Annotated in this window: 46 protein-coding genes and 2 pseudogenes (2 of these 48 only partly in view); 26 read left to right on the top strand and 22 right to left on the bottom strand. The window is 66.9% G+C overall.

From position 1 onward, the window contains the following. Both TK90_RS12870 and TK90_RS12865 read left to right on the top strand, forming a co-directional pair. Positions 1 to 646: the 3' portion of an ATP-binding cassette domain-containing protein gene (locus TK90_RS12870; RefSeq protein ID WP_012983924.1), read on the top strand. 1,268 nt of this gene lie to the left of the window's left edge; 646 of the gene's 1,914 nt are visible here — the last part of the coding sequence; the start codon falls outside the window, past its left edge; the stop codon is at positions 644 to 646. 166 nt (positions 647 to 812) lie between these two features. Then, complete coding sequence (locus TK90_RS12865; protein ID WP_012983923.1) at positions 813 to 2,828, top strand: methyl-accepting chemotaxis protein; 2,016 nt, start codon at positions 813 to 815, stop codon at positions 2,826 to 2,828. Between the two features lie 21 nt (positions 2,829 to 2,849). On the opposite strand, the gene TK90_RS12860 is transcribed toward TK90_RS12865, so the two are convergent. Continuing rightward, positions 2,850 to 4,805, bottom strand: coding sequence for a GNAT family N-acetyltransferase (locus TK90_RS12860; RefSeq protein ID WP_012983922.1), 1,956 nt, complete (start codon positions 4,803 to 4,805; stop codon positions 2,850 to 2,852). A gap of 289 nt (positions 4,806 to 5,094) precedes the next feature. On the opposite strand from TK90_RS12860, the gene TK90_RS12855 reads away from it, so the two are divergent. From TK90_RS12855 to TK90_RS12810, 10 genes are all read left to right on the top strand, one after another. After that, positions 5,095 to 5,817 carry an SDR family NAD(P)-dependent oxidoreductase gene (locus TK90_RS12855; protein ID WP_012983921.1) on the top strand — a complete coding sequence of 241 codons (723 nt, stop codon included), beginning with the start codon at positions 5,095 to 5,097 and terminating at the stop codon, positions 5,815 to 5,817. Between the two features lie 228 nt (positions 5,818 to 6,045). Further along, the gene (locus tag TK90_RS12850) at positions 6,046 to 6,249 is read left to right on the top strand and encodes a cold-shock protein (protein ID WP_012983920.1); all 204 of its coding nucleotides are present in this window, start codon (positions 6,046 to 6,048) and stop codon (positions 6,247 to 6,249) included. 209 nt (positions 6,250 to 6,458) lie between these two features. Beyond that, the gene (murJ, locus tag TK90_RS12845) at positions 6,459 to 8,027 is read left to right on the top strand and encodes a murein biosynthesis integral membrane protein MurJ (protein ID WP_012983919.1); all 1,569 of its coding nucleotides are present in this window, start codon (positions 6,459 to 6,461) and stop codon (positions 8,025 to 8,027) included. 69 nt (positions 8,028 to 8,096) lie between these two features. Beyond that, positions 8,097 to 9,059 carry a bifunctional riboflavin kinase/FAD synthetase gene (locus TK90_RS12840; RefSeq protein WP_012983918.1) on the top strand — a complete coding sequence of 321 codons (963 nt, stop codon included), beginning with the start codon at positions 8,097 to 8,099 and terminating at the stop codon, positions 9,057 to 9,059. Positions 9,060 to 9,133: 74 nt separating this feature from the next. After that, entirely contained in the window at positions 9,134 to 11,980 is a 2,847-nt protein-coding gene (gene ileS, locus TK90_RS12835; protein WP_012983917.1) for an isoleucine--tRNA ligase, read from the top strand. Further along, positions 11,980 to 12,489, top strand: a complete 510-nt coding sequence (gene lspA / locus TK90_RS12830; protein ID WP_012983916.1) for a signal peptidase II — start codon at positions 11,980 to 11,982, stop codon at positions 12,487 to 12,489. Before ileS ends, lspA begins: the two co-directional genes overlap by 1 nt. A gap of 2 nt (positions 12,490 to 12,491) precedes the next feature. Continuing rightward, entirely contained in the window at positions 12,492 to 12,926 is a 435-nt protein-coding gene (locus tag TK90_RS12825; protein ID WP_012983915.1) for a peptidylprolyl isomerase, read from the top strand. 15 nt (positions 12,927 to 12,941) lie between these two features. Further along, positions 12,942 to 13,892, top strand: a complete 951-nt coding sequence (gene ispH, locus TK90_RS12820) for a 4-hydroxy-3-methylbut-2-enyl diphosphate reductase (protein ID WP_012983914.1) — start codon at positions 12,942 to 12,944, stop codon at positions 13,890 to 13,892. Positions 13,893 to 14,009: 117 nt separating this feature from the next. Continuing rightward, positions 14,010 to 14,864 carry a formyltetrahydrofolate deformylase gene (gene purU, locus TK90_RS12815; RefSeq protein ID WP_012983913.1) on the top strand — a complete coding sequence of 285 codons (855 nt, stop codon included), beginning with the start codon at positions 14,010 to 14,012 and terminating at the stop codon, positions 14,862 to 14,864. A 210-nt stretch (positions 14,865 to 15,074) separates the two neighbouring features. Next, positions 15,075 to 15,845: a S1C family serine protease gene (locus TK90_RS12810; RefSeq protein ID WP_041444291.1), complete on the top strand. Its 771-nt coding sequence runs from the start codon at positions 15,075 to 15,077 to the stop codon at positions 15,843 to 15,845. Between the two features lie 326 nt (positions 15,846 to 16,171). On the opposite strand, the gene TK90_RS12805 is transcribed toward TK90_RS12810, so the two are convergent. From TK90_RS12805 to TK90_RS12780, 6 genes are all read right to left on the bottom strand, one after another. Continuing rightward, entirely contained in the window at positions 16,172 to 17,290 is a 1,119-nt protein-coding gene (locus tag TK90_RS12805) for a nucleotidyltransferase family protein (protein ID WP_012983911.1), read from the bottom strand. Next, on the bottom strand, positions 17,280 to 18,191 hold the full coding sequence (locus tag TK90_RS12800) for an HprK-related kinase A (RefSeq protein WP_012983910.1): 912 nt from the start codon (positions 18,189 to 18,191) through the stop codon (positions 17,280 to 17,282). Before TK90_RS12800 ends, TK90_RS12805 begins: the two co-directional genes overlap by 11 nt. Next, the gene (locus TK90_RS12795) at positions 18,191 to 18,457 is read right to left on the bottom strand and encodes an HPr-rel-A system PqqD family peptide chaperone (RefSeq protein ID WP_012983909.1); all 267 of its coding nucleotides are present in this window, start codon (positions 18,455 to 18,457) and stop codon (positions 18,191 to 18,193) included. The genes TK90_RS12800 and TK90_RS12795 overlap by 1 nt, the downstream gene beginning before the upstream one ends. Before the next feature lie 40 nt (positions 18,458 to 18,497). Beyond that, complete coding sequence (locus TK90_RS12790) at positions 18,498 to 19,205, bottom strand: hypothetical protein (protein WP_012983908.1); 708 nt, start codon at positions 19,203 to 19,205, stop codon at positions 18,498 to 18,500. A 352-nt stretch (positions 19,206 to 19,557) separates the two neighbouring features. After that, complete coding sequence (locus TK90_RS12785; RefSeq protein WP_012983907.1) at positions 19,558 to 20,292, bottom strand: class I SAM-dependent methyltransferase; 735 nt, start codon at positions 20,290 to 20,292, stop codon at positions 19,558 to 19,560. Further along, positions 20,273 to 21,736 carry a VanZ family protein gene (locus tag TK90_RS12780; protein ID WP_012983906.1) on the bottom strand — a complete coding sequence of 488 codons (1,464 nt, stop codon included), beginning with the start codon at positions 21,734 to 21,736 and terminating at the stop codon, positions 20,273 to 20,275. Before TK90_RS12780 ends, TK90_RS12785 begins: the two co-directional genes overlap by 20 nt. Before the next feature lie 133 nt (positions 21,737 to 21,869). Here TK90_RS12780 and TK90_RS12775 point away from each other — a divergent pair, with 133 nt between their 5' ends. Next, complete coding sequence (locus TK90_RS12775; RefSeq protein ID WP_017925521.1) at positions 21,870 to 23,249, top strand: hypothetical protein; 1,380 nt, start codon at positions 21,870 to 21,872, stop codon at positions 23,247 to 23,249. A gap of 14 nt (positions 23,250 to 23,263) precedes the next feature. Here TK90_RS12775 and tviB read toward each other — a convergent pair whose 3' ends face one another. Continuing rightward, on the bottom strand, positions 23,264 to 24,553 hold the full coding sequence (tviB, locus tag TK90_RS12770) for a Vi polysaccharide biosynthesis UDP-N-acetylglucosamine C-6 dehydrogenase TviB (RefSeq protein WP_012983904.1): 1,290 nt from the start codon (positions 24,551 to 24,553) through the stop codon (positions 23,264 to 23,266). A gap of 238 nt (positions 24,554 to 24,791) precedes the next feature. Between tviB and wecB the strand changes: the two genes are divergently transcribed. From wecB to TK90_RS12745, 5 genes and pseudogenes are all read left to right on the top strand, one after another. Next, positions 24,792 to 25,934: a non-hydrolyzing UDP-N-acetylglucosamine 2-epimerase gene (gene wecB / locus TK90_RS12765; protein WP_012983903.1), complete on the top strand. Its 1,143-nt coding sequence runs from the start codon at positions 24,792 to 24,794 to the stop codon at positions 25,932 to 25,934. A 64-nt stretch (positions 25,935 to 25,998) separates the two neighbouring features. Further along, entirely contained in the window at positions 25,999 to 26,946 is a 948-nt protein-coding gene (locus TK90_RS12760; protein ID WP_026148119.1) for a polysaccharide deacetylase family protein, read from the top strand. 13 nt (positions 26,947 to 26,959) lie between these two features. Then, a complete protein-coding gene (locus tag TK90_RS12755; RefSeq protein ID WP_012983901.1) occupies positions 26,960 to 27,955 on the top strand; it encodes a polysaccharide deacetylase family protein in 996 nt (331 codons plus the stop codon). Continuing rightward, positions 27,952 to 28,950, top strand: coding sequence for a GNAT family N-acetyltransferase (locus tag TK90_RS12750; RefSeq protein ID WP_012983900.1), 999 nt, complete (start codon positions 27,952 to 27,954; stop codon positions 28,948 to 28,950). Before TK90_RS12755 ends, TK90_RS12750 begins: the two co-directional genes overlap by 4 nt. Further along, a pseudogene (locus TK90_RS12745) lies at positions 28,947 to 30,055 on the top strand (sugar-transfer associated ATP-grasp domain-containing protein). Before TK90_RS12750 ends, TK90_RS12745 begins: the two are co-directional and overlap by 4 nt. Before the next feature lie 22 nt (positions 30,056 to 30,077). On the opposite strand, the gene TK90_RS12740 reads toward TK90_RS12745, so the two are convergent. After that, a complete protein-coding gene (locus tag TK90_RS12740; RefSeq protein ID WP_041444290.1) occupies positions 30,078 to 31,142 on the bottom strand; it encodes an ATP-grasp domain-containing protein in 1,065 nt (354 codons plus the stop codon). A gap of 11 nt (positions 31,143 to 31,153) precedes the next feature. Next, positions 31,154 to 31,729 carry a GNAT family N-acetyltransferase gene (locus TK90_RS12735; protein WP_012983897.1) on the bottom strand — a complete coding sequence of 192 codons (576 nt, stop codon included), beginning with the start codon at positions 31,727 to 31,729 and terminating at the stop codon, positions 31,154 to 31,156. Positions 31,730 to 32,176: 447 nt separating this feature from the next. Here TK90_RS12735 and TK90_RS12730 point away from each other — a divergent pair, with 447 nt between their 5' ends. From TK90_RS12730 to TK90_RS12720, 3 genes are all read left to right on the top strand, one after another. Then, positions 32,177 to 33,292 (top strand): sugar-transfer associated ATP-grasp domain-containing protein, encoded by a 1,116-nt coding sequence (locus TK90_RS12730; RefSeq protein WP_210399570.1) that lies wholly within the window; start codon positions 32,177 to 32,179, stop codon positions 33,290 to 33,292. Positions 33,293 to 33,374: 82 nt separating this feature from the next. Then, complete coding sequence (locus TK90_RS12725) at positions 33,375 to 34,841, top strand: hypothetical protein (RefSeq protein ID WP_012983895.1); 1,467 nt, start codon at positions 33,375 to 33,377, stop codon at positions 34,839 to 34,841. Beyond that, positions 34,841 to 37,069 (top strand): hypothetical protein, encoded by a 2,229-nt coding sequence (locus tag TK90_RS12720; protein ID WP_012983894.1) that lies wholly within the window; start codon positions 34,841 to 34,843, stop codon positions 37,067 to 37,069. The genes TK90_RS12725 and TK90_RS12720 overlap by 1 nt, the downstream gene beginning before the upstream one ends. A gap of 3 nt (positions 37,070 to 37,072) precedes the next feature. On the opposite strand, the gene TK90_RS12715 is transcribed toward TK90_RS12720, so the two are convergent. Together TK90_RS12715 and TK90_RS12710 are read right to left on the bottom strand one after the other, a co-directional pair. Then, positions 37,073 to 38,920 (bottom strand): hypothetical protein, encoded by a 1,848-nt coding sequence (locus TK90_RS12715; protein WP_012983893.1) that lies wholly within the window; start codon positions 38,918 to 38,920, stop codon positions 37,073 to 37,075. Positions 38,921 to 38,949: 29 nt separating this feature from the next. Beyond that, the gene (locus tag TK90_RS12710) at positions 38,950 to 40,341 is read right to left on the bottom strand and encodes a putative O-glycosylation ligase, exosortase A system-associated (protein ID WP_012983892.1); all 1,392 of its coding nucleotides are present in this window, start codon (positions 40,339 to 40,341) and stop codon (positions 38,950 to 38,952) included. 181 nt (positions 40,342 to 40,522) lie between these two features. Between TK90_RS12710 and TK90_RS12705 the strand changes: the two genes are divergently transcribed. Next, a complete protein-coding gene (locus tag TK90_RS12705) occupies positions 40,523 to 42,121 on the top strand; it encodes an acyl-CoA ligase (AMP-forming), exosortase A system-associated (RefSeq protein WP_012983891.1) in 1,599 nt (532 codons plus the stop codon). A 41-nt stretch (positions 42,122 to 42,162) separates the two neighbouring features. After that, entirely contained in the window at positions 42,163 to 43,368 is a 1,206-nt protein-coding gene (locus tag TK90_RS12700) for a pyridoxal-dependent decarboxylase, exosortase A system-associated (protein WP_041444366.1), read from the top strand. Between the two features lie 16 nt (positions 43,369 to 43,384). Here TK90_RS12700 and TK90_RS12695 read toward each other — a convergent pair whose 3' ends face one another. Then, positions 43,385 to 45,184 (bottom strand): ABC transporter ATP-binding protein, encoded by a 1,800-nt coding sequence (locus TK90_RS12695; protein WP_012983889.1) that lies wholly within the window; start codon positions 45,182 to 45,184, stop codon positions 43,385 to 43,387. Positions 45,185 to 45,480: 296 nt separating this feature from the next. Here TK90_RS12695 and TK90_RS12690 point away from each other — a divergent pair, with 296 nt between their 5' ends. Next, complete coding sequence (locus tag TK90_RS12690) at positions 45,481 to 47,088, top strand: amino acid adenylation domain-containing protein (protein ID WP_012983888.1); 1,608 nt, start codon at positions 45,481 to 45,483, stop codon at positions 47,086 to 47,088. Positions 47,089 to 47,151: 63 nt separating this feature from the next. Further along, a pseudogene (locus TK90_RS12685) lies at positions 47,152 to 47,619 on the top strand (class I SAM-dependent methyltransferase); the annotation flags it as partial. Between the two features lie 14 nt (positions 47,620 to 47,633). Here TK90_RS12685 and TK90_RS12680 read toward each other — a convergent pair. From TK90_RS12680 to TK90_RS12665, 4 genes are read right to left on the bottom strand one after another with little or no spacing between them, the layout of a single operon-like run. Next, entirely contained in the window at positions 47,634 to 48,635 is a 1,002-nt protein-coding gene (locus TK90_RS12680; RefSeq protein ID WP_041444288.1) for a glycosyltransferase, read from the bottom strand. An 8-nt stretch (positions 48,636 to 48,643) separates the two neighbouring features. After that, on the bottom strand, positions 48,644 to 49,531 hold the full coding sequence (locus tag TK90_RS12675) for a hydrolase 1, exosortase A system-associated (protein WP_012983885.1): 888 nt from the start codon (positions 49,529 to 49,531) through the stop codon (positions 48,644 to 48,646). Continuing rightward, complete coding sequence (locus TK90_RS12670) at positions 49,528 to 50,355, bottom strand: hydrolase 2, exosortase A system-associated (RefSeq protein ID WP_012983884.1); 828 nt, start codon at positions 50,353 to 50,355, stop codon at positions 49,528 to 49,530. The genes TK90_RS12675 and TK90_RS12670 overlap by 4 nt, the downstream gene beginning before the upstream one ends. Then, complete coding sequence (locus TK90_RS12665) at positions 50,356 to 50,607, bottom strand: acyl carrier protein (protein ID WP_012983883.1); 252 nt, start codon at positions 50,605 to 50,607, stop codon at positions 50,356 to 50,358. Positions 50,608 to 51,022: 415 nt separating this feature from the next. On the opposite strand from TK90_RS12665, the gene TK90_RS12660 reads away from it, so the two are divergent. After that, positions 51,023 to 52,735 (top strand): asparagine synthetase B, encoded by a 1,713-nt coding sequence (locus TK90_RS12660; protein ID WP_041444364.1) that lies wholly within the window; start codon positions 51,023 to 51,025, stop codon positions 52,733 to 52,735. Here TK90_RS12660 and TK90_RS12655 read toward each other — a convergent pair. The 5 genes in view from TK90_RS12655 to TK90_RS12635 are tightly spaced (at most 2 nt apart) and all read right to left on the bottom strand, a layout consistent with a single transcriptional unit that may run on beyond the window. Beyond that, complete coding sequence (locus TK90_RS12655) at positions 52,729 to 54,075, bottom strand: phenylacetate--CoA ligase family protein (RefSeq protein ID WP_012983881.1); 1,347 nt, start codon at positions 54,073 to 54,075, stop codon at positions 52,729 to 52,731. The genes TK90_RS12660 and TK90_RS12655 overlap by 7 nt on opposite strands. Positions 54,076 to 54,077: 2 nt before the next feature. Next, positions 54,078 to 55,313, bottom strand: a complete 1,236-nt coding sequence (locus TK90_RS12650; RefSeq protein ID WP_012983880.1) for a glycosyltransferase — start codon at positions 55,311 to 55,313, stop codon at positions 54,078 to 54,080. Continuing rightward, positions 55,303 to 56,520: a TIGR04063 family PEP-CTERM/XrtA system glycosyltransferase gene (locus TK90_RS12645; protein ID WP_012983879.1), complete on the bottom strand. Its 1,218-nt coding sequence runs from the start codon at positions 56,518 to 56,520 to the stop codon at positions 55,303 to 55,305. The genes TK90_RS12650 and TK90_RS12645 overlap by 11 nt, the downstream gene beginning before the upstream one ends. Further along, positions 56,517 to 57,464: a class I SAM-dependent methyltransferase gene (locus tag TK90_RS12640; RefSeq protein ID WP_012983878.1), complete on the bottom strand. Its 948-nt coding sequence runs from the start codon at positions 57,462 to 57,464 to the stop codon at positions 56,517 to 56,519. The genes TK90_RS12645 and TK90_RS12640 overlap by 4 nt, the downstream gene beginning before the upstream one ends. Before the next feature lie 2 nt (positions 57,465 to 57,466). Then, a protein-coding gene (locus TK90_RS12635; RefSeq protein WP_012983877.1) for an XrtA/PEP-CTERM system amidotransferase crosses the window boundary here: on the bottom strand, positions 57,467 to 57,671 show its end. 1,727 nt of this gene lie beyond the right edge of the window; 205 of the gene's 1,932 nt are visible here — the last part of the coding sequence; its start codon lies beyond the right edge, outside the window; the stop codon is at positions 57,467 to 57,469.

The raw sequence follows: 57,671 nt of genomic DNA, 5'->3' as shown, positions 1-57,671 counted from the left end.
CGGGGACTTCCTGTTTCCGCCGGAACGCGCGCGCCAGCCCGTATCGGCCCTGTCCGGTGGCGAGCGCAACCGGTTGTTGCTGGCCAAGCTGTTCCTGCGCCCGGCCAATCTGCTGGTCCTCGACGAGCCCACCAACGACCTGGACGTCGAGACCCTCGAGCTGCTGGAGCAGCTGCTGATCGAGTACACCGGCACGGTGATCGTGGTCAGCCACGATCGCGCCTTCCTCGACAATGTCGCCACCAGCACGCTGGTGCTGCCCGGGGATGGCACGGTCGAGGAGTTCGTCGGCGGCTGGTCGGACCTGCCCCCTCGCGTGACACATCGCCTGCTCACGCGTGAAGCGGATACCGGGACCCGGGAGACACCTGCCGCACCCGAGGCCCGGTCCGAGTCGACGCCCGCGACCCCGGAACCACCACCCCGCGCCCGCAAACTCTCTTACAAGGAGGGACGCGAACTGGAGGCCCTGCCGGGCCGGATCGAGGCACTGGAAAACGAACACCAGTCACTGGCCGAGGCCCTGTCGGACCCGGAGGTGCTGCGCGATGGCGAGCGGGTGCGCGAGATGCAGGCCCGGCTGGAACAGGTCGAACGTGACCTGGCGGCGGCTTACGAGCGCTGGGAGGCGCTGGAATCACCCTGATCCTTTCCGCGTCATCCGGTGTGATGGGATTCTCAAAACGGCCGGGCTCAACTTCAGGGGAATGCGGCCGTAACAGGGGATGAATCGTCTCTACAGGCAGCGGAATGACCCGCTTGCACGTGATGGCATGCGCCCGGCAGAAGGCGCGAAGGAAGGAGTCAACACCATGCTGGACAAACTCTCCATTCGGGGGCTGCTGATCGCCGGCTTCGGGCTGGTCGTCGCGATCCTGATCATCAATTCGCTGCTGGCGCTGCGTGCCCTGAATGTGGGCGGACAGGGCGTGGCCGAATTGACCCAGTCCGACTATCCGGCCGTGGCGCGCGTCAATGAGGTGGAGCAGCTGTTGCAGGAGAGTGCCGCCTTTCTGGGCTTCTACCTGATGAGCGAGGAAGAGGAGCACCGCGACGCCTGGCTGAACGCGATGGACGAGCTGGACGTCGCCATGGATGCCCTGGTCAACGATCCGGTCGTGCGGGGCTCGGATGAGCTGAGTGCCTCTGCGGAACAGGTGCGCGCGAACATCGATGGCTTTGCCGCGCACCGTGACCGTCTGATTGAAGTGGCCGAGGACGTGGCCCAGAACATGCCGGCCCAGGGTGTCGCCAACTCGCGTGCCAATCCGGCAACCATGCAGATGACCCAGCTGACCAGCACCATGATCGACGAGGAGATGGCGCGGGCACGCTTCCAGCGCTCGTTCGAGCGTCTCGGCGATTTCTACAGCCTGCGCACCAACCTTTTGCAGATCACCTCGAACCTGCGCGGTTTCATCGCGTTTCGTGATGACTCCTTCGAGCAGAACCTGCGCCTTTATCTCGGGCAGACCCATGACGTCCTGGCGCGGCTCCTGGAGCAGTACGACGAGCTCGACTTCGAGCAACAGATCGCGGTCGAGGACTTCGAAGGGCTTCTGAACGATCTGGATAGCGCGATCCAGGACATCGTTCGTATCCACGGCAGCGAGGAGGCCCTGCAGGACGCATTCCTGATCCGTACCGAGGTCGGCCCCGTGATCTTCGAGGCACGTAATGAACTGCAGCAGTTGTCCGAGCGCATCACCGGCCGTGCCGAAGTGTCCGCCGCCGAGCTGACCGCGACCATGCGCAATACCCAGGTGACGCAGGGCGTGCTGGCGCTGATCGGCGTGATCCTGGGTGTGGCCGGCGCGGTGTTCATCATCCTGGTGGTACGCCGTGCGCTGGCCCACTCGACCGAAGCGCTGGAAGAGATCGCCGACGGCGATGGCGACCTCAGCCGTCGCCTGGACGAGAACGGCCTGCTGGAGACTGCCCAGCTGGGGCGCGCGTTCAACCGCTTCACCGACAAGATTGCGCAGGCGATCGGCAATGCCCGCAGCGGGACCGAGACGCTGAACCGGGCCACCGAGAACCTGAATCAGGAGGCCTATCAGGCCCGCGAGGTGGTCTCGCGTCAGCGCGACGAGACCGAACGCGTCGCCACCGCAATCAACGAGCTTCAAAGCAGCGCCGAGGAGATCGCGCGCAACACCGACGCCACCTCCCAGGCCGGGCAGGAGGCCAGCGGCGCGGTGAACAACGGCGCCGACGTGATGGAGAAGAACATCGAGTCCATGTCCTCCCTGCTGGGCACGGTCGAGCAGGCCGCCGGTACGGTCGCCAAGCTGGGTGAAGACTCCAAGCAGATCGGCACCATCCTCGAGGTGATCCGTGGCGTGGCGGAGCAGACCAACCTGCTCGCACTGAACGCGGCGATCGAGGCCGCCCGTGCCGGCGAGCATGGCCGCGGGTTTGCGGTGGTGGCCGACGAGGTGCGCAAGCTGGCGACCCGCACGCAGGAGTCCACCGACGAGATCGAGAGCATGATCTCGCGCCTGCAGACCGCCACCAGCAGCGCGGTGAAGGCCATGGAGCACGGCCAGGACGAGGCCGAGACCACCATGGAGCACACCGCCGAAGTGAACGGGGCCCTGCAGCAGATTCGGCAGTCGGTGACCACGATCGTCGAGATGACTGACCAGATCGCGGTTGCCGCGCGTCAGCAGAGCACCGTGGTCGAGGACATCAACCGCAATATCGTGCAGATCTCCGACGGGGCGGACCAGTCGGCCAATACGGCGGATCGGGTCAGTGCGGCCTCCGACGAGCTCAAGCAGGTGGAACGCGAGATCCAGCAGGCACTGGCCCAGTTCCGCTTGTAGTGTCGCTCGCGCGCCCTGGGGTCACGCCTCGGGGTGCGCCAGCCAGGTCTGCGCGGCCTGGCGCAGGCGTCGAACGGCCTCCCGCCGTCCGGAAAACCCCAGTTCACGGGCCAGCGCCTCGTCATCCAGGGACTCGATGGCGGATTGCAGCAGCCTTCCTTCCGGTCCTTGCGGCGGGTGTGCAACAAGGGAGCGTCGCAGGGCGGCCCGTATCCATTGGAGCGGTCGTTGCCGCCGTGCAAAGGCTCGAATCTCTTCGATGTCCCGGGCGTGATCCCGGTCGGGTGCCGTGACGGCGGACGGCTGGATGGCTTCAAGGACCCGGCGTCGCCGGCCCGTCTGATCGCGCAGTAGCGCGGCGCCGCCCTCGCGCCAGTCGCGCGCGAAAGACGCTGCGGCCGCATCGACGAGGGCAGCGGTGTCTTGTGTCAACGCCCGGGTCAGCACGATCGACACCTCGCCGCTGGCGGGATCTGGTCGTTCCCCGACCCGCACCGGCTGCCAGCCTGCCTGTCCCCAGAACCGTACCAGTGCCGGTTGCAGTCCGAAGCTCGTGCCAAGCAGTGCGATGTCGTGGTGTGCCGCGCATTCCTCGACTGCGCGCAGCAGGCGGCCCCCAAGCCCTCTCCCTTGCCAGGCGGGGTGTACGGCGAGCCTTTGGATTCGCCACCAGGCCCGGGTGGCCAGAGCGAACTCCCCGCGAGCAGCCAGTGTGCAGGGCAGGAAGTGTCCCTGGGGGCGCCGCTCCCCGGCCCAGACCGCTTCCGCGAGTTCGGGCGCCAGGCCACTCTCTTTCTGGACCAGGGCAACCCCGAACAGCGCCCGGTCCTGCGCACCGAGGAGCAGCATCAGGTACGCGTCAGGATCGTCCAGCCAGCGGGCCAGATCCGACGGGCGTGTGCGATAGTGGGCGTCGGCGAGCAGGCCGGCCACGTCCTCGAGCCGACGCGTGTCACAGACGAGGCCCTTGCCACACAGCCAGTGAAATATCACGGCCTGACGGGCGGGTGCGCGACTCCTGGCCCGCATCAGGAACAGGTCATCCAGCCAGGCCTCCAGCGGGTCGCCACTCTCCCAGCGCACGGGCTGCTCAAGCCCAATCTGCCGAATTCGGAAGCCCATGCGCTGCAGGGCGGGAAGCGCGCGCAGGCGAAAGCCCTGTCCGCTGCCCTCGAAGCCGCCGGTAGTCGTCGACAGCACCAGTCGCCGGGCACGTCCCGCCAGCCGCACCAGGCGGTCGACCGGCAGCGCCGCCGCCTCGTCGATCACCAGGGTGTCGGGTGCGGTGGCGAGGGCTTCGATCTGGTCGGGGGAGCAGAAAGGTACCGACGGCCCCGGGTGGCGTTCCAGCTGACGGAAGAGCGCCCGAACGGCGCCGGCGCCGGGTGCCGTGACGACGACCGGTGTGCCGGCGCTGCGCTGGCAGGCGATCCACTCCCCCAGCAAGGTCGACTTGCCACGTCCACGATCAGCAACCAGTGCGCCACATTCCCCGGGGCCAAGTTCATCCAGGGTCACGAGCCCGCGCCGCTGATCTTCCGTCCAGGCCCAGGGAGGCTGTACGCCCGCGTCGGGGATTGGCCATTGCTCGACATCGTCATTCACCCAGTGAACGGGCGCGTGCCGCAGGGCGTTCGCCCAACGCCGGCCAAACGCCCCGTCGCCAGGTGGATCGACCAGCAGCAGGAGCACGCCGCCCCCGCGCAGCAGTCCCCCGGCGATGGCGAGGGCGTCTGCCGGGAGGGGCCAGGAGGCCTCGAACACGATCGCGTCGGCCTCGCGTCCCAGCCAGTGACCAGCCTGCGCGGGGTTTACCCGCGCCACGTCCGCTGGTGCCTCGCGGCCGACCCAGAGCGAGCTTTTCCCGCTGGGCATCCGCCCGAGCCAGGTGGCGGCACGCTCGCGCGCCGCCTGCGACATCGGGTGGGCCAGAAGCCGCCGCCAGCCAAGGGTGGGTCTGTCCTCTGCCTGTCTCATTGGGATCCTTGTCGCATATCGGCATGGCGCCAGAGATGAATCTGCGCACGGCTGTTGAGGGTAGAGCACCTTTAAGGAAACACGGATTAATGGACACGCTCGCGACTTCGTCGCTTTTGCGTGCCAACCGGGCATGGCGACTGCCGTGCAGTCATTCTGCACAAAGGAGCCGCAACGCTGTGCGGGCGCCCGTTCCGTCTGGGCACGATGCTCGCAGGGGAGTCAGTATGGCGAACGAAAGGGGTTCCGGTTAGCCTGCACGTTGGTCCATCCCGGCAGGAGAGCTTGCATGAGCAATGGCGTCATTGGCGCAGCACTGGTGACGGGCAATTCCAGTGGTTTTGGTCTTGGCCTGACGCGGGTGCTGCAGGGGCAGGGTGCGCGTGTCTACGGGATGAGCCGCCGGGGCTGCCCGGAGCCCGGCGTGGCCGGGGACGAGCGCGTGGACCTGGCCGACTTCGAGGCCACCGGCACCGCGATGGAGCGTCTGCTCGACGGTGTCGATGCGCTGGATCTCGTGATCCTGAACGCCGGCCTGCTCGGTCACATGCAGCGTATGCAGGACGCGTCGATGGACGAGCTGCGCCTGCTGATGGATGTCAACACTTTTGCCAACAAGGTCATCCTGGATGCCTTGCTGCGTCGCCATATCCGTGTGGGACAAGTCGTCGCGATCTCGTCCGGGGCCTCGGTGTCCGGTCATGCTGGCTGGAGCGGCTACTCGCTCTCCAAGGCGGCGCTGAACATGATGATGCAGCTCTATGCCCACGAGTTTCCCGAGGATACCGCGATCAATGCCCTGGCGCCCGGCCTGATCGATACCTCCATGCAGGACTACCTGTGTGAGGAGGCCGACCGCGAGGCCTTCCCGGTGCTGCAGCGGCTGAAGGCCGCGCGTGGCACCGAGACCATGCCGACGCCGGAGAAGGCGGCCGAGGCCGTGCTCGCGGTACTGCCCCGGCTGCGCCAGACCACGCGGGGCAGCTTCGTCGACATCCGCCAGCTGGACTGATCCGGGTGGGGCCGATCCAGGTCTCGAGCGGCCGAAGCCTCTGAATGTCACGAAACTTTCTTGCGGGCCGGTTGGCTTTTGCCGGAATGCAGGCGTATAGTCGGGATCGTGGTCTGCGGATGAACGGCAACACTAGGAAGTTTCTAGTTTCTGAACCAGTGCTCCCGTTGATTTGTTGGCAGCATCCCGCGACCACATTTGTTAGTTACATTGAAGAGGTTACAAGTTGTGAATACTGGTGTTGTTAAGTGGTTCAACGAGAGCAAGGGTTTTGGTTTCATCACCCCCGATGATGGCGGCAAGGACGTGTTTGTGCACTTCTCCGCGATCAGCGGTTCGGGTTTCAAGACCCTGGCCGAAGGCCAGAAGGTCTCCTTCGAAATCCAGGAAACCGCCAAGGGCCTGGCCGCCGGTGAAGTGACCGCCCTCTAAGGCGCACTTCCCAAGGCTGGCGACCCTTGAGGGTCGTCCGAGAAAGGCCGCCTTCGGGCGGCCTTTTTTGTGTCTGCGGTTCCGTTATTGCGGCTTGCCGAATAACGGACAAACAGGGCCGGCGCGCCCCTTTTGAACGCTGCGCACGGCCGGGCGTATTCGATTGCAGTACACTGCGGGCCTTTGTGCATGGACCCGCGCCGCCCGCGATGAACCGCCTGTTCCGCTCCACCGCCGTTGTCAGTGGCATGACCATGATCTCGCGGATCATGGGCTATCTGCGCGACATGGTGCTGGCGGTTACCTTCGGCGCCGGGGCCGCCACCGACGCCTTCTTCGTCGCCTTCCGCATCCCCAATTTTCTGCGCCGGCTGTTCGCGGAGGGCGCGTTCAACCAGGCCTTCGTGCCGGTGTTCGCGGAGTTTCGCGAGAAACGCGGGCGCGAGTCCCTGCGCGACCTGCTGGACCACACGGCGGGTACGCTGATGGCCGTGGTCTCGGTGGTCACGCTGATCGGCATCCTGGCCGCACCGCTGCTGATCTGGGTGTTCGCCCCGGGGCTCGCTACGCAGGAAGAGGGACGCCAGGATCTCGCGGGGCAGATGCTGCGCATCACATTCCCGTACCTGCTGTTCATCTCGCTGACCGCGATGGCCGCGGGGATCCTGAACAGCATCGGGCGCTTCGCGGTTCCCGCCTTTACCCCCGTTTTCCTGAACCTCGCACTGATCGTCGCGGCACTGTGGCTGGCGCCGATGTTCGCGGAGCCGATTGTCGCGCTGGCCTGGGGCGTGTTCGCCGCTGGTGCCTTGCAGCTCGCCTTCCAGATCCCGTTCCTGATGCGCGCGGGGCTGCTGCCGCGGCCTCGTTTCCGTCGTGCACACGAGGGGGTGCGGCGCATCGTCAAGCTGATGCTGCCGGCCATCCTCGGGACCTCGGTCGTGCAGATCAATCTGCTGGTGGACACTCTGGTCGCCTCGTTCCTGGTGGCCGGGTCGATCTCCTGGCTGTACTTCGGCGACCGTTTCGTGGAGTTGCCGCTGGCGCTGTTCGGCATCGCGATCGGCACCGTGATCCTTCCGCGCCTGGCGCGGCAGTACAACCAGGCGGACCCGGCCGCGTTTGGGCGCACGCTCGACTGGGCGCTGCGTCTGGCGATGCTGGTGGCGCTGCCGTCGATGGTCGGCCTGGTCGTGCTCGCGGTCCCCATCCTCGCTACATTGATCCAGTACCAGGCCTTTACCCAGTGGGATACGTACATGTCCGCGATGGCGTTGGCCGCCTATGCGCTGGGCCTGCCGGGGTTCATCCTGATCAAGGTGCTCGCCCCGGGGTTCTTCGCCCGCCAGGACACCAGGACCCCGGTGAAGATCGCGATCATCGCGATGCTCGCCAATATCGTGCTGAACGCCGCGTTCGTGCTGCCCTGGTACCTGTCCGGCACCCCGGGGGCGCATGCGGGTCTGGCGCTGGCCACCTCGGCCTCCGCCTACATCAACGCGGGCCTGCTCTATCGCGGTCTGATCCGCGATGGGATCTATCAGCCTGGCCCCGCGCTAAAGCACCTGCGCGTCGGGTTGCCGATTGCGCTCGGGGTGATGGTCCTGGTGCTGGCCGTGCTGTCGCCGCCGTTCGGGCAGTGGACAGACTGGACCGTGAGCACGCGCCTGTTCGCGCTGACAGGCCTGATCGCGGCCGGGACCGGCGCGCTGATCCTGACGCTCCTGGCCGCGGGGCTGCGCCCAAGGCACTTCCTCTTGCGTGAGGCCAGCGAATGATGCCGGGGCCCTGCTTAATCATTGTTTCCCTGACGGGTTATACTTGCCGTTTTGCGCGGGATCGGGGCGATGCGGCTGATTCGCGGCCTGGGGCCGTCCGACAGCAGGGCTTCCACGGCAGCGGCCGTGCATGGCGCGGTGGTGACCATTGGCAACTTTGATGGTCTGCATCGTGGCCATCAGGCTGTTCTGGGGCGCCTGCTCGAGGCGGCGCAGGATCGCCAGGCGCCGTCAGTCCTGATGACCTTCGAGCCGCTGCCGCGCGAGTACTTCGGCAGCCGGCCCGAGGCCCCGGACCCGCCCGGCCGCCTGCAGCGCCTGCGCGACCGCCTGATCACGCTCGGTGATACCGGCCTGGAGGCCGTCTGGATCCTGCGTTTCGACGCGCAGTTGGCCGGGCTGTCGGCGACCGCCTTCATCGAGGAGGTGCTGCACCAGCGCCTCGGTGCGCAGCATGTGCTGGTCGGGGACGACTTTCGCTTCGGCCGTGGCCGCGAGGGGGACCAGGCCCTGATGCGCCGCGAGGGCGAGCGCCTCGGCTTCAGTGTCGAGGGCACCCCGACGGTCGCGGATGCCGAGGGCCGGATCAGCAGCACGCGGGTACGCGCGGCGGCGCTGGCCGGCGATTTCACGCGCATGGCCGAACTGCTGGGGCGGCCCTACCGGCTGCACGGGCGGGTCGCGCACGGCGACAAGCGCGGCCGCACCATCGGCTTCCCCACCGCGAATCTGCGTATGGGACCCTGGCCACTGGCGTTGCGCGGGGTCTACTCTGGCTGGCTGCGCCGTGCCTCGGGTGACGCCCTGCCGGCGGTTGCCAATATCGGCTGGCGGCCGACGGTGGCGGGTACCGAACAGCGCTTGGAGGCGCATGTGCTCGAAGGCAGCCCCGATCTCTACGGCGAGGCCGTGTGCTTCGAGCCGATCGCGCGGGTGCGCGGCGAGCAGCGCTTCGAGGGGCTGGACGCCCTGTGCGCGCAGATCGCCCGCGATGTCGAAACCGCCCGCGAACAGATCAGGCAACCCGGGTGAGTGTGTGCGCTCATCCGTGTTGCTTTTAAAGAATTCAGCTGAAACACGGCCCCGAGGGCCGATCCGGAAAAGACATGGCACGCAAACCGGCACCGCCGAACCCCTACAAGGACACCCTGAACCTGCCGGAGACGGCCTTTCCGATGCGCGCCGGCCTCGCCCAGCGCGAGCCGGAGTGGCTGGAGGCGTGGAAGGCGGAGGATCGCTACCACCGCCTGCGCGAGCATTGCGCCGGGCGTCCCCGCTTCGTGCTGGCTGATGGTCCGCCCTACGCGAACGGTTCGATCCATGTCGGTCACGCGGTCAACAAGGTTCTCAAGGACATCATCGTCAAAAGCCGCACCCTGTCGGGCTTCGACGCCCCCTACGTGCCGGGCTGGGATTGCCACGGCCTGCCGATCGAGCTGAAGGTCGAGCAGAACCTGGGCAAGGCCGGCCGCGACGTGGATGCCGCGACCTTCCGCAAGGCCTGCCGCGAGTACGCGCAGGAGCAGGTCGACGGCCAGAGCGCGGATTTCCAGCGCCTCGGGGTGCTGGGCGACTGGGACCATCCCTACCTGACGATGAACTACCAGGTCGAGGCGGACACCGTCCGCGCGCTGGGTCGCATCTTCAAGCGTGGCCACGTGCAGATGGGCGAGAAGCCGGTGCACTGGTGCGTGGACTGCGGTTCGGCCCTGGCCGAGGCCGAGGTGGAGTACGAGGACAAGATCTCGCAGGCGATCGACGTGCGCTTCCGCGTGATCGACGACATCGACTTCCTGCGTCGCTTCGAGGGGGCCAAGGACTCGCGCGGCCCGATCAGCGTGGTCATCTGGACCACCACGCCCTGGACGCTGCCGGCCAACCAGGCCGTGGCCCTGCACCCGGAGCTGGACTACGCCCTGGTGCAGCTGGACAACGAGCGCCTGCTGCTGGCCGAGGCCCTGGTCGAGGACTGCCTGAAGCGCTATTCGCTGGGCGAGGGCATGGTGGTTGCGCGGGTCAGGGGCCAGGCGCTGGAAGGCCTGACGCTGCAGCACCCGTTCCTCGATCGCGAGGTGCCGCTGATCCTGGGTGACCATGTGACCACCGAGACCGGTACCGGCGCGGTGCATACGGCCCCCGGGCATGGCCAGGAGGACTACGCGGTCGGCCTGAAGTACAGCCTGCCCGTGCACAACCCGGTCGGCCCGGATGGCCGCTTCCTGCCGGACACGCCGCTGTTTGCCGGCGAGAACGTGCACCAGGCGAACGGCCATGTGATCGACGTGCTGAAGGAGCGCGGCGCACTGGTCGTGGCGGTGAAGTTCGAGCACAGCTATCCGCACTGCTGGCGGCACAAGACGCCGATCATCTTTCGTGCCACCCCGCAGTGGTTCATCAGTATGGATCGCGCCGAACTGCGCGCGGACGCACTGAAGGCGATCGCCGAGACCCGGTGGATGCCGAACTGGGGCGAGGCGCGTATCCACGGCATGGTGGTCAACCGCCCGGACTGGTGCATCTCGCGCCAGCGCAACTGGGGCGTCCCGATCCCGTTTTTCGTCCACCGCGAGACCGGACGGCTGCACCCGCATACACCTGAGCTGATCGAGTCGGTGGCGCAGCGCATCGAGCAGGCCGGCATCGAGGCCTGGTTCCAGCTCGATCCGAAGGAGTTGCTGGGCGACAAGGCCGAGGACTACATCAAGCTGAACGACACCCTGGATGTCTGGTTCGACTCCGGTGTGCTGCACAGCACCGTGGTGGAGAAGCGTCCGGAACTGGGTGGACTGCCGGTGGACCTGTTCCTGGAAGGATCGGATCAGCACCGCGGCTGGTTCCAGTCGAGCCTGCTGACCAGTGTCGCGATGCGCGGCGAGGCCCCGTACCGGGCCGTGCTCACCCACGGCTTCACCGTGGACGAGAAGGGCGAGAAGATGTCCAAGTCGCGCGGCAACGTGGTTGCGCCGCAGGAGGTCGTCTCCACCCTGGGCGCGGACATCCTGCGCTTGTGGGTCGCCGCGACCGATTTCTCCGGGGAGATGGCGATCTCCAAGGACATCCTCGACCGGACGGCCGACGCCTACCGCCGTATCCGCAACACCACGCGCTTCCTGCTGGGCAACCTGAACGGCTTCGACCCGGCCGAGCATGCGCTGGAACTGGACGAGCTGCTGCCGCTGGATCGCTGGATTGTGGCGCGGGCCCTGCAGGTACAGGAGCAGGTGACGAAGGCCTACGACGACTACCTGTTCCACCAGATCTACCAGCGAGTGCACAACTTCTGCTCGGTGGAGCTGGGATCGTTTTACCTCGACGTGATCAAGGACCGCCAGTACACCACGCAGGCGGATTCGCGCGCCCGGCGCTCCGCGCAGACCGCGCTGTATCACGTGGCCGAGGCCCTGACCCGCTGGGTCGCCCCGATCCTCACCTTCACCGCCGAGGAGATCTGGCAGCTGCTGCCGGGGGACCGCCCGGACAGTGTGCTGTTCGCCACCTGGTACGAGGGCCTCGCCCCGTTGCCGGAGGGTGCCGCGTTCTCCAGCGCAGACTGGGACGGCATCCTCGAGGTGCGCACGCATGTGGCCCGTGCGCTGGAGATTGCGCGCAACGAGCACGGCATCGGGGCCTCGCTGAATGCCGAGATCGAGGTCTACCTGCCGGCGGGTTCCGCCGCCCATGGGCGCCTTGCGCGGCTGGAAGACGAACTGCGCTTTGTGCTGATCACCTCCGAGGCGCGGCTGGTGGATGGGGCCGTCCCCGACGGGGCGCATACCGCCGAGCTGGAGGACGGCACTGCGATTGGCGTGGTGGTCCACAAGAGCGAACACGCCAAGTGTGTGCGTTGCTGGCACCGCCGGCCGGATGTCGGCCAGCATGATGCCCACCCCGAGCTGTGCGGGCGCTGCGTGACGAACGTGGAGGGCCCGGGCGAGACCCGGCGCTTCGCCTGATGGGGCTGGCGCAATCGGGTCTGCGACCGGGGCTGCTGATTGCGGTCGCGGTTGCGCTGCTGGATCAGGTCACCAAGCGGTGGGCGGAGAATGCCCTGACCCTGTACGCGCCAGTGGAGGTGACCTCGTTCTTCAATCTCTCCCTGGTCTACAACCCGGGCGCGGCGTTCAGTTTCCTGGCCGGCGCCGGGGACTGGGGGCGCTGGTTCCTGTCGGGTGTGGCCGTGGTGATCGGGCTGCTGATCCTGTGGTGGCTGGCGCGGCTGCCGCGCCAGGCGCGCTGGTCGGTCGCCGCCCTGGGACTGGTGCTGGGTGGGGCGATCGGTAACCTGATCGACCGCATCGCCCATGGCCGGGTGATCGATTTTCTCGATTTCCACTGGGCCGGCTATCACTGGCCGGCGTTCAATGTGGCCGATATGGCCATCGTCGTCGGCGCGATCACCCTGATCGTGGCAACTTTTATTGAAGGCGACCACAGCGGCTCGCCGACGGATTCGCGGGAGTAAGCATGACAACGGTAACCAAGGGCGCGACGGTGGAGATGCACTACCGCCTGATCCTGGACAACGGCTTTGTCGTGGATGGCACCGACGAGGAGACCATCCGCCTCGAGGTCGGGGCGGGCGAGATCCTGCCCGGGCTGGAGGACCTGCTGGTGGGGCTGGAGCCCGGGGATCACCGGGAATTTGCGATCGAGGCCGGGGCCATGTTCCCGTTGCGGGACAATGCGGCGGTGCAGACGATGCCCCGTTCACAGTTTCCGGCGGACATGCCGCTGCAGAAAGACTACATTTACGAATTCACCAGCCCGTCGGGTGATGCGGTCCCGGGCCGCATTGAAGAGGTTGGCGACGAGTCCGTCACCGTGGACTTCAACCACCCCCTGGCCGGGCAGTCGTTCACCTTCGAGGTGGATGTGGTATCGGTTAGCGAACCTCAGTAGTTCGCGGGAGCCACTATGAGTATGCAGGTCCAGCTCGCCAATCCGCGCGGTTTCTGCGCCGGGGTCGAGCGCGCCATCGAGATCGTCGAACGCGCGCTGGAGATCTACGGCGCCCCGCTCTATGTCCGCCACGAGGTGGTGCACAACCGCCACGTGGTCGGACGCCTGGAAGCGGCCGGCGTAAAGTTCGTCGAGGAGCTGGACGAAGTCCCCGATGGCCAGGTGGTGATCTTCTCCGCCCATGGTGTGCCCAAACGCGTCCAGCAGGAGGCGGAGAACCGCGGCCTGACCGTGTTCGATGCGACCTGTCCGCTGGTGACCAAGGTCCACCTCGAGGTCGCGCGCTATGCCCGCGAGGGCCGCGAGGTGGTGCTGATCGGCCACGCCGGCCACCCCGAGGTCGAGGGGACGCTGGGCCAGTTCGATGACACCCAGGGCGGGCGCATGATGCTGGTCGAGACCGTCAAGGATGTCGCCGGGCTCGAGGTCGCCAACCCCGACCGCCTGGCCTTTGTCAGCCAGACCACGCTGTCGATGGACGACACCGCCGAGATCATCGACGCCCTGACCGCGCGCTTCCCGAAGATCGAGGGCCCGCGCAAGATGGACATCTGCTACGCCACCCAGAACCGCCAGGACGCCGTGAAGGACCTGGCGAAACAGTGCGATCTGCTGCTGGTCGTCGGCTCGAAGAACAGCTCCAATTCCAATCGCCTGAGCGAGATCGGTGCGCGTCTGGGTGTCGAGTCCTACCTGGTCGATGGCGCGGCCGACGTCGATCCGGCCTGGCTGAAGGGCAAGCAGCGTATCGGCGTGACCGCCGGCGCTTCTGCCCCCGAGGTCCTGGTCAACGAGGTGCTGGACTTCCTGCGCGCCCAGGGCGTCGAGGCGGTCTCCGAGCTGTCCGGCCGCGAGGAGGCCATCACCTTCTCCATTCCCTCCGCCCTGCGCCGCGAATCCGCCTGACTCGGGACGGTCATCGGGAGGCGCGCCGCGCGTTGGCGATTTCCGCATGGGGTCCCAGTGCCGGATCGGCTATGCTCGGCGCTGCACGTCGCCCCACTTCGTGATCCCGAGACACAGATGATCGAACGCCCCCGCTTTCGCCTCAGCATTCGCTGTCCTGACCAGCACGGAATCGTCTCGCGTATCGCGGCGGCCATTGCCGATACCGAGGGCTGGATCACCGAGGCCGCCCAGCACACCGACGAAGAGGCGGGCTGGTTCTTCATGCGCTGGGTGTTCTCGCTGCCGGCCGATGGCGAGGCCCTGCTCGAACAGCGGCTGGCCTCCCTGGCACCCGAGCTGCGCATGGACTGGTGGCTGAACAATGCCGATACCCGTCCACGCGTCGTGCTCCTGGCCTCGCGAGAGCCGCATTGCCTCAGCGACCTGCTGGCTCGCTGGAGTGCGGGCGAACTGGCGATGGAGATTCCCGCGATCCTCTCCAATCATCGAGACCTGGAGCCGCTGGCCGCCTGCCACGGGATTCCGTTCGAGCACATCCCGGTGCCGAAGGACGGTCGCGAGTCCGCCTTCGCCACGCTCCAGGAGCGCCTGGCCCACCTGGAACCGGAGACCATCGTGCTCGCCCGCTACATGCAGATCCTCCCGCCGGGCCTGTGCGCGGAGTATCCCGAGCGCATCCTCAACATCCACCACAGCTTCCTGCCCTCGTTCGTCGGTGCCCGCCCCTATCACCAGGCCTTTGCCCGCGGGGTCAAGCTGATCGGCGCGACCTGCCACTACGTGACCGACGAGCTGGACGCCGGCCCCATCATCGAGCAGGACGTCACCCGCATCCGCCATGACGACGGCGTGCAGGACCTGATCCGCAAGGGCCGCGACGTCGAACGCTGGGTCCTCGCCCGCGGCCTGCGCTACCACCTCGAGGGCCGCGTCCTCACCCACGGCAACAAAACCATCGTCTTCGACTGATCGCCTTGCCGGGGCTGAGTCTGGCCCTTCTTCTTGGCGCCTCCGGGCTGAGTTATTGCATGCCCGGAAAGTGGCGTCGGGCCGCGCGCTGCGCGCTATTCTCTAGGGGTCAGCAACGGGGCTGGAGGGCGCGGCATGTGGGGCTGGGGAGACCGTCTTGGGGACCTTCGGCGGCCCGTTTGTTACCGGCGCCCGCGGGTCCCGTTCTGGATGGCGATACCGCTTGCGCTGCTCGTCCTGGTGGTTGCGCCGGGCCAGGCGCTCGCCGATCCGCTGCCCGATACGGCCGAGCGGGTAAAGGCCTCGGTGGTGAGTATTGCGACCTATCAGCCGACCCGCAGCCCGCGCGCCCAGTACCTTGGGACCGGCTTTGTGATCGACGATGGCCGTCTCGTGGTCACCAACGATCATGTCCTGCCCGGGAATCTGGACCAGGACAACCGGGAACGACTGGTGGTGGTCAGTGGCCAGGGTCGGGACAACACGATCCATCATGCCGAGGTCCTGGCCCGCTCCGCGAGCGATGACCTCGTCCTGCTGCGCATCGCCGCACCCTCCCTTCCCGCGCTGCAGCTCGGCAATTCCAGCCGCGTACGGGTCGGAGAGGAGGTCGCGTTCACCGGCTACCCCATCGGCATGATCCTGGGGCTGTACCCGGCCACGCATCGCGCGGGCATCTCGGCGATGACCCCGATGGCGATCCCGGCGCGCCGTGCCGCGGAGCTGGATGACAGCCGCATACGCGCCCTGCGCAATGCCCCGCCGATGGTCTTCCAGCTGGATGCCACGGCCTATCCGGGCAACAGCGGCAGCCCCCTGTACCGCAAGGACACCGGCGAGGTGATCGGGGTAATCAACCAGGTCTACGTCCAGGGCGGGCGGGAAGCGGCCGTGCGCAACCCGAGCGGGATCACCTACGCCATCCCCTCGGACCGGATTCGTCCCCTGCTGGAACAATACCGCTCGCGAGCAGGTGATTGAATCGCCGTCTCTCTAAGGAGACGCTGATTTAATCGCACGTCCGCGTTGGCGCCCCCTGTTTTCCGAGACAAGGCGCGTCGTGCAGCGGGTAGTGGTTCTACCCGCCCGTTTTTGACGGATTCGGGGCGCAACGCAGGATCGGGGAACAGGGGGCACCAACCCCACAAGCGATTGAAAGCAGGGGCTCGGCCGCCCGTTGTTATCAGAAACGGGCGTGGGAACGGCGTTGCGGTTCCTTTGTGCAGAATGACTGCACGGCAGTCACCACGCCTTGTTCGCACGCAAAAGCGACTCGAGCGCGGACGCGCGATTAAATCAGCGTCTCCCTAACCGTGCTGTTCCGGCTGCGGCTGGGCCGTGGCCGTCTCCGGTTTCTCGGCGAGGAAGGCCTTGTGGAACAGGTGTCGCGCCAGCAGGCCGGCCGGCATCTTGAGCCAGTGCCCGCGCAGAAACAGCATGCCCCGTGCGAGCGCATCGCGGCGGGGGGTGATCGAGCCGGCACGCGTATGCAGCCCGTGCACGAATGCCCAGCGGCCGGGGCCCCGCAGGGCAATGCCCGCGCGTGCCCGGGCCAGCCGTTTGACGGATTCGGGCGGGACCTCGGTCAGCAGTAGCCGGTTCGCGGTCCACAACGCGCGCTCCGCCATCCAGGCGATGTTCAGGGCCTCGGCCTCCACGACGAAATGCTCCCAGAAGGCATCGCCGTCACGGGCACCGAAGTGGCCGAGCAGCACATGGATGTCGTAGAGGTCGCGCAGGCCGCGGTCCCATTCCGTCTCCGAAAACAGGTGCACGATTGCGTGGAGTACCAGGTGCGCCGGGCACAGGATCCGGAAGCGGAAGGGTTCCGGGAGCGCCTGGCTTTGCTGCCGCAGGCGCGCGGCATCGAGATGGCCGCGAAAGGTCTCCGGCAGGATGTTGTGGTGCAGGTCCAGCGTGGTGCCGCGGTTCTGGTGCACCAGTGGCGGCAGTTCGTGCATCCACTCGCGGTAGTAGCGCTGGTCGTAGATATTGTGGTGCGTGCCCGACCAGCCTTCGAAGAACAGGAGCTTCTCGGCGCGTTCCACCTCGTTGTGGGGAAAGAGCAGGTCGATGTCGTTGGCCAGCCGTCCACGCGCATTCGGCAGCCCGGCGGCCAGGTAGGCCGCCCCTTTCAGCGCGACACCCGGACTCATCCGCGAGAGCAGCCCGTTTTCCAGGCGGTGCAGTTCCCAGACCAGGGCCTGCGAGCGATGCTCGGCGATCAGGGCGGCGCCCCAGAGTTGGCTGGCCACCGGTTCCGGCAGGCCGTCCGCCAGGCCCGCGTCGTCCGCGAGGTGCCAGAGCGTACCCGGCAGTGCGCTCTCGCGCGCGGCCGCCAGCAGCGGGGCCCATTCGGCCGCCGTGCGCTCGGCCATGCTCTCCGGCCGTGCCAGGGCCAGGCGCAGTGCGGTGTCAGCGTCCATCGGCCAGCCCGTTGAACTGCTCTATGGCCTCGTCCAGACGGCTGTAGGAAAAGTCGAAGCATGCGGACTGTTCGACCAGTCGTCCGGCGCTGTGAAAACCCCGTGCACCGAGGGCGGCGTAATTGAAGGCATTGGCGATCAGCTGCATGAACCCGGAACCCGCCGTGCGCGGTTTCAGCCGGGTGGGGGCTCCTGGCTGGTAGCGCGGGAACACGATCCACCCGGGCCGGGCGGTCTCGTGACTGCGGCGCACGGCATCCGTCGGCGGGCGCATGTGCGCTACGGCGCCCTTCAGCGTGTCCGCGATGGGCGTGCTGAGGACTGCCGACGGGCAGGTGTCGCGGATCACGCGGATTGAGTCGTTTTTCAGGCTGACCGGCCGCGCGGGTCCGGAAACCTCGCTGGAGGCCAGGTCTACCAGTACGGACTCGTCCGTTAGCAGGCGCCATCCGTGATGGGCCAGGGCTGCGCAAAGGGTGCTTTTCCCGGAGCCTGGCGGGGCCGGCAGGATCAGGGCCTTCCCGTCGCGTTCCAGGGCGGCGGCGTGCAGTACCAGTCGATGCGGCACCTGGTTGGCGATGCACCAGTTCAGTCCCCATTCGAGCATCGGATAGGCCTGGTCGTAGGCCAGGGGCTTGAAGACGCTGCGACGGTCGGCGAGAAACAGGACCTGGGGCCGATAGAAGCGGCGGTGGGAACGCGGTGCGCGCAGCTCGCAGTGGAAGTCGTAGAAACTCGAGTCGTCGGCCACCTCGAAGTCCCGGTACAGCGACTCGATGCCCCGGGCCACGCTGGCGATGGGGCTCTGGATGCGGCTGGTGAAGGGGCCAGTGCGCAGATACAGGCCGCGGCCCGTCAGGCTGCGCTGGAGCCGGGCCTGTCCCAGATCCGCGATCCGCATCAGGGGTGTTCCCGGATCAGATCGGCCGTTTGCAGGCTGGACAGCCAGCGCCCCAGTTCGGCCTCCGCGTCCTTCTCCGACAGGCCCAGGTGTCGGGCCAGTGCGGCCTCGTCCATTGCCACGCCCTTGGCCAGGCCGTCCATCAGCGCGGCGGCCGCGGGTGTCAGCAGATGGGTGGTGCCGGCCCCGGGGTGAAACACCACGCACTCCTGACCCAGGGTGCGCTGTTGCAGCCCGTCAGTCCGTTGCCACCTGCGGCGCGACATATCGTTCCCCCTGGGTTCCGGCCATTACGGAATGAATGGCTCAGGCGGACCCCCAGCTCGGGAGGCCCATCGTGTTCTCGAGGAACCGATACACCTGTTCGGGGTACAGGCGGTCGCCGCCATCGGTCTCGTAGTGGCCATGCTCCAGGGTGTCGGTAACGATGTCCCGCACCAGGCGTTCGGAGAGCGGATACCCGTTGGTGTACCTGGCATTCAACAGTGCGGCGGTGCCGTAGCGGATCACTTCGCGTTCGGCTGCCCCCTGCGCATCCAGCACGAACACCGAGGCAGAGACGGCCCCGATCATGGTGAGATCCCCTTCCTCTTCCTGGAAGCCCCGGCTCACGCCCGGGAAGCCGTAGTTCGAGTCGAACAGCACGCCGGACTCCACCGCCAGCCGCCATTCCGGATGGCTGTGGAAGGAGGCGCTGTTGAACAGCTGGCCACCACCACGGCCCTGGGCACTGACATTGCGCGAAAGACTGGCGTGCGACGGGTCATAGCCGCCACTCCAGTAGTCGGGGGAGTGGCCGCCGCAGTCCTGGGGCCCGTCGTGGCGCGACACATTGCCGGACGCCCAGCCCGAGGGCATGCAGTTCGCACCGGCCGCCTTCAATGGCGAGGCATGCAGGGTCATCAGCAGAGGGGTGGCCCCGAGCATCGCCCGGCTCAGACGCCGCCGATTGTGGCCGTGTGCATCCAGCCCCTCCTGGCGCCGGCTTGAGTCCTGGTTGTCGTTTTGTTCCATCGTGTCCCTCCAGAATTTTCGGGACCGGGCCTTGGTTGGAGCGGTATCGCGTCCAGGGAGACGCGGACAATCCAGATTCCTGGTTTGATACTAGTCCGGGTTACCCGGGTCTTCGCATTCCGTCGCGATATTTGTGTTGCCACCCGCATTCGCTGCGACAACCAAAACACAGAGCAATATCTATACCCCAAATCAACAACGATGTAATCGGCTGTTTGGAAGGCTTTTTCTCATACCAAGGGCCTGCCGTGGGCTTTTCTGAGAAGTGATTTGTAAAAGGCGCTGACAGTTGTCGTCGTTCGCCAATACCGGCGCACCCGCGGACACGCAGAAGTGTCACCCCCTTTTACATTCAGTCTTTGCGTGCACGCAGGATGAACGAGTGACACAACCGCTCCGCGATCCACGGCGATGCCTGCCAAAGGGCCCTCGCCCAGCGGCTTTCGGCCGGGCCCTGGAGCCCGTGCAGTCGGCCCGGGACCAGGGGCAGCCAGTAACACGCCAGCGACCGCAGGCCGGCCGCCCTCGCGGCCGCCTGCAGCGAGTCGGGCGCCTCGTAGCGCAGATGGGGTGCCTTTCCGGCCCGGACCCGTCGGCGTTCCTGCAACACGGTGGGCCAGGTCCTGGCGTTCAGCGCATCCACCCAGATCTCGCCGCCGGGGCGCAGCACGCGCTGCATCTCCGCGAGGGCCGGGCGCGAGTCGGCCAGCGCCTGCATCACCCCGAAACAGAGCACGCCATCGAACTCGCCATCGGCGAACGGCAGGCGGTGGACATCCGCCGCCAGCCAGTCGATCGACGCGGGGCTGCGCTGTCGCGCCTTGTGCAGCGACGGGGCGGAGTAGTCCAGCCCGATCGGGCTGCGCCCTTCGGCCTGAAGCAGACGGGTATAGGTGCCGGCCCCGCAGCCGATATCGAGCCATCGCGCCCCTTCGGGACGGGCTTGTTGCCAGAGTGACTGGAACTGGCGTACCCGGCTGGCCAACCCGGTGGGCGTCCAGCCCGCGATGGCCGCGTCGTCGTCGCACTGGCTGCCGCGCTGGGTAAAGCGCTGGCGCCAGCGCTGCTCAAAACTGGAGTTCGTCACGTTCGTGTTCCCGCCTGGCTGGCTCGTTGATGACTGTAGACCGCCCGGCCGTGACTGGCGCCGAACCGGGCGGCCGGGTCCGGGTGCAGCTCGTGGTACTGGCTTCGGTGGCCAGGCGCGTCAGGAAGTGCAGCGCGGTCGCCATGCCCCAGGCGGCCGCGGTGGCCAGGATCAGGCTGGCCGGGTCGGGCCGCAGCCCCACGACCAGCAGCTTGCCGCCTTCCATCAGTAGCGCCACGAGCAGCCCGCCGAGGGCGGCCAGCCACTGCAACTGGCGCGGATGCAGCGGGCGCCGGATCTGCGCCAGCCATATCAGTGCGCCCAGCGGCAGATACATGGCCACATGCAGCGCCGCACTGCGCAGGGCCACGGTTTCGCCGACGAAGTAGTGGTAATAGAACGGCCAGAGATTGAGCTGGGCCCATTGCGCCGAGATGGCCGCCGGGTTCCAGTGGTAGGGGCCCAGGTCATGGTTCAGGACCAGCAGTGCCGCCCCGTACAGTGGCGCGGCAACGACCAGGAGCGGGATCGCGGCCCGCTGCAGGGCCTGCATCACCTGCAGCGGCGAGAGGTATGCGTACAGAAGTATCCCTGTGACAAACCCGGCGCCCCGCAGCACGGCCGAACGGCCCTCTGCGATCCCTGAGAGCGTGGCAAGATTCAGCGCCTCCAGCAGGATGGCCAGGAGCGCGGCCAGGATCACCAGCACGGCCCCGTTCGCGGGCGGGCGCCGCCGGAGTCCTCCGTACGCGAGCAGGATCCCGACGGGCACGCTGGCCACCAGCGTCAGTCCCAGCTCGGAGATACAGCGAAGACCGGACGTACAGGCCCCGGTGGCGACCCACAGGCCCCAGGCACTGGGGCCGAGACGCTGGCTCCACTCGGCGCTGGACAGGACCAGGTCGAACGGCGCCAGACCGATCGCGACGTACAGGAGCGCATAGGCGATCAGGACGGCAGGCACGATGACACGGTTTGGGCCTGCGAGCTGGCCTCGCCAGTGCAGCAGCGGTCGGCGCAGTCCCCACCACATCAGGGCCCCGGCCACCGCACCGAGAAAATTGCCCGCGATGTCCGCCCCGGCCGGATAGCGATAGGGCAGCCAGATCTGCAGGAACTCCACCGTTGCCGTGGTCGCCAGCCCCAGAAGGGCGACCAGGGCGAGGGCACCCAGGTGCCATACAAGGCGATCGCGGCCATGGGTGAGCCAGGCCATCCAGAAAAAGCCCAGTGGCATGAACATCATGACATTGGCCATGAACTGGGCGCGCCCGCTGGTGCCGGGTCCCTGCAGACTCATGTCGCGGTAGAGTGACCACGCCTCCTCCAGACCCATCTCGCCGAACTCGAACGGCAGCAGCGTCAGGTAGAGGGCAAACCCCAGGGACAGCCACGCCCCGATGACACAGGTCCACAGGGCCAGTGGTTCGCGTCTGCGTGTCATGGGTGGCCGCGCTCGCACATGGTCTAACCTGACAAGGGGGCATACACCGGAGTATGACCCCTCCAATCGCCACAGCGCGGGCTGGCTTCGCAGGCCTCGGGCGGGGAGTGCGGTGATGACGGCAGGGCGGTCAATGTTCCACTCGCTTGTGTCCCGGGCATGGGTGCTGGCGGGCGTGCTGCTGCTGGCCGTGATGACGGCGAGTGCCGACACGCCACGACCGGGCGGGGCGTCCGAGGCCCCCGCAGCCGCGACCCGCGTGCTGCAAACCGACCCGGAGGGATTGCGCCGCGCCGTGCGCCAGCTGCGCCCGGGCGATCATCTTCAGCTCGCCCCGGGCGAATACCCCGACCCGCTGGTGTTGCGGGGCATTAGCGGGACCGCCGAGCAGCCGATCGTGATCACCGGCCCGGATTCGGGAGACCCGGCCATCCTCCGCGGACGTTCGGGCAGTAATACCATTCGCCTGATCAATGCCGCGCACCTGGTGATCCGGCACCTGACCCTGGAGGGGGGTGGGCACAATATCGCCGGGGTCGTAGTCGAGCACGACAGTGAATACGCCCACGACATCACGCTGGAGCACCTGACCATCCGCGGCTATGACCGTTCGCAGGGCAACAGCGGTATCACCACCCGAGCCGCCGCCTGGAACTGGACCATCCGCCACAACGACATTCGCGATGTCGGCACCGGCATGTACCTCGGCCGTCCGGACGGGACGGGACCGTTTGTCGCGGGCCTGATCGAGCACAACTTCATTGGTCGTACCCTGGGCTACAGCATGCAGATCAAGCACCAGCGTCCGCGAACCCCGCGCGCGGGGATGCCGACCGAACCCCATGCCACCATCATCCGCCACAACGTGTTCAGCAAGGCGGAGCGCGCGAGCAGCGGGCATCGCGCACGGCCCAATCTGCTGGTGGGGCACTTCCCGCCCGAGGGGCCCGGACAGCACGACTGGTACTGGATCTACGGCAACCTCTTCTACCAGAACCCCCACCAGCGCCTCTTTCAGGGCGAGGGCCGCCTGGCTCTGTACAACAACCTGTTCTTCAACGATGCCGGCAGTGCCCTGATCGTGCAGCCGCACAACCACATCCCGAAGGATGTCCTGATCGTCCATAACACCGTGGTCGCACGAGGGTTCGGGATACGACTGGTTCCCGGCGATCGGCGCTATGAACAGGTCATCGCCGGGAATGCGGTCTTCGCCGACCCCGCGATCGATGCCGCGCGCACGGTCCATGCCGAACCCAACCACGAGGCGGCGTTTGGCCGGGCTCCAGCCTACCTGGTGCGCCCGCGCGGGCCGCTGGCGGAACTCGATCTGTTCCCGCGGGAAGGGATGCTGGAGTATGAGGGTCTGCCCGAGTTCCAAAGTCCTCCACCTCCCGGTCTGGAACGCGACTACAACGAACGCGGGCGCAGTCAGCCCCGATTCGGGGCCTACGCGGGCGGCCACCAGGCCAATCCGGGGCGGCGCGCAGGCGTCGGACCTGCAGGCCGGTAGCGGCCCGCGCGCGGTCACAGGCGCAGGTCGCTGGCCTCGCGCGGGAAGACCGATTTCACATCGAACAGGACCGCCTGCGGGTGCGCGAGCGCACGGATCGCTTCCACTCCCATGTCCAGGAACGCCTGGTGGGGCACCGCCACGATGATGGCGTCGAACGAATCCGCCTCGGGGGCCGAGGTGATCGGGGTGATGCCGTATTCGTGTTCGGCCTCCTCCGGATCGACCCAGGGGTCGAACACCACGACCTCCGTGTTGTATCCGCGCAGCGTATGGTAGATGTCCATCACGCGCGTATTGCGCAGGTCTGGGCAGTTCTCCTTGAAGGTCAGGCCCATCAGCAGGATGCGTGTCCCCACCGGATTGATTCCCTTGCGCACCAGCGCACGGATGGTCGCGTCCGCGATGTGGGCCCCCATCGCGTCGTTCACGCGGCGCCCTGCCAGGATCATCTCCGGGTGGTGTCCGACGGCCTGGGCCTTGTGCGTCAGGTAGTACGGGTCCACCCCGATGCAGTGCCCGCCGACCAGCCCGGGCCGGAACGGCAGGAAATTCCACTTGGTCCCGGCGGCCTGCAGGACCGCCTCGGTATCGAGGCCCAGGCGCTCGAACAGCAGTGCCAGCTCGTTGATCAGGGCGATGTTGACGTCACGCTGGGTGTTCTCGATCACCTTGGCCGCCTCGGCCACGCGGATACTCTCGGCCTTGTGCGTGCCGGCGGTGATGACGCGCGCATACAGGGCGTCGACGAAGTCCGCCACCTCCGGCAGCGAGCCCGAGGTGACCTTCTTGATGGAGGTGACTCGGTGCGCCTTGTCCCCGGGATTGATCCGCTCGGGACTGTAGCCGGTGAAGAAGTCCTCGTTGTGGATCAGCCCGGATTCCCGTTCCAGGATCGGGACGCAGTCTTCCTCCGTCGCCCCCGGATAGACCGTCGACTCGTAGATCACCACGTCGCCGCGCTTGAGCACCTGCCCCACGGTATGGGTGGCCCCGAGCAGGGGGCGCAGGTCCGGGCGGCGGTGGGCATCGATCGGCGTCGGCACGGTCACCACGAACACATTGCACGGGCGGAGTGCCTCGAGCTCCGTGGTGTAGTCCAGGTGCGTCGCCGCAGCGAGATCCTCCGGCTCGACCTCGCGGGTACGATCAATCCCGTTCTTCAGGTCCTGGATGCGTCCGGGCTGGATATCGAATCCCAGGGTCGGCCAGACCCGGCCGAACTCGACCGCCAGGGGCAGGCCGACATAGCCCAGTCCGATAACCCCGAGGCGAATCTCTTCCAATGAGGGGAGTGCATGCATGAGTGAGGGCTCTTCCGTGCAGCGGGTTGAGTGACGGGCGTCTTTCCGGGTCGGTTTCCTTTACACCCGGGCAGGCAGCGTAGTGCGAGCTTAGGCACAACATGGATGGCGGGACAATGATGAAAAATCTGGACAAATTTCGTCCTTTCGTCCTATGCCCATTTCCCTGAATTCGAACTACATTGGGCGCTAATGCCCCAGCCAAACCGGCGTGTCGGGGTTTCGACGGGATCACTATATGTCTACAGATTCGCAGTGCGACATCCTGTGCGTCGTCGGCGCGCGCCCCAACTTCATGAAGATCGGCCCGGTGATGCGGGCCCTGCAGCAAGCCCGGATACCGGCGCAGCTTGTGCACACGGGGCAGCACTACGACCCGGCGATGAACGAGCGCTTCTTTGCCGATCTGCAGATCCCCCGACCGGATATCAATCTCGAGGTGGGCTCCAGCTCGCATGCCGTGCAAACGGCCGAAGTGATGATGCGTTTCGAGGGCGTGCTGGACCGCGTGCAGCCTCGAGCCATTCTCGTGGTGGGTGATGTGAACTCCACGATCGCCTGTGCCCTGGTGGCGGCCAAGAAGGGGGTCGGGGTGATCCATGTGGAAGCGGGGTTGCGCAGCTTCGATCGCAGCATGCCGGAGGAGGTGAACCGGGTGCTGACCGACCAGATCTCCGACCTGCTGTTCATCACCGAGCGCCATGCCCGCGACAACCTTGTGCGCGAGGGTATCGCCCCCGATCGGGTGCACTTTGTCGGCAACGTGATGATCGATACCCAGCTCTACAACCTGGAGCGTGCCGTGCCGTGGCAGGAGACGTTGCGGTCGGCCGAGGTGGATACCGATGCGTTCTCCGACAACCGGGACTATGGGGTGCTGACCTTGCATCGCCCCTCCAATGTCGACCATGCGCCGGTGATGAAGCGCCTGGTCGACAGCCTGGTGGCCATCGCCCGGGAACTTCCCCTGGTATTCCCGCTGCACCCCCGCACCCGGGCCCGTCTGCAGGGGTTCGGGCTGGAGTCTGCCCTGCGCGAGGCGCCGATCGCCGTGCTGCCACCGGCCGGCTACCTGGAGATGCTGGGACTGATGAAAGACGCCCGCGTCGTGCTGACCGACTCCGGCGGCATGCAGGAGGAAACCACGGCCCTCGGGGTGCCCTGCATCACCCTGCGCGAGAACACGGAACGCCCGATCACGATCGATGAAGGTACCAATATTTTAGTAGGCAATGACCCGCAACGACTGATGGAGTCTTTCCGCGAGGTCATGGACCATGGGGGCAAACAGGGGCGCATCCCGGAATACTGGGACGGCAATGCCGCAGAACGCATCGTGGCCGTCGTGGCTGACTGGCTGAATCACGCAAGAAAATCCTGACCGGTTTGTTCTCGCGCCCCCCGATGACGCCCCGAGCGGGTTCAGGAGATCGTGGGTGGAGCGCATGCTGCGAGTACCGTTGTCCATGCTGTCGCCGCAAGGCCGGCGCGCGCGCCTGACGATCCTCGCCTATCACCGCGTGCTGACGGACCCCGACCCGCTGCGACCGGAAGACCCGGTGGCCGAGACCTTTCGCTGGCAGATGCGCCTGCTGGCGCGGGAGATGAACCCGCTGCCGCTGGACGAGGCCATCGAGCGCCTGCAGGAAGGCCGGCTCCCCGCCCGGGCCGTTGCGGTCACCTTCGACGACGGTTATGCCGACAACGCGGAGGTCGCGTTGCCGATCCTGCGCGAGGAAGGGGTGCCGGCAACGTTCTTTGTCGCCACCGGCTATCTGAATGGCGGCTGCATGTTCAACGACATGCTGATCGAAACGGTTCGCCAGATTCCCTCCATGGCAGTGGACCTGACCCCGGAGGGACTGGGCACGCGTTCATTGGACTCCGTGGCGCAGCGCCGCTCCACGATCCACGCCCTGATCGGGGCCCTCAAGTATCGGCCGCTGACCGAACGCAGCCGTCGCGCCGAGGCGCTGGGTGCGCGTTTCGGCGTCATGCCCCCCGGCGATCTGATGATGACCGATGCCCAGGTTCGTGAGCTGGCCGATGCCGGCATGGGAATCGGCGGGCACACCGTCCTGCACCCGATCCTGGCCGAGACCGATGCCGCGACCGCACAGCAGGAGATCGCGGAGGGCAAGGCCGAACTCGAGGCCCTGGTGGGACGTCCCGTACGGCTGTTTGCCTACCCCAACGGGCGCCCCGGCAAGGACTATGCGCCGGAGCATGTCGAGATGGTGCGTGCCAGTGGGTTCGAGGCTGCGGTATCCACGATGGCGGGTGCCGCTGGCCGCGATACGGATCCGCTGCAGCTGCCGCGCTTTACCCCCTGGGACCGAACGCCTCTGCGCTTTGGCCTGCGGCTGGCGCGCAATCTGGCTTCAGCCCACTGAAGGTGCGAACACGATGACGACCCGCGTCCATTTGACCGTTGATACCGAGTTCAGCATCGCCGGGGCCTTTCGCGAGCCACAAACCCACCAACCGGTCGGGCCGCCGTCGGTCTACTGCCATCGCAACGGGCGTTCCGAAGGTCTTGGCTATCTGCTGGACACCCTCGACCGGAATGCGATTCGCTCCACCTTCTTTGTCGAGACGCTGAACACGACTTACTTCGGCGACGAGCCGATGGGCGAGATCGCCCACGAGATCGCCGGCCGCGGGCACGATATCCAGCTCCATCTGCACCCCTGCTGGACGTACTTCGGACACCCGGACTGGGTTCAGCGGCTGCAAAGCGACCCGCCGAACGACAATGTCACTCGGCGCAGCGTTGACGAACTGGCCGACCTGATCGAACAGGGAAGGGCGACGTTCCGCCGCTGGGGGCTGGATGCCCCCAGCGTGCTGCGTACCGGCGGGCTCAAGGTCGATCTGAAGGTCTACGCCGCCATGCGCCAGGCCGGGCTCCCCCGGGCCTCCAATATCGGGCTCGCGATCTATCCGCCGGCCGAGCCGGAGCTGCAGCTGCGGGGTGGCTGCCATGTGATCGACGGGGTACTCGAGTTCCCGGTGACCACCTACACCGATTTCCGGTGGGGGCCGCGGGCCCATCTGAAGTCGCTCACCATTACCGGCACCTCCTGGCCGGAGATGCGCAGGCTGCTGTTCCAGGCCCGGCGCCAGGGGCTTAGCGATGTGGTCGTGCTCACCCACCCGTTCGAGTTCGTGCGCTATCGGGACGATCAGCCGACACCCGGCATCAATCCGCTGACCCGCCGCCGCCTGGAGCGACTGTGCCGGTTCCTGCGGTCGGAACCAGGATTCAGCCCGGCCTGCATGGCCGACGTGCTGGCCACGCCCGCGCCTCGGGAGGCGACCCCCATGCTCACCGTCCCCGCGGCCCAGGCGGCACTGCGTGCCCTGGAGAACTGGACCAGTCAGCGGGTGTTCTGGGGATGAAAGCCGACCACCCAATGGCCGGACATTCGGTGGCCCGCTATCCGGTCGAGCAGGTCCGTCTCGCCCTGCGCATCGGCGAGATCACGCTGGGCGACGTCTCGCTGCGAATGTCGGTCGACAGCCGCCATTTCCTGCAGCGCCCGGCGGCCCAGGCCCCGTACGCCGGGGATGCACTCGCCGATGGCCACCTGGCCCGCTCGCAGCCCGTCGAGGCGCCCTTGCCACGGCTGTCGTGGGTGGAGGGCTATCTGCGCTACGTCCCCAGCCAGTACATGCGCCACTACATCGATCTCGACATGGGCTGGGAGGAGTATCAGGCGAAGTTCTCCTCCAAGTCGCGCCAGACGATGCGGCGCAAGGTACGCAAGTTCGCCGAAGCCTCCGGGGGCACGATCGACTGGCGTACCTATCGTACGCCGGAGGAGCTCGAGACCTTTCGCAGCCTGGCGCGCGAGGTCTCGCGACTGACCTATCAGGAGCGCCTGCTGAACGCCGGCCTCCCGGATGATGACGCGTTCGCCGAGCGCAGCGCGCGGCTGGCCGCCACCGACCAGGTGCGGGCCTACCTCCTGTTCCTGGACGGCGAGCCGGTGGCCTATCTCTATTGCCCGGCCCGCGACTCGGCCCTGATCTACGCCCACCTGGGCTACCACCCGAAGGTGGCCGCCCTGTCGCCGGGCACGGTACTGCAATGGCTGGTGCTGGAATCCCTGTTCCAGGAGGGCCGGTTTCGCTATTTCGATTTTGCCCCGGGCGACAGCCCGCACAAGGCCCTTTTTGGTTCGGACCACCAGCTCTGTGCGGATGTCTATTACCTGCGGCGTCGCCCGCGCCCGCTCGCCCTGGGTCTTGCCCATACCGCTACCACGCTGGGTTCGGACGCCGTCTCCGCGGCCCTGTCCCGGATCGGTCTCAAGCAATCGCTGAAGCGTTTCCTGCGCCGCGGCGGGGCCAGCAACCCTGTCGGCCATGATCGGGAGGTGATCAAGAAATGATCCTGAAACGCCACCTTCGCAAGGCCTACACCTGCGCCAGGGGCTACTACCTGGCGGTATCGCAATCGACCCCGGACGCCCCGCGCGTCACCACCCGGCTGCACGGCGTACTCAAGGCCCGGTTTCGGCATCGTATCGGGCCGCGCTATTACTCGCTCTACCGTCTGGCCGCGATCGAGCCCTCGCGCTGGAATGACTATGTGATCGACAACAAGGACTACGGGGATAACTTCCGAGCGATCAGCGCGGAACGGTACCGAACCATCATTAACCGCAAGAGCCTGTTTTCTGATCACTGCCAGCGCCATGGGCTGCCCACGCCAGAGCTGCGGGTGATCGTCTCGCCCAGTACGGCATCGCTGGACGGCGATCGTTCAAGCACTCGGCGCCTGGTTGCCCCCAGCGTGCGGCGCTGGCTGGAGTTGATGGGAGATCGTGCGGATGATCTGTTCATCAAGCCTGATGACGGGGCCTATGGAGATGGGGCGTTTTCCGCCAGCCGGCGAGGGAACCGCTGGCACTATCAAGGCCGCACTACGACTGCCAGCGACCTGTTCTATTTCGTGCCAACGAGGGTCAGATGCGTTTTATCGTTCAGTCGCGCATCCAGGCCCATCACGAGCTCAGGGGTTTGATGTCGCCCACCGCCGTGGGTTGTGTGCGGATCGTGACGTACATGCGAGACGGGCTGGCCCACTTGTTCTGTGCGGAGATCAAGCTGACTGCGGGGGACGGGGACACCGATAATTTCGGGTTGGCGGCCAACGGCAATATGGTCTCCGCTGTGGATATGGACAGCGGTCGTTTATCGGTCGGCTATGCCTCGCGCAGTCCCGTCTGGCCGGTCATTCAGCCGGTATCCGAGCATCCGGACACCGGCAGGCGCATCGAGGGTACCCGGTTGCCGCTGTGGGAGGAGGTCAAGTCGCTTGCACTTCAGGCCCAGCGCAGCCTGCCCGAGGTCAAGACGATTGGCTGGGACATCGCGATTACCCCCGAGGGCCCTCTGATTCTCGAGGGCAATACGACCTATGGGCTGGCCAGTCTCCAGATCGCGCACCAGCGCGGGTTCCGGCGGGAGATGGAGCAGATCTTTCAAGGGTAGGCGGGTAAGGTCTGCGCTCGGGCTAGAGCAGAAAAGGGAGCGGATCGCGCATCGCCTGCCACAGGCCGCGCAGGTTGTACGGGGCGATCCCGCGCCACTGGCGGGGCTGCCAGAGCAGGTGTTTCAGCAGGTGGCTGTGCAGGTGGTAGGCGCCGGCCGCGGGGGAGGCGCGTACAAATGAGCCCCCCGCAGCGAGTGCAAAACCCGCCTCGACGAAATTGATCCCGGCCCACAGCGAGGCCTGCAGGGTGTACCAGAAGCGCGGATTGCACTCGAGTACGCGCACGTCCCCGGTCGATTCGTCCACGCGCAGGTCGATATTCGCCACGCCGGTATAGTTCGCCGCCCGGACGATCCGGCGACCGATCTCCAGCAAGTGCTCGTCAGTGAAGAATTCCAGCGAACAGGGATTCCGGCGCGATTGCAGGAGGTGGCAGACCACCTCCCCATCCCGGGCCAGCAGGCTCAGGTCCGCGTCGAATCCGGGTGCGTATTCCTGCACCACCAGCGGGAATTGGGCATGCCGGCCACCTCTCGCCAGGTGGGCCTCGATATCCTCGAGCCGCTTCGCCTGGATGATTCCATGACTGGATTCGCCGTACAGCGGTTTGACCACGAGCGGGAATGTCATCCCGCCATCCTGCAGATGCTTCAGATCATCGGGTCCTTCCAGACGCAACGCCTTTGGGCACGGAATCCCGTGGGTCTCCATGAAACGCTGAAAGGCCCACTTGTCGTCCAGCATGCCCAGCACCTCCAGGCTGCTGGAGGGAAAGGCCGTCACGCCCGGCAGGCGCGGTGCGAGCGCGTGTACTACGCCGGCCCCCAGGATGTCGGCCCCGACCATCCCGTCGATACGGTGTTGTGTGCAGTAGTTGCGCAGGCGGTCGCCAAAGGCTTCCAGGGATTCCGGCTGGATGTCCGGCAGGGGCATGCGCTGGTAGTGATCGCGGTACCGGGAGTGACGGGCGGCCCCCGGGGACTTGAGCTCCAGCAGGTGGATCTCGGTGCCGAGGCACTGCAGGCAGTACAGTACCTTCAGGGCAAGCGGCGAACCGTCGGAGAGCACCGCTACGCGTTGCGGCATGGGGATTTCGGTCATACCGGCAGGCGAAGTTGAATGCGCCGGGAGAACGGGCAGATCTCGATATAGGAGCCGGCGACCCGCCAGCCGGTTTTTTCGCTGACCCGGATCGAGCTCTTGTGGCTGTGCCAGATGCGGCTGTACAGGCGGGTGAAGCCCCGTTGCGACATCAGGTAGGCGGTTTGTCGTTTTAGCAGGGCCGCATACCCCTGCCCGCGATGCTGGGGCAGGGTGTACAGCCCGGTGGATTTCGCCGCCCCCTCGGGCAGTCTCCAGCTGCGCCCCTGGCGCTCGGCCTCGTACCGCGCGCCCCACCAGTACCATTGCACTGCCACGAGCTCGTCGTCGCGAAAAAGACCGAAACCCTGCGCCCCCTCGCCTCCGAACTCCCGACGCTGCAGCATCCCTTCATCCACCACGCCGTCCAGGTCCTCGGGGGCGATCGGCCCGACCCGGATGCCTTCAGGCAGTTCGACCGCGGGCTGCGGGAGGTCGATATAAAAGACCTTCCAATACTGGTAATCGCCCAGCCCCAGGTGCAGGGCCTCCTTTAAAAGGCTGCGCGGACTGTAAACATTGACGGTGGCCACACGCTTCCCCCATTGCAGACTTCGCTGACGCCGCGAATGCCGAGCAAGACCTTCCTGATTTCCGGCGCACGCGGTGCCGCGAGCGTGGTAGCCAGCTTGATTTCAAATCAACTGTCTATGATGGACGGTGTCGGCTGCGCGTCCATGTGTCGCCAGAAAGCGATCCTGAATCATCGTATCCCTAGCATATATCGCGTTGTTGCAACTGTCGGTACGGTTTTTTTGGTACGCGACAGGCCTTTTCGCGCCGTTTTGAACTGCTAATCTGAAACGTCCGGATTCGGGTCTTTGCAGGAGCGACGGGGTTGCTCGATCAGACCTGGAAGACGGGACGTTCTTGCAGCAACAGGTGCGGGTGCGTTCACGCGTTTACTTTTAATCGTGGAGTCCATCGTGGGTAAAGTCTCGGGGTTGTTGGTATCCGCGCTTTATCGCTCTAATCACATTGTGCGGCACTTCTGCCGCTCCGATGTGTGGGGCCAGTTTCAGGCGGCCGCCAACCACTATGGTTCCTCGACACCGGCCATTGCCTGGAAGGCGCTGCGGCTGTACGGGGCCGGTCGATTTCTGCCGGGTGAGTCGTTGTGTCGGGGTTTGCTGGACCCGCGGCTTCCGGTGAACGAACACCTGGCCCACGTCAGCGAAGAACGCCTGCACGGGCTTCAGCATGCGGTGAACTCGCCGCATGCGGCGATGTGTCGCGACAAGCTCATGTTTCACGACTTCTGTCGCAGTCATGACCTCCCTGTGGCCGCCCTGCTCGGGGTGGTTTCGCGTCATGGATCGCGCGACGCCCAGGGAGAGCCGCTCTCCACGCCCGCGCAATGGGAGGCCTTCGTGCGGCGGCTACCCGCATCGTTTCTGGCCAAGCCCAGGCACGGCCGCCAGGGGCGCGGGATTGTCGCGCTGGGGCTGGATGCACGGGAGGGCATCGCCCTGCCCGAGTTCGCGAAGGAGGTCGCTGGTCTGGCCGATGATGGCGAGGATCGCATCCTCGAGCAGCGTCTGCGCAGCCATGACCGCGTCGCCGAACTGACCGGGACCCGCTCCATATCGGCGCTGAGACTGTTCACCCGGGTCAGCCCGGAAGGGGACCCGGAGGTGCTGGACTGTCACTTCCGCCTGATTGTCGGCGATTCGGTTACCGATAACATCAGTGACCCGCGCACCGGCCGTTACACGGCCAACGTGGTGGCCCTGCCGCAGCTCGACGATGGACGGCTGGGCAAGGCCTGGGCGTTCAACGCCAATGGCCTGGGCTATAACTGGGTCACCCACCACCCGACCACGGGCGCCTTGATCGAAGGATTCGAGGTGCCGTTCTGGGCGGAGGCCCTGCAGCTGGTCAAGACGGCGGCAAGGGACCTTCTGCCAATCCGGACGGCCGGCTGGGACGTGGCCCTGACCCCGAACGGTCCGGTCCTGATCGAGGTGAACGAGCGTTTTCAGCACGTCGGGTTCGGTGATGGCATTCAGCGTATCCGGCAGGCCCTGCTGGCGGACAAACGCTATCTGGAAACCGCCGGCCTCTCGTGCCCCCCTTCGTCTTCGCAGCTGCATTAGCCGCCATGCCCTCGCTGTCAGCTCATTACGCGGATCGGCGAAAAGGCCTCCAGGTCCACCGGGGCCCCTCGCGGAGCATACGATGGCGTTCGTAGAGGTTATCGGTCGCCAGTGCCTGGGGCAGGCTTCCCATCATCTGGGGTTCGACTGGGTCGCCGGAGGCCCGACGCTCGTCGCGGGCTGGTCATTCGACGGGGCGAGTCTCTCCGTCTCGGCGGATCGGCTCGGGTTCATCCCGCTGTTCTATGCCCGCGAGGGCCGTCGCCTGATCGTGGCCGACTCCCTGCAGGAGGCCGCGGCGCGCTTGTCGGCGCCCACTTTTGACGACGAGGCCATCGCGGTCTTCATGGCCCTGGGCTATCTGGTGGGTGACCAGACTCCGCTGGCGGGCGTGAAGGTTCTGATGCCAGGAGAGACCCTGCTGTGGCGCGAGGGTGTGCTCTCCGGCGAGCGCCCCGCCACCCCCCTGATGGCCCCTTTTTCCGGAGACCCGCACGAGGCACGGATACGGTTCGCGGAACTCTTTGCGCGGGCCATCGAACGGCGCGCCGCTGGAGGAGTGGGGCGCCTGCCTTTGTCCGGCGGCCGCGACTCGCGCCATATCTGTCTGGAGCTGGCGCAACAGGGCACCCCGCCACCCCGAACCCTGGTCCTGCGGGCGAAGAGGGGGGACGAGAGTGGGGTGGCGTGCACAGTGGCCCGGCACCTGGGCATCGAGTGCCAGGTGATCGACAATCCCCAGGATCGTATCGCCGCGGAGCGACAGAAAAACCGCCTGAACCACTACTCCACCGACGAAAACAGCTGGTACCTCGCGCTGATGCCGCATCTGCAGGGCCCGGTATTCGATGGCCTGGCCGGCGATGTGTTGTGCAACGGTTCCTATTTCGACGCGCGTCTGGCCGAGTGTCTGGATGCCGACGACCTCGCAGGTGCGGTCAGTCGCTTGCTGGCGGCGGGCAGCTATACCGCGTTCCTGAAGCGCCCGTTTCAGGAGCGCTGGGGCATACAGATCGCCCGTGAGGCGATCAACCGCGAGCTGTCCGCGCACGCCGGTGCCCCCGACCCGGTCAAGTCGTTCCTGTTCTGGAACCGGATCCGCCGCGAGATCGCCCTGCTGCCGATCGCCATGGCCGGCCAGCAGCAGGCGGTATGCCTGCCCTATCAGGATCCCGACGTGCTGGCGTTTCTGCTGAGCCTGCCGTGGCAGTCGTTTGCGATGCGCGCGTTCCATGACGAGGTGATCAAGAGTCACTATCCCCACGCCGCGCACATCCCGTACAGCCAGAAGCCCACGGAGCCGCACCCGCGCGCGGAGTGGACGGGTATCAGCCGCAGGGCGGCCCACCTGGCGCGGCCATTGTTCAATGTGTTCACTCGCCCCGAGCGTGTGGTCGGCTACACCCTCGAGGCCCTCCGCACAGGGCGGACCCGTCCGCTCTCGCCGACCTTCGTCAAGGTGATGCCGCTACTCCAGGCGGTGCAGGAGCTGGGCGTCGACCCTCACCGTAACCAGGCGGCCATGCATCCGGCCGTCAAGGTCGCCTGATGCGCCGGCTCGCATTCCGCAGCACCGTCTGGCTGCTGGTCGCCCTGGCGCTGGGATTCGTGGCCAGCCAGGCGGCGGCGAATGACAGCGCACTGGCCCGGCTGGCGGCCGGCCTGCAACCCGGGGAGCTGGCACCGCTCGACGCCGGCCTGCCCGAGGGGTTTCAGCGCTATCACGACTTTCTGCGTGCCTGCTCGATCGATCCGGATACCTGGAATGACAGTGCGCACTGGGATGCCAACCGGCGCCAGGTCTTCATGTATGGCGACCGTGGATCGCGGCCGGTATTCATTGCCTACAGCGAGGACCGGCATGCGTGGCAGCACCTGTCCGCCGAGGGCCCGCCCCCCTTCGCGCATGTCTATGGCGGCGTGGCGCTCGACCCCGAGCGGGGCCATTACTACAAGATCAGTGCCGGCCGTTCGCAGCGCACCCTGCATCGCTATTCCATTGCGGAGGATCGCTGGGAACTCGCCACGCGCAGTTTCCCCGGCCCCGGTGGCGGCTGGGAGCATACCGACCCGATCGAGTGGCACGACGCGCTGGATCAGCTGATCTACCTCCGCGAGGGCCAGGTCTACGGCCTCCGCGAAGGCCGCTGGGTCGAACACGGCCAGGCCGCGGTGGACGGCTATCACTCCTCGGCCCAGTACAACCGCGTGCGCGACGAGATGCTGTTTATTGGTGGCAACAAGTCACGCAACAAGGTCTCCCTGCTAGACGCCAACGGCCACGTGCGTGACCTCGGCGACGCCCCGTTCGTGTTCGGGATCATGAACGAGAGCCTGACCTATGACCCGCAAACGGGGAACTACCTCGTGCTGCGGGCCGGCCGTGTACGCGAGTTGTGGGAGCTCGATCCGGACAGGGACGAATGGCGCAAGGCCGCCGACTGGAGCGGCCAGCGCTGGCCGTTTGATCGCTATGGCGGGATCGTGCCGGTGCCGATTGACGACCACGGGGTGGTCCTGTGGCTCAACCAGGCCGGCCCGCTGCTGCACCGGCATCAGTCCGTGTTCGGTCAGGAGCGGTCGGCGGCCTCCCCGCCAGCATCGGCCGAGCCCCGCGCGGCGTTCCTGCAGGTTTCGGCATCGCAATCCGCGCCCGCGCCGGAGCGGCGTTCAAAGCTGTACGACATCGCCGAGACCCTGGAGCCGGGCGAGTTCCGCCGCGTGGAGACCCGGCTGCCGGACGGCGTTCCGGACATGGCGCGCATGAACAACACCCAGTGGCACGACCCGGAAAAGCGGGGCACGTTCGGGGTCGGCTGGACCGACCGCCACATCTTCGATCCGGAGACCGGACGGCTGTTCAATATCCTGATGCGCGACAATTCCGTCCGCTCGGTGACCTGGCTGGAGCCGGATCTGACCTGGGCCGGCGTCGTGGCCCCGCCGGGGCTCGACTATGACGGCGGCGAACGGCGCCCGTACAACCGCCTGATGGATGGCGGTGATGGCTACCTGTACTTCTCGCCGAGCGAGCCGCGGCGCTCCGATATCGGCCGCCTGGTGCGCGCCCCGTACACCGACCCGACCGCCTGGGAGGAGGTCGGCCTGGGGGCCGGCCAGAGCAATGCGCATGCGGTGGGCGACCACTCCACCGTGTGGCACCCCGACATCGAGAAATTCGTCCTCTACACGCTGGGCTCCGCCAGCTACGACCTTATACCGGGTGACGGCATCGAGGCCCACACGATGGGGCAGGTCCGTGTCTGGGGGCATGGCGACCGGGCATGGACCTATCCCCGCAACCACCCGGACTACCGGGGCCCCGAGGGCCGTACCCAGTCCTCCGGCTATGGCGGGACGACGCTCTACAACCCGATCCGCCGCGAGGTGCTGATCTACGGGGGCATGACCCAGTACGGTGGCAACCACCGCCGCGGCGCCGAGGCCACGGCCACCATCGATCGCGAGGGCCGGTTCCAGCGGCACGGGCCCTCCGGACAGGCCTATGTTGCCGGCGGCAGCCGGCTGACCTATCACCCGAAAACCGGGGATTACATCCTGCTGCAGAACAATGCACGGCAGATGTACATCGGCGACCCGCCGCGCGGGAAACCCTGGCGGCTCATGTACAACTGGCAGCAGGTGGACTTTGCCGAGCGTCCGTTTGACCGCTACGAGAACTGGCATCGCGTCACCCCGCTGCCCGGGACGGATGTGCTGATCTGGTCCGACCTGCGGCGCGGGATCATCCTGCAGCGCCTGCCCGCGGGCGACTAGGATTCAGTCGCCCCAGCCAAGCGTCAGCCGGTGGGCATAGGGGCCTGGGGGCAGGGGCTTCGGCGGCAGTGCGCAGCCCCGCCCGGGGATGGTCGAGGGCAGGGGGACCTGAACGATCGAGCGTCCGGAGACCGGAAAGAGCACTTCGGTCCACTGGCCGGTCACCGGATCCTGCTGCTGGAACCGTCGCACAGTCGGGCTGTTGTCGACCACCAGTGCATGGCCGCCCGGGTTCAGGTAGTCGACCGGTGCCGCGCCCCGACATTCCAGCGCGACCTCCTGGCGCAGTGTGGGTCCGGCAGGGTCCAGCCAGAACGTAATGCGGCCGAACAGGGCGGACGAGCGTGGGCGCCGCAAGGCATCCCCGCGCCCGATGGTCCCGCCGAACCAGCGCCAGTCCAGTGCCGCCAGGCCACGCCTCCAGAGGGTGCGGGTCGCTGCCCGCAGCAGGGGCACCGCGTGGCCATCTTCCAGGCGTACCCGTACGGCGGCCCCCAGCGTATCCACCGTCACCGAGCGAAAATCGGCCAGGGCCCAGAGCTGGTCGCCGATCCGAAACAAAGGGACCCAGCCGGCCAGGGCCGGGTGGCGCAGCAGCGCTTCGGCCTCGACCCGTACCGCCGGCGGGCACAGGATCCGGTCGCGGTGGCGAATGTGAAAGGGCTGCCCACCGGCATAACGCAGCTCGGCCACGTCGCGGCTGAACGCCTGTGGTGCCTGCCCGCGGGTGCTGATCAGCGCACACAGGTCCGGCCCGGCCCGGGCGCACAGCACGCCCGCCTGAAGGTCCTGCTGGCAGGCTTCGGTTCGTCCCCCTGCCCACTGAAGGCCCTCGACGATGTCGGGCGTGCCCTCGCGACGCCTTCGGTCACTGGCCCATGCCAGGATCGCGGCGGCCCAGGCGTTGTAGACCGACAGGTGCATGTAGTCGTCCCATCCCGCGGGACGGTTCCCGGGGGTGGGCACGGAGGCACGATCCGCGGGTGTCAGATCCAGCAGGCCGTCGGTTCTGCGTTGCCGTTCCCATCGCCTCAGCACACCACCCAGCATCTGCCCGGCCGGGGCGTCCGTCTGCTGAGTCCCGGCCAGCCCGAGTAGATCCAGGCTGCCCACCAGGCAGGCGTCGCCGAACAGCGAATGGGTGCTGCGGCCAAGGCCCCCCGCGTACTCCCCGCCGTCCCAGGTCAGCGCGACCCAGCCGTAGAGGCGCTGCGTGAGCGTTGCCAGCGCGGGTGTCGGCGTGTAACACAGCGCAATCGAGGCGATCAGCAAGGCCTTGTGGTGGTACGCCATCGGGGTGGCCACGCCGCGTGGCCCCGGGCGGGCCGGATAGTCGATAAAACCGCCGCTGGCGGTCGTCCAGCGCTCCAGCAATGCGGCCAGCCGGGCCGCCGCATGGTTGCGTGGGCGGCCGGGCCGGGCCTCGATCAGACGGCAAAGCTGGGCCAGCAGGGTCCAGTTGTTCGACGGATAGCGTCGACTCGGATGGCACCGTTGCAGCGCCTCGTCGAGCATCGTTTCCAGTGCGGGCGTGACTGGTTGTATCCCCGCGATCACCCGTTCCCGCAACAGTAGCAGCAACAGGCGGTTAAACGGTGCGTGCCCGGCACGGCGGCCACAGCGCGCGAGCCAGGCCCGCAACGGCCAGTCCCACTGTTCGATTTCGGGGCCACCCTGCAGGTACAGCGCCAGCGTCGCGCTGGTCTGCCCGTAATGGTCCGCGGGGCTCGGCGCCTGCTCGACGGGATCCCAGAGTCCGGTGTCCGGTCGCACATGGGCCGCGACCGCCTGTGCGAGGCGCTCGGCCCACGGCTGGAGCGTGGAGGTTCCCAAGGTGACGACCTTACCCATGAGCGTGCGGTCGCATTGACCAGCGCTGCCTAGCGCGAGACGCCGGGCGCCCCGGTGGCGCTGTCGGGCTCGGCGCGCGCCGGGAACGCATTCGCCTGGACCGGTGCGGGCACGGGTGCCTCGGCCACGCGGGGTGCTTCTTCCAGTTCGCGGCGCATGATGACGGCCAAGGCGATGAACGCGAACAGCAGGTTGAAGTAGATCACGTCGAGGAATGCCCCGGCGGCCAGGTAGCCGAGCAACCCCACCTGGATGGCCCAGGCGTATTCCGCCAGCCAGATTTGTCCGGTCTCCAGCCGCGCTCGCTTGCGGATCCGGTTCAGCGAAAAGAACGTGAAGCCGACCAGCAGCAGGAACGTGGCGAGCCCGCCAAAGCCATGCTCGCCCATCAGGCCGAAATAGATGCTGTGCGGCGACAGCACGTGGCGCCAGTCCCCCTCGAAATTCGCGTAGCCGACCCACCAGTCATAGCCGAGGTGGTGGTTCCGAAAGCCCATCCCGGTTAGCGGCCGCTCGGTGGCCATGTTCCAGTTCACGCCCCACGCCTGGATGCGCTGCATGGCGGAACGGTCTTCCTCGTAGGTCTCGATCGTGCTCCAGCGATCCAGCAGGCGATCCGGCGCGGTGACCCCGATGACCCCGAAGGCCAGCACGCCAACCATCACCATCGCCAGTTTCTGGTGCATGTGCCAGAAGAGGAACGGCGCCACCACCAGGAATCCCAGCAGGGCCCCGCGGGAATAGGTCGCGAGGATCGCGATGGCGGTCAGCCAGAACACGCCGTAGACGGCCCAGCTGATCGGCCGGTAGAAGCGCTCCAGGCCCGGGATCTCGAGATCCACCCAGCGCTCGCGGAACAGCCGCGCGCTGATCAGGATCAACGGCAGCACCATCACCATTGCCAGCCCGATGTACGTGTTTCCGGCCAGATAGGAGCCCGGCGGGCCCAGCACCATGTACTGCCCGCCCGTGGACAGTGTGAACAGGCCGCCCTTGAACCCGTAAAAGGCGATGGAGAATGTAATAACTAATAACAGCCAGACGATACGAAGCTGACCGAATATCAGCATGGGTGTGATAAATGTAATCAGGAGGATCTTAAAAACGTGCTGCCAGAAGTCCCATGCACCGCTGGAATTTACCGCAAAATACGAAGTCATGGTGATGTAGCCGAGAAAGACCCATAACATCACCATCTCGCGTGTCATCGGCATCGGTCGCCGATCCTTGGCCAGAAACAGCGCGGCCAGCGTTGTCATGCCGATGACGGCGGCCACGGGGAACGTGCGCATGAAAGACCAGGTGAGGCCGTGCGGGGCCATCAGGCCGACCCAGAACCAGGCCGGGATGCCGACCCAGGGCCTTGCCAGGATCACCGGGATCAACACCATGATTATAAAAAACAGCAGGTAGTCGCGCATCGCAGAGAGTTCCGCTATACAGCAGTACGTGCGTGTCGATCAGCATACCGACACATGAAAACGGCGATAGTATTCAGCCCATTCGAAGAGTAGCCTATTTACCGAACGAGTGGGTATGGGGTTGTAAAAGATTCGTACTCGGCTGCGTGCCGAATCCACATTGAAGGAGTCCGTTCTGATCATGCGTTACACCACCCTCCTGCACGAAGGCATTCTGCACAGCGCCGAACGAAACCCAATGGCCTCGGCCATCACCCATCGGGGTGTCACGCAGTCCTACGAGGCGGCCGCCAGCGACATCGAGAACGCGGCGCGACGGCTACTCGCCACCGGGCTCCAGCGACAGGACCGGGTTGCGGTGTATCTGGACAAATGTCCGGAGGCGGTCCATGCGATGTTCGGGGCCTCGCGGGCGGGAGGGGTGATGGTCCCTGTCAACCCGCTGCTGAAGGCCTCGCAGGTCGCGCACATCCTTCGGGACTGCGGGGTGCGTGTCCTGGTCACGTCCGCCGTGCGCCATGCCGCGCTGCGCGATGTCCTGGCGCAATGTCCGGAGCTGGACACCATCCTGTTCGTGGACACACCGCCCGACGCCGAAACATCGGGCGGGCCGCGGCTCGAGGCCTGGCAATCGGCGGCGGATTTCGGGCTGGGCCGGCCGGCCCATCGGGTCATCGACACGGACATGGCGGCGATCCTCTATACCTCTGGCAGCACCGGACGGCCCAAGGGCGTGGTGCTGTCGCACCGCAACCTGGTGGCCGGCGCGCAAAGCGTCGCGCACTATCTGCACAATCGCGCGGAGGACTGCATCCTCTGCGTGCTGCCGTTCAGCTTCGATTACGGCTTCAGTCAGTTGACCACCGCGTTCCTGACCGGCGCCCATGCCACCCTGCTCAATTACCTCCTGCCCCGCGACGTGCTGAAGGCGGTGAGTCAGGGCGGGATCACCGGGCTGGCGGCAGTGCCACCGCTGTGGATCCAGCTGGCCGAGATGGAATGGCCGGAGGCCGCGCGGCGATCCCTGCGCTACATCTCGAACTCGGGCGGCGCGATGCCCCTGAAGACCCTGAAGCGTCTGCGGGCGCATCTGCCGCGCACCCAGGTCTATCTGATGTACGGCCTCACGGAGGCCTTCCGTTCCACCTATCTGCCGCCCGAGGAGGTCGATCGTCGCCCCGACTCGATGGGGCGGGCGATACCCAATGCCGAGGTCATGGTCGTGCGCGAGGACGGCAGCCGTTGCGCGCCCGGAGAGCCCGGGGAGCTGGTCCATCGCGGGGCCCTGGTCGCGATGGGCTACTGGAACGATGCCGCGCGTACGGCCCAGCGCTTTCGCCCCGCGCCGGGGCAACCCGAAGGCCTTCCGGGCCAGGAAATGGCTGTGTGGTCCGGGGACACGGTGCGGATGGACGAGGACGGATATCTGTACTTCGTCGGCCGGCGCGACGAGATGATCAAGACCTCGGGGTACCGGGTGAGCCCGGTGGAAATCGAGGAGGTTGCCTATGCAACGGGGCTGGTGACCGAGGGGGCGGCGCTCGGTATCGCGCATCCGCAGCTGGGCCAGGCCGTCGTCCTCGTTGCGCTGCCCGCCGAACCTTCGGTGACCCATGACCAGTTGATGGCACTGCTGCGCGAACGCTTGCCGGCCTTCATGGTGCCCGGCCACCTGGAGCTGCGGTCGCAGTCCCTGCCTCGCAATGGCAATGGCAAGATTGACCGCAAGGCGCTGGCGGCCGAGTTCGAGGGCCTGTTCCAGGAGGTCGCCCTGTCATGAACCGGGAGGTGTCCATGACCTCTGCCCCCCGTCATGCGGCGATGGCAGCCTTCGAGGTGCGCGACCACTCGCTGTTGATCGGCGGTATCCCGCTGGCCGAGATCGCTCGCCGCGCGGGCCGGACCCCGTTCTATGCCTATGACCGACAGGTCATGACGCGCCGCGTCCAGGCCCTGCGTCAGGCCCTGCCCCGGGATCTGTCGATCCACTACGCGATCAAGGCGAACCCGATGCCGGCGGTTGTGGGCCATATGGCCTCGCTGGTCGATGGCCTGGATGTCGCCTCCGGGCGCGAACTGCAGATTGCCCTGGACGCCGGGGTGTCCGCGGCCGATATCAGCTTCGCCGGGCCGGGCAAGTCCCCGGCCGAGCTGGAGATGGCGGTAGCGGCGGGGATCACGATCCACCTCGAATCCGATACCGAACTGACGCGGGTCGCGGCGATCGCCGAACGCACCGGCAGGACGCCTTGCGTCGCGGTGCGCGTGAACCCCGACTTCGAGCTGAAGACCTCGGGCATGAAGATGAGTGGCGGGCCCAAGGTGTTTGGCGTGGATGCCGAGCGCGTGCCCGAGATGCTGGGGCGTATTGGCGAGCTGGGGCTGCACTTTCGCGGCTTTCACATCTTTGCCGGCTCGCAGAACCTGCGCGCCGAGTCGCTGGTGGAGGCCCAGGGCCTGACCCTGGACCTGGCATTACGCCTGGCCGACCATGCTCCGGGGTCGGTGGAGACACTGAACATCGGGGGCGGTTTCGGCATCCCCTATTTCCCGGGCGATCAACCGCTGACCCTGGGCCCCATCGCGGAGCAGCTCGAGCGGCGTCTGCCAGAGGTTCGCGCGCGGATGCCGCAGGCCGAGGTCATCCTCGAGCTGGGTCGCTACCTGGTGGGGGAGGCGGGCGTATACGTCGCCGAGGTGCTGGACCGCAAGGTCTCGCGCGGCCGGGTATTCCTCGTCACCAACGGGGGCCTTCATCACCATCTGGCGGCCTCGGGCAACTTTGGCCAGGTGATCCGCAAGAACTACCCGGTCGCCATCGGCAACCGCATGGGGGAGGCCGCCAGTGAAGTCGTCGACATCGTCGGGCCGCTGTGCACCCCGCTGGACGTTCTGGGTCAGCAGGTGGAGCTGCCCCGCGCGGAGATTGGCGATCTGGTCGTGGTCTTCCAGTCCGGGGCCTATGGCTACACGGCCAGCCCCAGGGGCTTCCTCAGCCACCCGGAGCCCGCGGAAATCCTCGTCTGACGCGAGGCGTCCGGTGTCAGGCGTGCCCGGCGGCCAGCTGCTGGAAGTGCGTGCTGCCGTCGACCAGCATCTCCCAGCGGCCCTGGTCGACCAGGCGCCCGCCATCGAGCACGTAGATCTGGTCGCAGGGTTTGACGGTGCTCAGCCGGTGCGCGACCAGGATGATTGTCTTGTCGCCGCTCAGGTTGTGAATGGCATCCATCACGGCGCGCTCCGTGGCGTTGTCCAGGGCGCTGGTGGCCTCGTCGAAGAACAGCACCGCCGGGTCGCGGTAGAGGGCCCGGGCGATGCCGATGCGCTGACGCTGTCCGCCGGACAGGCGGGTTCCGCGTTCACCGATCAGGGTGTCGTAGCCGTGCGGGAGGTCGTTCATCACGAAGTCGTGCAGGTTGGCCAGGCGCGCGGCCCGCTCCACCGCGGCATGATCGATCTCGGCCTCCGGTACGCCCAGGGCGATATTGGCGGCGACGCTCTGGTCGGCCAGAAAGATGTGCTGCGGGACATACCCGAGCGCCGCCTGCCATTGGCGCACGTTTGCTGGCGCTAGCGGCTGACCGTCGACGAGAATCGCGCCCTCTTCGGGTTCCAGCAGCCCCAGCAGCAAGTCCACCAGTGTGCTCTTGCCGGCCCCGGATGATCCCACCAGGCCAATGGTCGTGCGGGCGGGTATTTCCAGCGAGAGTTTGTCCAGCGCGGGTCGATCATGCTGTGGATAGCGATAGGTCACGCCCTCGACCCGAATGGCCTGCTGCGGCGCCAGTGGGGCAAAGCCCTCGCCGCGCGGGGGCTGGATGTCGCCGCCGCGGTCACCCAGGTCCTTCAGGATGTTGTCGACCGCCGCAAAATTGAAGCGCAGGGCCGCCACGTTCTGGAAGATTTTCTGGAAGGCGGGAATCAGCTGCTTGCCCGCCAGCGCATACAGGCCAAGCAGGGGGAGGGCCTGGGCGAGGCCCCCGTCGCCGGCCATCAGGTACAGCACGAGCAGCAGTACGCCACCAAAGGCGATCGCCTCGATCGCGTATTGCGGGGTGTCCTGCAGGAGTACCGCATTCGCCTGGTGCCGGGCATAGCGCCTGGACGGGTGCCGGTAGCGCTCCAGGTAGTCGCGCTCGCGCCCCAGCAGGCGGATCTCCTTGGCGCCCGCGAAGGCCTCGGCCGCCGCGGTGAAGCGCTCGCGGTTGGCCTCCACCCGGTCCTGTCCGATCCGGTTCAGCCAGATTCGGGCCACGATGTAGATGGCCGCATAAACGCTGCCCAGACCCAGGGCCACGGTGAGCGCGAGCCACGGCTCGACCAGGATGAGCAGGGCGATAATCGAGACTGCCAGCAGGCCCTGGCTGACCAGCCGCATGGCCGGCATTACCGCGCCACTGATCGCGTGCGTAGTCTCCTGCAGGATCGTCTTGGCCAGGTCACCGGAATTGCGGTGCAGAAAGAAGGTATAGGGCCGCCGCAGATAGTCGGCCATCAGGCGGCGGGACAGTTCGTATTGCTGCATGTGGGAGAAACGGGTGATCGACCACTGCGTCAGCGCCTGCAAGAGCGTCCCGAGCATGAACATCACAAACGCGGCTACCCCCAGAAAGTAGAGAAACTCTCCGGTCGACTCGAACCCGAGGGTGTTGTACGCCTCGTTTAACAGCGCGTGGCCGTGAACCATGTCCGGGTCGGACAGCACTGCGAGAAACGGCATCACCGAGGCGACCCCTACGGTCTGCATGAACGCCGCGATGATCATGAGGATCACCAGCAGGCCGACCTTGCGCCGATCCCGGGGGTGCAAAAGGGCGTTTAACTTGCGCAAGGTTCCAAACATGAATCAACCGGTTTTCAGTATCGAGATCCCTATGACGTATAGCGTTTTTTTACCCTCGAGGAAACGGGAAAGTGAGTCCTGACGGGGCGGAATGGCGCGTTAATTACAAAACTCATGCGGTCGTCCAATTCGAAACATCAGGTAAATCCCCCGCGGTCGGGATTGCGTGATTTAACAGGTTTCCGGATTCTCCCAGAAGAGGGTGGACAGCCCGCTATCGGCGAGTATTCAAGTAAAACCGCCGCCAGCAGGAGCGGCCTCCATCCCGTACATTTGTGACTTCAAGGAGTGGTCGAATGGCCATGGACGAGTTCGGTTTGCACGCCGGTTTCCTGCACGCGGCAAGGCAGTTCGCGGATCGCCCGGCGCTGGATGTGGAGGGGGGCGAGATCCGTTATCGGGATCTCTACGCCGCCAGTGCCAGCCTGGCTTCAGCCCTTCAGGCCGTCCTGCCCGCCGACGGGCCGCGCACGATCGGCGTCCTGGCCCAGCGCTCGCGCATCCTGTATCAGGGCCTTCTCGGGGTGCTGATGGCCGGGCACACGCTGGTACCCCTGAATCCGTCCTTCCCCCCCGAGCGAACACGGCGGATGGTCGACCTGGCCGGCCTGGGGGCCCTGGTTGTGGATGCCACCGGGATGCAGTCGCTGGATGGCTGGCTGGGGCCGGAGCATTCCGACTGTGCGATCTGGCTGCCGACCCGGGAGGACTGCGATGCCTTTCAGTCCCGCTGGCCCGGACATGCCTTCCATGCCATGGACGAGGCGTCTCTCCCCAAGGGATGGTCGCCGGCCCCGGTCAATCCCGACGATCTTGCCTGTCTGTTCTTCACCTCGGGCAGTACCGGCGTACCCAAGGGCGTGGCCGTGCGTCATCGCAATGCGGCCCGGTTCGTCGCGATGTCGCGGGAGCGCTATGACCCTCTGGGGCTGAGCGAGAATGATCGGTTCTCGCAGTTCTACGACATTACCTTCGACTCCTCGATGTTCGACCTGTACGTGGGCTGGGCCTACGGGGCGTGTCTTTGCTGCCCCTCCGCCCGCGAGTGGTTCAACCCCAACCGCTACATTGCCGACAAGGCCCTGACCGTCATCGACATCACGCCGTCGGCCGGCCATGGCATGAGTCGCCGCAACGGCTGGGCCCCCGGCCGTTTCCCCCACCTGCGGCTGTGCCGCTTTGGCGGCGAGGCCCTGTCGGCGGAACTGGCCAGGATCATGGCGGCCGCCGCGCCCAACGCCACGATCGACAATGCCTACGGGCCCACCGAGTGCACCGTCGATGCCTGTTTCTACCGCTGGGATCCCGAGCGGTCGCCCGCGGAATGCATACACGGGATGGCCCCCATCGGCTATCCGGGCAACCAGGTCGGCATTCGCGTGGTCGACGAGGCCTTTCACGACGTGCCGGAAGGGGACGAGGGCGAACTCCTGATCAGCGGGCCGCAGGTCAGCGCCGGGTACTGGAAGGACCCGGAGCGCACCGCGGCTGCATTCATCCGGCTCGGGGACGACAGCGCCCTGTATTACCGCACGGGCGATCTCGTGCGGCGCCCGTATCCCGGAGAGCCCCTGCAATTCCTCGGGCGCTTCGATCACCAGATCAAGATTGGCGGCGTGCGCATCGAACTGGGCGAGATCGAACAGGCCCTGCGCGAGGCCGCGGTGACCGACCAGGCGGTTGCGATCGGCTGGCCGCGCACCGCGAGCGGGGCCTCCGGCATCATCGCGTTCGTGGTCGCCGAACACGCCGACGCGGAGAGGATTCGGGAACAACTGAGGCAGCGGCTCCCCACCGTGATGGTGCCGCGGGAGATCCATCTTCTGGACGAGCTGCCGCTGAACGCGAATGGCAAGGTCGATCGCAAGATGCTCGTCGAGACGCTGCAGGCGGCCGAAGCGTGAATCACTCTGCGCTTGCAAACCCGGCCACTGCGAGGGCGGCGAGATGATGGATGCGCTGGTGCAATCGCCCCCGCGCGCTATGCGTTCATCGATCTGGGGTCGGGCAAGGGCAAGGCGCTGCTACTCGCGTCGCATCACCCGTTTCGGCGGATCATCGGGGTCGAGTACAACCCCCGCCTGGATGCGATCGCCGCCGCGAATGCGCGGATCTACCGGCACCCCGAGCGCTGCATGCACCGGATCGAAACCGTCTGTGGCGACGCCGGTGCGTTCGAGTTGCCGCCGGGCGACCTGCTGATCTACCTGTTCAACCCCTTCAAGGCCGCGATCATGGAGCGCGTGCTCGCGAACCTCGAGAGCGCCCTGCAGGCCGACGGAGAGCGGGACGTGCTGGTCGTGTACCAGAACCCGACCCAGCGAAGGCTGCTGGACGAGGCCCCGTTTCTGGAGCGGGTGGCCTACCGGGAGTACCGCACCAGGCGGCTGCGAAAGATGCCGATCGGTCGTGTCGCGGTGTACCGAAACCACTGAGGCCCTGCGCGCGCCTAGCCCCGCGCGAGCAGGGCCTTCACCGTACTGGCCCCCAGATACCCCCAGGTCTTCATGCGTCCCGGTCGTCGGACCAGGGCCTGAAAGAACGCGCGCCGGGCGATCCGTGGGTCCCCCTCCCAGTAGTGGTGGTAGCCAAAGGTGAAACAGGCATTACCCAGGCGCTCGCGAACCCGGGGCCAGGGGGTCTTCTCGCCGTTGGGTCCCACCAGACCCCAGCGGCCCAGCGCCCGCTGGACGACCTCGACCTCGTAGTTCACATCCGGGTACTTGGTCATGCAGCCACGCCCGTGCAGTCGATAAAGGGCGGTGACCCGGTCCAGCTGGCGGTATTCGGTCAGTCGCGAGGCGCGAATCCAGTAGTCATAGTCCTGGCCGCGCTTGAGTTGCGGGTCGAACGGGCCCACTTGTTCCACCAGCTCGCGCCGCATCATCACCGTGATCGTATGCGGCAGGGATTCCATCAGCAGCTGGTTGTACACCCAGCCCGAACCCTCCGGGACAATCCCCGGTGTCTCGGTCACCGGGACCGGGGGATCGGCCAGGGTATGGGGCGGGGCGAACTGTCCCTTGGCATCCGGTTTCCACGCCAGAAAATCCGTGTGTACCAGGCCGATCTCCGGGTGCTGCTGCATGTACAGCACCTGCGCGGTCAGCTTGCCGGGCAGCCAGACATCGTCGGAATCGATGAAGGCGATGAAGTCGCCCTGTGCGGCCGCGATGCCCGCATTGCGGGCCACGGCCGCCCCCTGGTTCTGCTGGGTCAGTAGCGTCAGACGGTCGCCATACCCGCGCAGGACCTCGACCGTCCCGTCGGTCGAGCCGTCATCCACCACGATCAGCTCGATGCCGGGATAGTCCTGATCCAGGACGCTGTCGACCGATTCGGCAATGTAGGCCGCCGTGTTGTAGGCGGGCATGATCACCGACACCAGTGGCTTGCGGGGGAGCCCCTCCGGCTCGGCCGAGGGTGTGCTGTGCGCCAGGGAAGTTTCCATGGGGGACATCATCCCGGGCTTTGCCCTGGCACCTGGCGCAGCCAGTCATGCGTCCATGTTGCAACCTGGTCGCGCCATTCACGGCGGGAAAAGGTGTGGTTCGCGTCCGGCAGTTCGCGCAGGGTCACGCGTGGCTGTCGCAGCAAGCCGTCCCAGGCCGGTGCATGGCTGGCCACATCCCGAAACTCGGCGGCTGTCAGGTCCTCTCCGCTCAGGACCAGCAGGATCGGCCCGCGAAAGCGGCGCCAGCCCTCGGCCATCCGGTCCGGCAGGGGGGCCGACGAAACATCGGCACGGCCCTCGTCGGTCGCAGCCGGGGAAGCCCCGGTACGACGACGGCCCAGTACCGTGCCGACCATCCGTCCCAGGGAACGCAGGGAGACCCACGGGTTGAAACGCCCCTTCAGGGCGCCTGACCAGAAGTCGCGCGAAACAAGCCGCTGGAGGTAGTAGGTCTTCAGGTAGGCGCGGGCCAGGCCCTCGTCGGTGCGGACCCACGGGTTGGCCAGCACCAGGCCCGCCACCCGGGGGTCCCGCCAGGCATAGAACAAGGCGGCGGAGGCCGCACCGCACAGACCCCAGATTACGACCTCGCGCATGCCCGGCACCTCGGCCGAGAAGGTATCCATCGCCGCGCGCAGGTCATCGTGCACTTCTTCGTAATCGCGCTGGGCGCCGGACGAGTCGCCCATGCCGCGGAAGTCGAAACGAAATACCGGGACCCCTTGAGCCGCCAGGTCGCGCGCCAGGAGCAGAAACTGGCGATGGCTGCCGACGCGATACTGCGGGCCGCCCACGGCGATCAGCACACCTCGCGTGGCCCCGGCGGAACCGGGGTGGAGAATGCCGAGCAGCTCATCCTCGCCCAGCCGGAAGACGACCGCCCGCTCGTTCATGCCGCCCGCCCCAGGGATACCGTGTGTCCCAGGCAATCCATGGTGTGTTCCAGCAGGGCCGGGACCTCGAGGATGTCCGGCGCATTCCAGAAGGGTTCGCCGAGGACAACGGAGGCGTGTGCTTCCACCCCCTGCTCGCGCCACGCATCCAGCGTCCGGGTGCTCCCCGGGGACAGAGCAGCGCCCTCGCTGTCGCTGACCTCGAACCAGTACACCGGCCCGTGTGGCGGTGGTGCCAGCCGGGCTTTTGCCAGTGCCTCTGCCAGGGCCGGCGCCAGGGTATAGCCGGCGACCTCGATGGCTTCTCCCGCCTCCAGTCGGCCGCGCAGCTGCCCCGTGCTTTCTTTCTCTCCGCCCATCATGGCGGCGGCCATGCGCAGGCGGAGGAACTGTGTCAGGTGCTGTTCGCCGTTGGTGACCGGTTGCCACAGCACGGTCGCCGCCACCGACGGGGCGCGTGTGGCCAGAAGCTCGCTGATCAGCAGGGCGCCCGCGCGCAGTCCCCAGAGAATCAGGGGCCCCTGGTCGTCGGATGTCGCCTCCAGGTGATCCAGGCAGCGCGTGACGTCGTCGAGCCAGGTCTCCCAGCGCGCATCGCCAAAATCGCCTCCGCTGTCGCCGCAGCCGTACAGGTCCGGCAACAGGACGGTGTAGCCCTCGCGGGCCATGAGTCGGGCTTGCAGCGCCACCATGCGCCGGGCCTTGTTCAGCTCCTCGGCAAAGGGTGGTACGAACAGGACCCGCCCGCGGGCCGGGGTCCGGGCGGTCGGATACAGGACATAAAAGACTGGTCCGGCGCAGCCCGGCAGGAAACCGGCCTCCATCTAGGCACCATTCTTGTGTTCAACGAAATCGACCAGGGCGCCGACGGTCTCGAACGTCTCCGCACTGACGTCATCGTCATCGATCACGATGTCGAACTGTTCTTCCATCTCGTTGATCAAGGAAACCACCGCCATGGAGTCCAGTTCGGGGACCCCGCCCAGCAGGGGTGTGGAGCGGTCAAAGTGCTGGGCGCGGCCGTTCAGACCAAGGGCGCTGTCAAGCAAGGCCTTGATGTGCTCGAGCGTCGACATAATGCTGATCTCCTGTTCCCTGGTGGCGCATTCCACATACTTCCGGAAGCCCTATTGTGAAAGTTTGTGGCCGACAACTGGAGACCTTGCGGGTACCAAATAATCAATACTTTAAAGTGGTCGGCAGTCCCTCCATCATTGAGTTTTAACTTTTGCCGGCATTTTTGTTTGCTGTAAGGCAAACACGGAAATGTATATATCGGCATGCCCACGGACGCCATCACAGGCGGGCGTTTGAACGCCACCGAAGGCGACAGGAAGGCCAATGGCGGGACTATGTGGATGGTTTGGGTCGCCCAGGGAGGCGGCGGGCAATATCCTCGGCCTGCAGGAGGCCGGGCTCCCTTCGGTCCCGGGTGAGTCCAGTGCGCGCTGTGATGGCCCCCGGGGCGGGTGTCTGGTCCAGGGCGGCTGGGTGGCCCAGGCCCCGGATGGGCTGATCGCGGCCGTCGCCGGCCACCCCCGGTGGCGGGAGCGCGGCCTGCAGCGCCTGGCGCTGCAGCAGTCGCCCGGACATGCCTTGCTGGACGCCTACCGGCGTTTCGGCGATGCCCTGTTCAGCCAGCTGGCGGGGGATTTCGTGGTGGCGATCCTGGACCCGCAGCGGCCGCGCCTGCTCGCGGGCGTGGACCGTATGGGGCAGGCCTCGCTGCACTGGGCGGCGGTGCCGGGCGGGGTAGTCTTCGGGACCACTGCGGGCAGTGTGGTTCGCTATCCTGGTCTGAGCCGCGACCCGACCCCCTCGGGGCTTTATCACTACCTCTTCTTCCACATGTTGCCCGCACCGGTCAGTGTGTTCGCGGGCGTCGAGAAGCTGCGCGCCGCGCACTACCTGGACCGCCAGGCGGACACCATCCGCGTGAGGTCGTACTGGGTCCCGCATTTTCGCGAGGCGCGCATGGGCGATGCCGCCGAGATGGGCACGGCCCTGCGGGATCAGCTGCGCAATGCCGTCAAGCAGCAGCAGGAGACGCCGAAGCCGGGGGCCTTTCTCAGCGGAGGGCTGGACAGTTCGACCGTGGCCGGGCTCCTGGCCGAGACCACCCCCGAGCCGCCGCCGACATTCAGCATCGGTTTCGATGCCCCGGGTTACGACGAGATGGAGTACGCCCGCATCGCGGCCCGGCACTTTGCGACCCAGGCGAACGAGTACTACGTGACGCCGGACGATGTCGTCGCTGCCGTCCCCCTGATTGCCGGCAGTTATGACGAGCCCTTTGGCAACTCCTCGGCACTGCCTGCCTATTTCTGTGCCCGCATGGCGGCACAGGCGGGCGTGACCCGGCTGCTGGCCGGTGATGGTGGCGACGAGCTGTTTGCCGGCAACGCACGCTATGCCAAGCAGGGCCTGTTCGAGCACTGGCAGCGCCTGCCGCGCACCTTGCGCCAGGGCATGCTGGAACCCCTGGCGACCCGCATCCCCCAGGGGGCCGGCTGGCTGAGCAAGGCGCGCCGCTATGTGGAGCAGGCGCGCATCCCGCTGCCCGATCGGCTGCAGACCTACAACTACCTGTACCACCTCTCGCCCACGGCGATGTTCGAACCGGACTTTCTCGCGGCGGTGGATACCCGGGCCCCGTGGGATTTGATGCGCGAGATCCACGACCAGCCGGCACACGCCTCGTCGCTGAACCGCATGATGTACCTGGACTGGCAGCAGACCCTGGCCGACAACGACCTGCGCAAGGTCACTCGGATGTGCGAGCTGGCCGGCGTGGATGTCGTCTTTCCGATGCTGGACGACGACGTGGTGGAATTCTCCCTGGGCATCCCGTCCGACCAGAAACTGCGCGGGCAGCGGCTGCGCCACTTCTACAAGGAGGCGATGCAGGGCTTCCTGCCCGACGCCATCATCGACAAGAAGAAGCATGGCTTTGGTCTGCCCTTCGGGGTGTGGATGCACGACCACGCGCCACTGCGCGAACTGGCCTATGACAGCCTGCTGCGCCTCAAGGGGCAGGGCTTTTTGCGGCCGCAGTTCATCGACGAACTGATCGCGCTGCACCGCGACGGACACGCGGCCTACTACGGCGACATGGTGTGGGTGCTGATGATGCTGGATCTCTGGCTGCACGCCCCGCCGAGCGAGATGCCGGCCGAAGCGCGCGCCCAGGCGGGCGGTTACTGAACCCGGCAGACCACGTGCCGGTGCTTGCCGCCGGCTTCCGGGGCGATCGCCTCGACCTGGCGGATCTCCATCGTCAGGGATTCCCCCAGGGCCTGTGTGAAGGCACGCCGCAGGCCTTGCGCCACGGCCTCGGCCAGTGGCTCGTCGAGGACCAGCAACAGCTCGACCCGGTCCGGCGCGTGCTGGATGATCTTGTACGAGCGCAGCCCCGCGATCTCGCGCAGGCAGTAGTTGAAATGACTGCCGTGCACCCAGCGGCCATCGAGCGCGACCAGGCCGTCGTTGGCCCGGCCCTCGATCTCCCGCAGCAGCGGCAGGCCGCGCCCGCAGGGGCAGGGCGCGGGGTCCAGCGCGCCACGATCACCGGTACGGTAGCGGATGAAGGGATACTCCGGGCCCATCAGGTTGGTGACCACGATCTGTCCGGTCGCGCCGGCCGGAAGCGGGCGGCCGGCATCGTCCAGAATCTCGACGATCAGCGCCTCGGCCGTCAGGTGCAGCCCGCCATGCGGGCACTCGCGTGCGATCAGGCCGGCATCCCGGCCGCCATACTCGTTCGCGACCCCGCAGCCCAGTACGTCGGTGATGATCGCCCGCCATTCCGGGCGCAGGACCTCCGACGTGGTAAAGGCCACCCGAATGCCCAGATCATCCAGGCACCGCCCCTGTTCCCGCGCGCGTGCGCAGACCCGTGCCAGTACGGAGGGATAGCCGAAGATCATGCGCGGGCGGAACTCGCGAATCTGGTCAATGATGGCATCGACCCGTGCCCGGTCGAGGTCACGGGCCGGGACCAGGCGCGAGCGCAGTACGCGGTCGCGCCAGGACCGCAGGCGATTCTGTACGTCGGTCTCGTTCGGTGCGCCCCACAGGACCAGCTCGCGATCGCCAATGTCGACGCCCCACCAGCGGGTCGCGCGCCACTTGGCGGCGATGTCCATCGCAATGCGTTCGTGGCCCAGCCAGAAGGCCAGCGGTTCGCCGGTCGAACCGCTGGTACGTTGCGCGACCAGGCCTTGTGCCCCCTCGGCCCGCCACCCGGCGCCTGCCTGGCGCAGCACGGCCTTGTCGATGACCGGCAGGCGCTCCAGATCCGCAAGGCTCGTCAGTGCGCGGGGTGACCAGTCCTGGTCGGCAAACCACTGGCGATAGAACGGTACCTGTTGTGCGACGCGCTCGAGCAGGATCTGCAGGCGGGTCAGCTGCAGGTTCTCCAGCGCCGCGGGTGCCCACCACTGGGTCGCCTCCAGCGCCTTGCGCAGGGGCACCGTCGGGTGCCCCTTCAGCCGTTCGTGTACGGGAAACGCGCCATGCGCGACCAGCGAGGTGTACAGCCCCATCTTCAGGCGCGCCTTGGCAGGCGGTGGTCCACGGGCCCGGCGATCGTCTCGAAGGCCGCGACCAGTTCCGGAATCCGCACCCGCCAGTCATTCGCCCGCGCATGGGCCAGGATCGCCGCGCGGTCCCACTCGCGACCCAGGGCCTCGTGGATCGCCGCGCGCAGTGCGTCATGATCCCCGTACGGGACGATCAGCCCCACCTGCTCCGAGGCGACGACCTCGGCGTTGCCCCCCACATCCGTGGTGACGATGGGCAGCCCGCAGGCCGAGGCCTCCAGGAAGACATTCGCCCAGCCTTCAAAGCGCGTGGCCAGCACGAACAAGTCCCCCGCGGAGTATACGAACCGTAGCGCGTCGGGCGCGACGGGCCCGAGGAACCATACCCGGTCCTGCAGCCCCAGGGACTGGACCTGCTGGCGCAGCTCGGCCTCGTTGTTGCCCTCGGGGGTCCCGCCTCCGGCAATCACCAGGTGCAGATCCCGGTGCTGTTGCAGCAGTTCCGGCAGGGTTGCGATCACGCGGTGAAAGCCCTTGCGCTCGGACAGTCCGCCGACGGAGATCAGGAACCGCCCCTCGGCGGGCAGCCCCAGGCGTTGCCGGGCTTGAGCCCGATCCTCCGGCTTGAAGCGGTCGAGATCGGCCCCGTTCCCCACGACCTGCAGATGATCGGGCTCGATGCCCCAGTCCAGCGCCTCGTCGCGCAGCGCGCTGGCCACCGAGAACACCCGCGCCGCATCCTCCAGCGCCCGGCGAATCTGCCCCCGGTGCAGTGGCCGGTCGCGGAAACGGTTCAGGCTGCCGCGCAGGGTGATGGTGTAGGGGTGGTGCAACCAGCGCGACAGCCAGCGCGCGGCGACCCCGTCGGGATAGATGAAATGGGCATCGATCACGTCGAAGCCGAGTTCGCGCTGCAGCCGACGCATCAGGCGCAGACTGCCGAGCGCCTGAAAGAAGCCGTCGGTCCACTTGAACAGGCCCGGGATACACAGGAAACGGGGGTGGTAGACGCGAATCGAGCCCTGTCTCTCGAAGGCCGGCAGCGGCGGTCGGGCGTGCGGGCGCAGGCGCCCCAGCCAGTTCTGGAACGGGAACCAGGGCGCCGGAGCGACGACGACCAGATCCAGATGTTCGGCGACCCGGCGCATGCGCTCGCGCACGAACAAGCCCAGATTGGGCTGTGCCGCGTTCGGGTACACGCGCGTGAAGACCATCAGACGTGGCCGCCGCTCATCCGGCACGCAGCACCTCCGGCCGGGCCCGCAGCCCGTCGTAGACGGACTGGTAGCGAGCGACACTCGCCGCCCAGGTGCGCTCCTGTTCCACGAAGCGCCGCCCGTTCTCGCGCACCCGTGGCCAGTGTTCCGGGTGCTCCAGTGTCGCCAGCACCCGGGCGGCCAGGGCTTCGGGGTTGTCGGCGGGGAACAGCCAGCCGGTCTCGCCATCGCGGATCAGTTCCCGGTGGCCGCCCACGTCCGATGCCACCAGCAGGCGCCCCTGGGCCATCGCCTCCAGTGGTTTCAGCGGCGTGACCAGCTCGGTCAGGCGCATCGAATGGCGTGGATACACGAGCAGGTCGACCAGGTCGTAGTAGCGCTGTACCTGGTGATGCGGGACGCGCCCGGTGAAGATGACGCGGTCCTGGATGCCGAGGCGTTCGGCCTGGGCCTTCAGGCGTTCGGCCTGCGGCCCGCCCCCGACCAGCAGGATGCGGACGTCGGGCGTCCGGGCCTGGATAAGCGGACAGGCCTCGAGCAGGGTATCCAGTCCCTCGTAGGCATAAAAGGACCCGAGAAAGCCGAGCACACGGGCGTCACCCAGACCCAGTTGGGCCTTCAGGGCGGGGTCGGGCTGACCGCCCAGGTGGAAGTCATCCGCGTCCACCGCATTGGGGATCACGGTGACCCGTTCGGGCGGGATCCCGCGCGCGATGATGTCGCGGCGCAGCCCCTCGCAGATGGTGGTGACATGGCCCACGCGCTTCAGGGCATAGGTCTCCAGCTCTCGCGTCAGGCGGTAGCGCAGCCCATGTTCGCGGGCGGTGCCATGGTCGACCGCGGCGTCCTCCCAGAATGCCCGCACCTCGTAGACCACCGGAATGCCCAGCCGGCGACCGGCACGCAGGGCCGGCAGGGCATTCAGCGCGGGCGAGTGCGCATGGATGATGTCGGGTGCGACCTGGCAGGCGACGCGGGTCAGCCGCTGGGTCAGTGCCTGCATCAACCCCCATTGTTCCACCCCCGGGATCGCGCTCGGGTTGTAGGTCGTGCGGTAGAAATGCAGGCCGTCGATCGTCTCCTCGTCGGTCTGGGCGCCGGTATGCTTGGGGCTGGTCAGGTGACACGTCTGCCAGCCCCTGCGGTGCTGTTCGCGCAGGATGGCCGCGGTGCGAAAGGTGTACCCGCTGTGCAGCGGGATGGAGTGGTCGAGGACGTGGAGGATCTTCATGCCGCCGCCCTCGCTTCGTCGCCCGGCGCCGGTCGGGTCACCACGAGCCAGAATCCCAGGCAGCGCAGCGTGGCCTTGTCGAGCCCGCGAAACGGCGCGGCCAGATAAGGGGCCACTGCAGCCACATCCTCGTCCAGTGCCTCGGCCGTGGACTCGATATGCCGTATCACCAGCCCCGTGTTCTCGATCGCCTGCCGGTAGCGGTCCAGACGCCAGCGGTTCGGGACCCCCTTGCCGGCATACATCCAGTGCCACAGGCCGACCGGCCAGGTGAGAAAGTCGAGCGGATTCTCGCGGTGCAGGCCATGACTCTTGAGGTCCACCTGGTGGACCGCCAGCGCCCCCGGTTTCAGGGCCTTCGCCATGTCGCGAAAGGTCGCGTCCAGGTCGTTGACGTGTTCCAGCACCGCGCGCGAATAGATCAGGTCGACGTCGGCGTTCAGGCCCGACAGTCCATCCCGGGTCACGCGGTATTCCAGCCGCTCGCGGCGAAACCCCGAGGCCGGATCATCGGGACGTACGAAGCACGCGGCCGCCCGTTCGCGCGCGGCGGGGTCCAGGCCGTCCAGCAGGCACTGCAGGACCTCCAGCTGAAAGGGACTGCGCTGCGACAGTGCAAAGCGGTCGACGCAGGTTACCCGGGCCGCGCCATGGGCCAGCATCAGCAGGGCCACGCCGGGTACGTCGCCGGGCCCGTACTCCAGCAGGTGCTTGTCGCGAAGCGCGTCCTCGATCGCCTCGGGCGGGACCTCCAGCTGATCGAAGTAGTCGAAGAAACAGGTGGTGAAGTACTGCGCCACGGATTCCGCCGTCTCCGCGCCCCGACCACGGCCGGTCTCTTGGGTCAGACGCACATAGAGTCCGGGGGCGCCCCGGGCCAGGAGGTTGCTGAGGATCGCGCGGGAGGCACGCGAGGCATCGGCAACCGGGTGGCGTCCATACATGGCTAGGCTCCAGGCAGGACACAGCCGCTGCGCGGGCTGGTCGGTTGCACCTTGTCCAGAAAGGTCTGGAACATCATCAATGACCACAGCGCCGCGCTGTGATCGCGCGCGCCCCGGCCGTGCTCGTCGACCAGACGCCTGAGGGTGCGTTCGTCGAACAGCCCGGAATCGCGCATCTGCTCCCCCAGCACCCGCTCGTGCATCACC

Source organism: Thioalkalivibrio sp. K90mix, assembly GCF_000025545.1.
Taxonomy (GTDB): domain Bacteria; phylum Pseudomonadota; class Gammaproteobacteria; order Ectothiorhodospirales; family Ectothiorhodospiraceae; genus Thioalkalivibrio.
The sequence above is the reverse complement of the archived record's forward strand: the minus strand, read 5'-3'. Positions and strand labels throughout refer to the sequence as shown.

What these genes read in the sequence shown, in the direction of transcription:
- TK90_RS12725 (WP_012983895.1), top strand. Translation starts at nt 33,375, where the DNA reads ATGGCGTTCGTAGAGGTTATCGGTCGCCAGTGCCTGGGGCAGGCTTCC.
- TK90_RS12655 (WP_012983881.1), bottom strand. Translation starts at nt 54,075, where the DNA reads ATGGGGCTGTACACCTCGCTGGTCGCGCATGGCGCGTTTCCCGTACAC.
- TK90_RS12740 (WP_041444290.1), bottom strand. Translation starts at nt 31,142, where the DNA reads ATGCCGCAACGCGTAGCGGTGCTCTCCGACGGTTCGCCGCTTGCCCTG.
- wecB (WP_012983903.1), top strand. Translation starts at nt 24,792, where the DNA reads ATGTCTACAGATTCGCAGTGCGACATCCTGTGCGTCGTCGGCGCGCGC.
- ileS (WP_012983917.1), top strand. Translation starts at nt 9,134, where the DNA reads ATGGCACGCAAACCGGCACCGCCGAACCCCTACAAGGACACCCTGAAC.
- TK90_RS12680 (WP_041444288.1), bottom strand. Translation starts at nt 48,635, where the DNA reads ATGGAAACTTCCCTGGCGCACAGCACACCCTCGGCCGAGCCGGAGGGG.
- TK90_RS12760 (WP_026148119.1), top strand. Translation starts at nt 25,999, where the DNA reads ATGCTGCGAGTACCGTTGTCCATGCTGTCGCCGCAAGGCCGGCGCGCG.
- TK90_RS12800 (WP_012983910.1), bottom strand. Translation starts at nt 18,191, where the DNA reads ATGCGGATCGCGGATCTGGGACAGGCCCGGCTCCAGCGCAGCCTGACG.
- TK90_RS12810 (WP_041444291.1), top strand. Translation starts at nt 15,075, where the DNA reads ATGGCGATACCGCTTGCGCTGCTCGTCCTGGTGGTTGCGCCGGGCCAG.
- TK90_RS12695 (WP_012983889.1), bottom strand. Translation starts at nt 45,184, where the DNA reads ATGTTTGGAACCTTGCGCAAGTTAAACGCCCTTTTGCACCCCCGGGAT.
- TK90_RS12775 (WP_017925521.1), top strand. Translation starts at nt 21,870, where the DNA reads ATGTTCCACTCGCTTGTGTCCCGGGCATGGGTGCTGGCGGGCGTGCTG.
- purU (WP_012983913.1), top strand. Translation starts at nt 14,010, where the DNA reads ATGATCGAACGCCCCCGCTTTCGCCTCAGCATTCGCTGTCCTGACCAG.
- TK90_RS12665 (WP_012983883.1), bottom strand. Translation starts at nt 50,607, where the DNA reads ATGTCGACGCTCGAGCACATCAAGGCCTTGCTTGACAGCGCCCTTGGT.
- lspA (WP_012983916.1), top strand. Translation starts at nt 11,980, where the DNA reads ATGGGGCTGGCGCAATCGGGTCTGCGACCGGGGCTGCTGATTGCGGTC.
- TK90_RS12705 (WP_012983891.1), top strand. Translation starts at nt 40,523, where the DNA reads ATGCGTTACACCACCCTCCTGCACGAAGGCATTCTGCACAGCGCCGAA.
- TK90_RS12865 (WP_012983923.1), top strand. Translation starts at nt 813, where the DNA reads ATGCTGGACAAACTCTCCATTCGGGGGCTGCTGATCGCCGGCTTCGGG.
- murJ (WP_012983919.1), top strand. Translation starts at nt 6,459, where the DNA reads ATGAACCGCCTGTTCCGCTCCACCGCCGTTGTCAGTGGCATGACCATG.
- TK90_RS12715 (WP_012983893.1), bottom strand. Translation starts at nt 38,920, where the DNA reads ATGGGTAAGGTCGTCACCTTGGGAACCTCCACGCTCCAGCCGTGGGCC.
- TK90_RS12690 (WP_012983888.1), top strand. Translation starts at nt 45,481, where the DNA reads ATGGCCATGGACGAGTTCGGTTTGCACGCCGGTTTCCTGCACGCGGCA.
- TK90_RS12840 (WP_012983918.1), top strand. Translation starts at nt 8,097, where the DNA reads ATGCGGCTGATTCGCGGCCTGGGGCCGTCCGACAGCAGGGCTTCCACG.
- tviB (WP_012983904.1), bottom strand. Translation starts at nt 24,553, where the DNA reads ATGCATGCACTCCCCTCATTGGAAGAGATTCGCCTCGGGGTTATCGGA.
- TK90_RS12640 (WP_012983878.1), bottom strand. Translation starts at nt 57,464, where the DNA reads ATGTATGGACGCCACCCGGTTGCCGATGCCTCGCGTGCCTCCCGCGCG.
- TK90_RS12860 (WP_012983922.1), bottom strand. Translation starts at nt 4,805, where the DNA reads ATGAGACAGGCAGAGGACAGACCCACCCTTGGCTGGCGGCGGCTTCTG.
- TK90_RS12805 (WP_012983911.1), bottom strand. Translation starts at nt 17,290, where the DNA reads ATGGACGCTGACACCGCACTGCGCCTGGCCCTGGCACGGCCGGAGAGC.
- TK90_RS12670 (WP_012983884.1), bottom strand. Translation starts at nt 50,355, where the DNA reads ATGGAGGCCGGTTTCCTGCCGGGCTGCGCCGGACCAGTCTTTTATGTC.
- ispH (WP_012983914.1), top strand. Translation starts at nt 12,942, where the DNA reads ATGAGTATGCAGGTCCAGCTCGCCAATCCGCGCGGTTTCTGCGCCGGG.
- TK90_RS12645 (WP_012983879.1), bottom strand. Translation starts at nt 56,520, where the DNA reads ATGAAGATCCTCCACGTCCTCGACCACTCCATCCCGCTGCACAGCGGG.
- TK90_RS12675 (WP_012983885.1), bottom strand. Translation starts at nt 49,531, where the DNA reads ATGAACGAGCGGGCGGTCGTCTTCCGGCTGGGCGAGGATGAGCTGCTC.
- TK90_RS12720 (WP_012983894.1), top strand. Translation starts at nt 34,841, where the DNA reads ATGCGCCGGCTCGCATTCCGCAGCACCGTCTGGCTGCTGGTCGCCCTG.
- TK90_RS12790 (WP_012983908.1), bottom strand. Translation starts at nt 19,205, where the DNA reads ATGGAACAAAACGACAACCAGGACTCAAGCCGGCGCCAGGAGGGGCTG.
- TK90_RS12780 (WP_012983906.1), bottom strand. Translation starts at nt 21,736, where the DNA reads ATGACACGCAGACGCGAACCACTGGCCCTGTGGACCTGTGTCATCGGG.
- TK90_RS12710 (WP_012983892.1), bottom strand. Translation starts at nt 40,341, where the DNA reads ATGCGCGACTACCTGCTGTTTTTTATAATCATGGTGTTGATCCCGGTG.
- TK90_RS12750 (WP_012983900.1), top strand. Translation starts at nt 27,952, where the DNA reads ATGAAAGCCGACCACCCAATGGCCGGACATTCGGTGGCCCGCTATCCG.
- TK90_RS12855 (WP_012983921.1), top strand. Translation starts at nt 5,095, where the DNA reads ATGAGCAATGGCGTCATTGGCGCAGCACTGGTGACGGGCAATTCCAGT.
- TK90_RS12700 (WP_041444366.1), top strand. Translation starts at nt 42,163, where the DNA reads ATGGCAGCCTTCGAGGTGCGCGACCACTCGCTGTTGATCGGCGGTATC.
- TK90_RS12795 (WP_012983909.1), bottom strand. Translation starts at nt 18,457, where the DNA reads ATGTCGCGCCGCAGGTGGCAACGGACTGACGGGCTGCAACAGCGCACC.
- TK90_RS12755 (WP_012983901.1), top strand. Translation starts at nt 26,960, where the DNA reads ATGACGACCCGCGTCCATTTGACCGTTGATACCGAGTTCAGCATCGCC.
- TK90_RS12825 (WP_012983915.1), top strand. Translation starts at nt 12,492, where the DNA reads ATGACAACGGTAACCAAGGGCGCGACGGTGGAGATGCACTACCGCCTG.